The sequence below is a fragment of the Mycobacterium sp. WUMAC-067 genome (assembly GCF_020217485.1).
In the GTDB taxonomy this organism is placed as follows: Bacteria; Actinomycetota; Actinomycetes; order Mycobacteriales; family Mycobacteriaceae; genus Mycobacterium.
Map to the genome: position 1 here is coordinate 115,344 of NZ_JAEKMI010000006.1, position 54,896 is coordinate 170,239.

The 54,896-nt window shown below is 67.0% G+C and carries 63 protein-coding genes and 2 pseudogenes (2 of these 65 cut by a window edge); 23 read left to right on the forward strand and 42 right to left on the reverse strand.

The window, feature by feature from the left end:
- Positions 1-222 carry the end of an MFS transporter gene (locus JF781_RS06105; protein WP_225327800.1) on the forward strand. 996 nt of this gene lie to the left of the window's left edge, so the window shows 222 of its 1,218 coding nt (coding positions 997-1,218); its start codon lies off the left edge, out of view; its stop codon occupies positions 220-222.
- Between the two features lie 23 nt (positions 223-245).
- Here JF781_RS06105 and JF781_RS06110 read toward each other — a convergent pair whose 3' ends face one another.
- Positions 246-1,283, reverse strand: a complete 1,038-nt coding sequence (locus JF781_RS06110; RefSeq protein ID WP_225327799.1) for an LLM class F420-dependent oxidoreductase — start codon at positions 1,281-1,283, stop codon at positions 246-248.
- A gap of 11 nt (positions 1,284-1,294) precedes the next feature.
- A complete protein-coding gene (locus tag JF781_RS06115; protein WP_225327798.1) occupies positions 1,295-1,717 on the reverse strand; it encodes a nuclear transport factor 2 family protein in 423 nt (140 codons plus the stop codon).
- Positions 1,718-1,837: 120 nt separating this feature from the next.
- Here JF781_RS06115 and JF781_RS06120 point away from each other — a divergent pair, with 120 nt between their 5' ends.
- Positions 1,838-2,446: a PadR family transcriptional regulator gene (locus JF781_RS06120; RefSeq protein WP_225327797.1), complete on the forward strand. Its 609-nt coding sequence runs from the start codon at positions 1,838-1,840 to the stop codon at positions 2,444-2,446.
- 21 nt (positions 2,447-2,467) lie between these two features.
- On the opposite strand, the gene JF781_RS06125 is transcribed toward JF781_RS06120, so the two are convergent.
- Entirely contained in the window at positions 2,468-3,358 is an 891-nt protein-coding gene (locus JF781_RS06125; RefSeq protein WP_225327796.1) for an SAM-dependent methyltransferase, read from the reverse strand.
- 120 nt (positions 3,359-3,478) lie between these two features.
- Between JF781_RS06125 and JF781_RS06130 the strand changes: the two genes are divergently transcribed.
- A complete protein-coding gene (locus JF781_RS06130; RefSeq protein WP_225327795.1) occupies positions 3,479-4,234 on the forward strand; it encodes a haloacid dehalogenase type II in 756 nt (251 codons plus the stop codon).
- Between the two features lie 35 nt (positions 4,235-4,269).
- Here the strand turns inward: JF781_RS06130 and JF781_RS06135 are convergent, their stop codons facing one another.
- Positions 4,270-4,989 (reverse strand): CoA pyrophosphatase, encoded by a 720-nt coding sequence (locus tag JF781_RS06135; protein ID WP_225327794.1) that lies wholly within the window; start codon positions 4,987-4,989, stop codon positions 4,270-4,272.
- A 72-nt stretch (positions 4,990-5,061) separates the two neighbouring features.
- On the opposite strand from JF781_RS06135, the gene JF781_RS06140 reads away from it, so the two are divergent.
- A complete protein-coding gene (locus JF781_RS06140) occupies positions 5,062-5,955 on the forward strand; it encodes a hypothetical protein (RefSeq protein ID WP_225327793.1) in 894 nt (297 codons plus the stop codon).
- On the forward strand, positions 5,952-6,218 hold the full coding sequence (locus tag JF781_RS06145; RefSeq protein WP_225327792.1) for a YdeI/OmpD-associated family protein: 267 nt from the start codon (positions 5,952-5,954) through the stop codon (positions 6,216-6,218). Before JF781_RS06140 ends, JF781_RS06145 begins: the two co-directional genes overlap by 4 nt.
- A 7-nt stretch (positions 6,219-6,225) precedes the next feature.
- Here JF781_RS06145 and JF781_RS06150 read toward each other — a convergent pair whose 3' ends face one another.
- The 3 genes from JF781_RS06150 to JF781_RS06160 form a co-directional block, all read right to left on the reverse strand.
- On the reverse strand, positions 6,226-6,579 hold the full coding sequence (locus JF781_RS06150) for a VOC family protein (protein ID WP_225327791.1): 354 nt from the start codon (positions 6,577-6,579) through the stop codon (positions 6,226-6,228).
- A 70-nt stretch (positions 6,580-6,649) separates the two neighbouring features.
- The gene (locus tag JF781_RS06155) at positions 6,650-7,165 is read right to left on the reverse strand and encodes a hypothetical protein (protein WP_225327790.1); all 516 of its coding nucleotides are present in this window, start codon (positions 7,163-7,165) and stop codon (positions 6,650-6,652) included.
- A 131-nt stretch (positions 7,166-7,296) separates the two neighbouring features.
- Positions 7,297-8,181, reverse strand: a complete 885-nt coding sequence (locus tag JF781_RS06160; RefSeq protein WP_225327789.1) for a cyclopropane mycolic acid synthase family methyltransferase — start codon at positions 8,179-8,181, stop codon at positions 7,297-7,299.
- 341 nt (positions 8,182-8,522) lie between these two features.
- Here JF781_RS06160 and JF781_RS06165 point away from each other — a divergent pair, with 341 nt between their 5' ends.
- The 3 genes from JF781_RS06165 (at position 8,523) to JF781_RS06175 (ending at position 12,189) form a co-directional block, all read left to right on the forward strand.
- Complete coding sequence (locus JF781_RS06165; protein WP_225327788.1) at positions 8,523-9,095, forward strand: hemerythrin domain-containing protein; 573 nt, start codon at positions 8,523-8,525, stop codon at positions 9,093-9,095.
- 299 nt (positions 9,096-9,394) lie between these two features.
- On the forward strand, positions 9,395-10,723 hold the full coding sequence (locus JF781_RS06170) for an MFS transporter (RefSeq protein WP_225327787.1): 1,329 nt from the start codon (positions 9,395-9,397) through the stop codon (positions 10,721-10,723).
- Between the two features lie 110 nt (positions 10,724-10,833).
- The gene (locus JF781_RS06175; protein WP_225327786.1) at positions 10,834-12,189 is read left to right on the forward strand and encodes a wax ester/triacylglycerol synthase family O-acyltransferase; all 1,356 of its coding nucleotides are present in this window, start codon (positions 10,834-10,836) and stop codon (positions 12,187-12,189) included.
- Positions 12,190-12,223: 34 nt separating this feature from the next.
- Here the strand turns inward: JF781_RS06175 and JF781_RS06180 are convergent, their stop codons facing one another.
- Positions 12,224-12,826 carry a TetR/AcrR family transcriptional regulator gene (locus tag JF781_RS06180; protein WP_225327785.1) on the reverse strand — a complete coding sequence of 201 codons (603 nt, stop codon included), beginning with the start codon at positions 12,824-12,826 and terminating at the stop codon, positions 12,224-12,226.
- Positions 12,827-12,930: 104 nt separating this feature from the next.
- On the opposite strand from JF781_RS06180, the gene JF781_RS06185 reads away from it, so the two are divergent.
- The 4 genes from JF781_RS06185 to JF781_RS06200 all read left to right on the forward strand — a co-directional run bounded on the left by JF781_RS06185 (position 12,931) and on the right by JF781_RS06200 (position 17,897).
- Positions 12,931-14,103 carry a spirocyclase AveC family protein gene (locus JF781_RS06185; protein ID WP_225327784.1) on the forward strand — a complete coding sequence of 391 codons (1,173 nt, stop codon included), beginning with the start codon at positions 12,931-12,933 and terminating at the stop codon, positions 14,101-14,103.
- On the forward strand, positions 14,104-14,922 hold the full coding sequence (locus tag JF781_RS06190) for a CbbQ/NirQ/NorQ/GpvN family protein (RefSeq protein ID WP_225327783.1): 819 nt from the start codon (positions 14,104-14,106) through the stop codon (positions 14,920-14,922).
- Entirely contained in the window at positions 14,922-16,601 is a 1,680-nt protein-coding gene (locus JF781_RS06195; protein WP_225327782.1) for a nitric oxide reductase activation protein NorD, read from the forward strand. Before JF781_RS06190 ends, JF781_RS06195 begins: the two co-directional genes overlap by 1 nt.
- A 78-nt stretch (positions 16,602-16,679) precedes the next feature.
- On the forward strand, positions 16,680-17,897 hold the full coding sequence (locus tag JF781_RS06200) for a cytochrome P450 (RefSeq protein WP_225327781.1): 1,218 nt from the start codon (positions 16,680-16,682) through the stop codon (positions 17,895-17,897).
- A gap of 21 nt (positions 17,898-17,918) precedes the next feature.
- On the opposite strand, the gene JF781_RS06205 is transcribed toward JF781_RS06200, so the two are convergent.
- From JF781_RS06205 to JF781_RS28695, 3 genes and pseudogenes are all read right to left on the reverse strand, one after another.
- Entirely contained in the window at positions 17,919-18,371 is a 453-nt protein-coding gene (locus JF781_RS06205) for an ATP-binding protein (protein ID WP_225327780.1), read from the reverse strand.
- A gap of 108 nt (positions 18,372-18,479) precedes the next feature.
- A complete protein-coding gene (locus JF781_RS28690) occupies positions 18,480-19,067 on the reverse strand; it encodes an NAD(P)-dependent oxidoreductase (protein ID WP_225327779.1) in 588 nt (195 codons plus the stop codon).
- Positions 18,986-19,306 (reverse strand): annotated as a pseudogene (locus tag JF781_RS28695) (hypothetical protein); the annotation flags it as partial. The gene JF781_RS28690 and the pseudogene JF781_RS28695, both read right to left, overlap by 82 nt.
- A 9-nt stretch (positions 19,307-19,315) precedes the next feature.
- Here JF781_RS28695 and JF781_RS06220 point away from each other — a divergent pair.
- Positions 19,316-19,528 (forward strand): hypothetical protein, encoded by a 213-nt coding sequence (locus tag JF781_RS06220; RefSeq protein ID WP_225327778.1) that lies wholly within the window; start codon positions 19,316-19,318, stop codon positions 19,526-19,528.
- Positions 19,529-19,535: 7 nt separating this feature from the next.
- Positions 19,536-20,393, forward strand: coding sequence for an LLM class F420-dependent oxidoreductase (locus JF781_RS06225; RefSeq protein ID WP_225327777.1), 858 nt, complete (start codon positions 19,536-19,538; stop codon positions 20,391-20,393).
- Positions 20,394-20,401: 8 nt separating this feature from the next.
- Here the strand turns inward: JF781_RS06225 and JF781_RS06230 are convergent, their stop codons facing one another.
- Together JF781_RS06230 and JF781_RS06235 are read right to left on the reverse strand one after the other, a co-directional pair.
- Positions 20,402-21,949: a SulP family inorganic anion transporter gene (locus JF781_RS06230; protein WP_225327776.1), complete on the reverse strand. Its 1,548-nt coding sequence runs from the start codon at positions 21,947-21,949 to the stop codon at positions 20,402-20,404.
- Between the two features lie 279 nt (positions 21,950-22,228).
- Complete coding sequence (locus tag JF781_RS06235; protein ID WP_225327775.1) at positions 22,229-22,651, reverse strand: nitroreductase family deazaflavin-dependent oxidoreductase; 423 nt, start codon at positions 22,649-22,651, stop codon at positions 22,229-22,231.
- Between the two features lie 105 nt (positions 22,652-22,756).
- Here JF781_RS06235 and JF781_RS06240 point away from each other — a divergent pair, with 105 nt between their 5' ends.
- Positions 22,757-23,656 carry a class I SAM-dependent methyltransferase gene (locus tag JF781_RS06240; protein WP_225327774.1) on the forward strand — a complete coding sequence of 300 codons (900 nt, stop codon included), beginning with the start codon at positions 22,757-22,759 and terminating at the stop codon, positions 23,654-23,656.
- Positions 23,657-23,751: 95 nt separating this feature from the next.
- Complete coding sequence (locus tag JF781_RS06245) at positions 23,752-24,441, forward strand: class I SAM-dependent methyltransferase (RefSeq protein ID WP_225327773.1); 690 nt, start codon at positions 23,752-23,754, stop codon at positions 24,439-24,441.
- Between the two features lie 21 nt (positions 24,442-24,462).
- Here JF781_RS06245 and JF781_RS06250 read toward each other — a convergent pair whose 3' ends face one another.
- The 3 genes and pseudogenes from JF781_RS06250 to JF781_RS06260 all read right to left on the reverse strand — a co-directional run bounded on the left by JF781_RS06250 (position 24,463) and on the right by JF781_RS06260 (position 26,961).
- Positions 24,463-26,070, reverse strand: a complete 1,608-nt coding sequence (locus JF781_RS06250; protein WP_374109671.1) for a PPE domain-containing protein — start codon at positions 26,068-26,070, stop codon at positions 24,463-24,465.
- Positions 26,071-26,072: 2 nt separating this feature from the next.
- Positions 26,073-26,381: a PE family protein gene (locus JF781_RS06255; RefSeq protein WP_225327772.1), complete on the reverse strand. Its 309-nt coding sequence runs from the start codon at positions 26,379-26,381 to the stop codon at positions 26,073-26,075.
- A pseudogene (locus tag JF781_RS06260) lies at positions 26,378-26,961 on the reverse strand (hypothetical protein). The gene JF781_RS06255 and the pseudogene JF781_RS06260 overlap by 4 nt, the downstream one beginning before the upstream one ends.
- Positions 26,962-27,032: 71 nt before the next feature.
- On the opposite strand from JF781_RS06260, the gene JF781_RS06265 reads away from it, so the two are divergent.
- The 3 genes from JF781_RS06265 to JF781_RS06275 all read left to right on the forward strand — a co-directional run bounded on the left by JF781_RS06265 (position 27,033) and on the right by JF781_RS06275 (position 28,476).
- A complete protein-coding gene (locus JF781_RS06265) occupies positions 27,033-27,458 on the forward strand; it encodes a hypothetical protein (protein ID WP_225327770.1) in 426 nt (141 codons plus the stop codon).
- Positions 27,455-28,240, forward strand: coding sequence for a hypothetical protein (locus tag JF781_RS06270; RefSeq protein ID WP_225327769.1), 786 nt, complete (start codon positions 27,455-27,457; stop codon positions 28,238-28,240). The genes JF781_RS06265 and JF781_RS06270 overlap by 4 nt, the downstream gene beginning before the upstream one ends.
- Positions 28,241-28,308: 68 nt before the next feature.
- Complete coding sequence (locus JF781_RS06275) at positions 28,309-28,476, forward strand: hypothetical protein (RefSeq protein ID WP_225327768.1); 168 nt, start codon at positions 28,309-28,311, stop codon at positions 28,474-28,476.
- A 52-nt stretch (positions 28,477-28,528) separates the two neighbouring features.
- On the opposite strand, the gene JF781_RS06280 is transcribed toward JF781_RS06275, so the two are convergent.
- From JF781_RS06280 to JF781_RS06340, 13 genes are all read right to left on the reverse strand, one after another.
- The gene (locus JF781_RS06280) at positions 28,529-28,900 is read right to left on the reverse strand and encodes a hypothetical protein (protein ID WP_225327767.1); all 372 of its coding nucleotides are present in this window, start codon (positions 28,898-28,900) and stop codon (positions 28,529-28,531) included.
- A gap of 13 nt (positions 28,901-28,913) precedes the next feature.
- Complete coding sequence (locus JF781_RS06285; protein WP_225327766.1) at positions 28,914-29,138, reverse strand: hypothetical protein; 225 nt, start codon at positions 29,136-29,138, stop codon at positions 28,914-28,916.
- A 267-nt stretch (positions 29,139-29,405) separates the two neighbouring features.
- Complete coding sequence (locus tag JF781_RS06290; RefSeq protein WP_225327765.1) at positions 29,406-30,665, reverse strand: TetR/AcrR family transcriptional regulator; 1,260 nt, start codon at positions 30,663-30,665, stop codon at positions 29,406-29,408.
- Positions 30,666-30,794: 129 nt separating this feature from the next.
- Complete coding sequence (locus JF781_RS06295; RefSeq protein WP_225327764.1) at positions 30,795-31,574, reverse strand: mannan-binding family protein; 780 nt, start codon at positions 31,572-31,574, stop codon at positions 30,795-30,797.
- A 12-nt stretch (positions 31,575-31,586) separates the two neighbouring features.
- A complete protein-coding gene (locus JF781_RS06300; protein WP_225327763.1) occupies positions 31,587-32,183 on the reverse strand; it encodes an Mce protein in 597 nt (198 codons plus the stop codon).
- Between the two features lie 37 nt (positions 32,184-32,220).
- Positions 32,221-33,471 carry an MlaD family protein gene (locus JF781_RS06305; RefSeq protein WP_225327762.1) on the reverse strand — a complete coding sequence of 417 codons (1,251 nt, stop codon included), beginning with the start codon at positions 33,469-33,471 and terminating at the stop codon, positions 32,221-32,223.
- The gene (locus tag JF781_RS06310) at positions 33,468-34,700 is read right to left on the reverse strand and encodes an MlaD family protein (RefSeq protein WP_225327761.1); all 1,233 of its coding nucleotides are present in this window, start codon (positions 34,698-34,700) and stop codon (positions 33,468-33,470) included. Before JF781_RS06310 ends, JF781_RS06305 begins: the two co-directional genes overlap by 4 nt.
- Positions 34,701-34,702: 2 nt before the next feature.
- Positions 34,703-35,818, reverse strand: coding sequence for an MCE family protein (locus tag JF781_RS06315; RefSeq protein ID WP_225327760.1), 1,116 nt, complete (start codon positions 35,816-35,818; stop codon positions 34,703-34,705).
- Positions 35,815-36,861 (reverse strand): MCE family protein, encoded by a 1,047-nt coding sequence (locus JF781_RS06320; protein ID WP_225327759.1) that lies wholly within the window; start codon positions 36,859-36,861, stop codon positions 35,815-35,817. The genes JF781_RS06315 and JF781_RS06320 overlap by 4 nt, the downstream gene beginning before the upstream one ends.
- On the reverse strand, positions 36,854-37,933 hold the full coding sequence (locus JF781_RS06325) for an MCE family protein (protein ID WP_225327758.1): 1,080 nt from the start codon (positions 37,931-37,933) through the stop codon (positions 36,854-36,856). The genes JF781_RS06320 and JF781_RS06325 overlap by 8 nt, the downstream gene beginning before the upstream one ends.
- A complete protein-coding gene (locus tag JF781_RS06330) occupies positions 37,930-39,498 on the reverse strand; it encodes an MlaD family protein (protein WP_225327757.1) in 1,569 nt (522 codons plus the stop codon). Before JF781_RS06330 ends, JF781_RS06325 begins: the two co-directional genes overlap by 4 nt.
- Positions 39,499-40,356, reverse strand: coding sequence for an ABC transporter permease (locus tag JF781_RS06335; RefSeq protein ID WP_225327756.1), 858 nt, complete (start codon positions 40,354-40,356; stop codon positions 39,499-39,501).
- Between the two features lies 1 nt (position 40,357).
- Positions 40,358-41,227 (reverse strand): ABC transporter permease, encoded by an 870-nt coding sequence (locus JF781_RS06340; protein WP_225327755.1) that lies wholly within the window; start codon positions 41,225-41,227, stop codon positions 40,358-40,360.
- 334 nt (positions 41,228-41,561) lie between these two features.
- Between JF781_RS06340 and JF781_RS06345 the strand changes: the two genes are divergently transcribed.
- Together JF781_RS06345 and JF781_RS06350 are read left to right on the forward strand one after the other, a co-directional pair.
- Entirely contained in the window at positions 41,562-42,173 is a 612-nt protein-coding gene (locus JF781_RS06345) for a hypothetical protein (RefSeq protein WP_225327754.1), read from the forward strand.
- Positions 42,173-42,853: an Mce protein gene (locus JF781_RS06350; protein ID WP_255641186.1), complete on the forward strand. Its 681-nt coding sequence runs from the start codon at positions 42,173-42,175 to the stop codon at positions 42,851-42,853. Before JF781_RS06345 ends, JF781_RS06350 begins: the two co-directional genes overlap by 1 nt.
- A 21-nt stretch (positions 42,854-42,874) precedes the next feature.
- On the opposite strand, the gene JF781_RS06355 is transcribed toward JF781_RS06350, so the two are convergent.
- The 4 genes from JF781_RS06355 to JF781_RS06370 are packed head-to-tail and all read right to left on the reverse strand — an operon-like array spanning position 42,875 to position 46,291.
- Positions 42,875-43,831, reverse strand: coding sequence for a dipeptidase (locus JF781_RS06355; RefSeq protein WP_225327753.1), 957 nt, complete (start codon positions 43,829-43,831; stop codon positions 42,875-42,877).
- A gap of 31 nt (positions 43,832-43,862) precedes the next feature.
- A complete protein-coding gene (locus tag JF781_RS06360; protein WP_225327752.1) occupies positions 43,863-44,417 on the reverse strand; it encodes an arsinothricin resistance N-acetyltransferase ArsN1 family B in 555 nt (184 codons plus the stop codon).
- 54 nt (positions 44,418-44,471) lie between these two features.
- On the reverse strand, positions 44,472-44,903 hold the full coding sequence (locus JF781_RS06365; protein ID WP_225327751.1) for an SgcJ/EcaC family oxidoreductase: 432 nt from the start codon (positions 44,901-44,903) through the stop codon (positions 44,472-44,474).
- A complete protein-coding gene (locus tag JF781_RS06370) occupies positions 44,900-46,291 on the reverse strand; it encodes an NAD(P)/FAD-dependent oxidoreductase (protein WP_225327750.1) in 1,392 nt (463 codons plus the stop codon). The genes JF781_RS06365 and JF781_RS06370 overlap by 4 nt, the downstream gene beginning before the upstream one ends.
- 513 nt (positions 46,292-46,804) lie before the next feature.
- Between JF781_RS06370 and JF781_RS06375 the strand changes: the two genes are divergently transcribed.
- Entirely contained in the window at positions 46,805-47,560 is a 756-nt protein-coding gene (locus JF781_RS06375) for an alpha/beta fold hydrolase (RefSeq protein ID WP_225327814.1), read from the forward strand.
- Here the strand turns inward: JF781_RS06375 and JF781_RS06380 are convergent.
- From JF781_RS06380 to JF781_RS06410, 7 genes are all read right to left on the reverse strand, one after another.
- Complete coding sequence (locus JF781_RS06380) at positions 47,557-48,234, reverse strand: Crp/Fnr family transcriptional regulator (RefSeq protein WP_225327749.1); 678 nt, start codon at positions 48,232-48,234, stop codon at positions 47,557-47,559. The genes JF781_RS06375 and JF781_RS06380 overlap by 4 nt on opposite strands.
- A gap of 135 nt (positions 48,235-48,369) precedes the next feature.
- The gene (locus tag JF781_RS06385; RefSeq protein WP_225327817.1) at positions 48,370-48,537 is read right to left on the reverse strand and encodes a hypothetical protein; all 168 of its coding nucleotides are present in this window, start codon (positions 48,535-48,537) and stop codon (positions 48,370-48,372) included.
- 86 nt (positions 48,538-48,623) lie between these two features.
- Positions 48,624-50,057 carry an FAD-binding oxidoreductase gene (locus JF781_RS06390; RefSeq protein ID WP_225327748.1) on the reverse strand — a complete coding sequence of 478 codons (1,434 nt, stop codon included), beginning with the start codon at positions 50,055-50,057 and terminating at the stop codon, positions 48,624-48,626.
- A gap of 99 nt (positions 50,058-50,156) precedes the next feature.
- Positions 50,157-50,897 (reverse strand): SDR family NAD(P)-dependent oxidoreductase, encoded by a 741-nt coding sequence (locus JF781_RS06395; protein ID WP_225327747.1) that lies wholly within the window; start codon positions 50,895-50,897, stop codon positions 50,157-50,159.
- Between the two features lie 55 nt (positions 50,898-50,952).
- Complete coding sequence (locus tag JF781_RS06400; protein ID WP_225327746.1) at positions 50,953-51,228, reverse strand: hypothetical protein; 276 nt, start codon at positions 51,226-51,228, stop codon at positions 50,953-50,955.
- Positions 51,229-51,359: 131 nt separating this feature from the next.
- The gene (locus JF781_RS06405) at positions 51,360-51,557 is read right to left on the reverse strand and encodes a hypothetical protein (protein WP_225327745.1); all 198 of its coding nucleotides are present in this window, start codon (positions 51,555-51,557) and stop codon (positions 51,360-51,362) included.
- A gap of 573 nt (positions 51,558-52,130) precedes the next feature.
- On the reverse strand, positions 52,131-52,553 hold the full coding sequence (locus JF781_RS06410) for an Hsp20/alpha crystallin family protein (RefSeq protein ID WP_225327744.1): 423 nt from the start codon (positions 52,551-52,553) through the stop codon (positions 52,131-52,133).
- A gap of 306 nt (positions 52,554-52,859) precedes the next feature.
- Between JF781_RS06410 and JF781_RS06415 the strand changes: the two genes are divergently transcribed.
- Entirely contained in the window at positions 52,860-53,489 is a 630-nt protein-coding gene (locus JF781_RS06415; protein WP_225327743.1) for a TetR/AcrR family transcriptional regulator, read from the forward strand.
- Positions 53,490-53,568: 79 nt separating this feature from the next.
- Here JF781_RS06415 and JF781_RS06420 read toward each other — a convergent pair whose 3' ends face one another.
- Together JF781_RS06420 and JF781_RS06425 are read right to left on the reverse strand one after the other, a co-directional pair.
- Positions 53,569-54,432: an SDR family NAD(P)-dependent oxidoreductase gene (locus JF781_RS06420; protein ID WP_225327742.1), complete on the reverse strand. Its 864-nt coding sequence runs from the start codon at positions 54,430-54,432 to the stop codon at positions 53,569-53,571.
- A gap of 22 nt (positions 54,433-54,454) precedes the next feature.
- On the reverse strand, positions 54,455-54,896 hold the final stretch of the coding sequence (locus tag JF781_RS06425; RefSeq protein ID WP_225327741.1) for a cytochrome P450. Its footprint extends 746 nt past the window's final position; the window shows 442 of its 1,188 coding nt (coding positions 747-1,188); its start codon lies beyond the right edge, outside the window; its stop codon occupies positions 54,455-54,457.

A 54,896-nucleotide genomic window follows, 5' to 3' on the forward strand; every position in this document is an offset into this window, starting at 1 on the left:
GGCCTGATCGATCTCGAGGCCGCGGCGCCGCAGCACCTGCGGGGCGCTCTGACCGGGGTGTTCTACGTCGTCACCTACGTCGGCTTCGCCCTGCCGCTGTTGTTGGCGACCGTCGACCCTGGCGCCGCGCTGGCGATCCTGTCCACCATGGCGGTATTGGCCTTGGCGACGGCGGTCGGCAGGGCGGCGCGGCTACGACGAGATAGTCACCGCCAGAACTGATTCGGACCCGTCAGCGTCGGCGCTCACAGCAGTTGGCGCAGCGTCTCGATCAGCTTGATCCGCTCGGCCGTCGTCGACGCGATGGGCGCCACGTTCAGCGTGGTCACCCCCGCCTCACGGAAGGCGGCCAGGCGTTCCTTGACGAACTCCCGGGTGCCGATCAGGTTGACGTCGCGCACCAGATCATCGGGCACCACCTTGGCGGCGCCGTCCTTGTCACCGGCCAGATAGAGCTCCTGGATCCGGTCGGCCTGCGGGCCGTACCCGTACTTGGTCGCAAGGGCGTGATAGAAGTTCTTGCCCTTGGCGCCCATCCCGCCGATGTACAGCGCCAGGTGTGGCTTGACGAATTCCCTTAGCGGCTCGACGTTTTCGCCGATGGCCAGTACGGGTCCGGCATAGATGCCGAGCTCGCCCAAGGCGGGGTCCCGCTTGGCCCGGCCGGCGGCCAGGGACGCCCCCCACACGTCCTGCGCCTTCTCGGGCAGGTAGAAGATCGGTTGCCAACCCTCGGCGATCTCCGCCGCCAATTCGACGTTCTTCGGCCCCAACGCGGCTACCAAGATCGGAATGCGCTCGCGGACAGGCCGATTGATCAGCTTGAGGGGCTTGCCGAGCCCGGTCCCCCGGTCGGGAGGCAGCGGGATCGTATAGTGCTTCCCCTCGTGCTGCACGGTCTCGCGTCGCCACACCTGGCGACAGATGTCGATGACTTCGCGCGTCCGGCCGATCGGGGCGTCGTACGGCACTCCGTGGAAGCCCTCGATGACCTGCGGGCCGGACGCGCCCAGGCCGAGGGTGAACCGGCCGTCGGAGACGTAATCGAGACCGGCCGCGGTCATCGCGGTCAGGGTGGGCGTCCGGGTGTAGAGCTGCAGGATGCCCGACGCCAGCTCGACCCGTTGTGTGCTGGCCGCCAGATAGCCGAGCGCGCTCACCGCATCGAACGAATACGCTTCGGGGACAAAAACAATGTCCAGTCCGGCGCGTTCCAGGTCGGCCACTTCGGCGGCCACGTCCTTGAAACCGCCCGCATAATTGATGCTCAATCCAATCCGCATGGTCATTACTTCTACGCGTTCCCGGATTGATCGGCCAATTCGAGCGCCTCCCGCTGAATGCGGTCGAACTGGGCCCCCATCGCCTCCGACAATGCCGTCGCGCCCGACAGCGGCCGCACCATCACCATGAACTCGTCGATCAGTCCGTCGTCGTTGAAATGCAGGAAGTCGCAACCGGTGATCTTCACTCCGGGCGCCCCCACAATCCCGGTCTCGAACACGAGGGCGTGGTCGCGGCCACCCGCGTCATGAATCTCCCGGATGTAGCGGAAGTTCTCGAAGACGCGCAGCACGCCGCGCAAAATCGCCGCGGTGATCGGCTTGCCGACATACGGCTTGAACGCCACCGGGCTGGTGAACACCACCGCGTCGGCCAGCATCGCCTGGAGGGCCTCTTCATCGCGCTCTTCGACGGCCTTGCGGAACGGGTGCATCGGCGACCTCGCATAGTCAACTTGTTGAGTATTCAGGTTGACGCTAGGGTCCGCCTCGCCGGATGTCCAGGGTGCGATTAATCACTTTGTTGACTAGTCGCATCGTTGTACGATCGGCCGATGTCACTGCGTGACGCGGTGTTGGCCGCCCTGCTCGAGGGCGAATCGTCGGGGTACGACCTGGCCAAGGGTTTCGACGCGTCGGTCGCGAACTTCTGGCCGGCCACCCCGCAGCAGCTGTATCGCGAACTGGATCGACTCGCCGACCAGGGCCTCATCCGAGCGCGGGTCGTGCGCCAAGAACGCCGGCCCAACAAGCGGATGTTCTCCCTGACCGGGGCCGGGCGCGACGCGATCCGGCACTTCACCGCGAAGGCGCCGAAACCCTCGGTGATCCGCGACGAGCTGCTGGTCAAGGTTCAGGCCGCCGACGCCGGCGACATGGCAGCTGTGCGCGAGTCCATCCTCGAACGACTGCAATGGGCGAGCGCCAAAGTGCAACGCTACGAACGGTTGCGGGCGCGAATGATGGACGGCCGCGACGAAGACGAGTACCTGGCCCAGGCCGACCGAATCGGCCCCTACCTGACGCTGATCCGCGGAATCTCGTTCGAGCAGGAGAACATTCGCTGGGCCGAGCACGCCCTGGCCATCATCGAACGCCGCGCGTCGGCCGACACGGCAAAGGCCGCGCATTCGCGGCGGGCCCGGGCCGCCACGCGCCGGTGAGTCCTGGCCTCGGGAAGAGGTTCAGCGTTCGCGGACCGCGGTGAAGAACTTGGTGCGCATCAGCCGATCGAAGACCACCGGCAGCTCGTGGAACGGCCGTCCATACTCGGTGGCCGCCTTTTCGACCAGGTCCACGCTGGCGGCACGCCAATGCCGCTGGGCCAGAAACTCCTTGGAGTCCGTGCGGGCATCGTCATACCACAGGTCGGCGACCGGTGGCTGACCGGTGCCTTGGCTGATGGTGGGGACGTTGTTGGCGAATTCCTGGACTTCGCCCGGCGCCGGACCGAGCTCGGCGGCTATGTGGCTCCCGGGCGCCGACAACTCGTGCAGCTTTTCGAACAGCGCATCCTGGGCCGCCCCAGGCAAATACGGCAGCAGGCCCTCGAGCGCCCACGCCGTCGGTCGGCCGGGGTCGAAGCCGGCCGCGATCAGCTCGCCCGCCCAGTCGTCCCGCAAGTCGGTGGCCACCGTGACGCGCCCCGTCGACGGCACGGCGCCCTGCCGGTCGAGGACCCGTTGCTTGAAGTCGAGCACCCGAGGCTGATCGACTTCGAACACCGTATGACCCGCGGGCCATTCCAGACGGTACGCCCGGGAGTCCAATCCGGCCGCCAGGATCACCGCCTGGCTCGTCCCCGACCGCCCGGCGTGAACGAAAAACTCGTCGAAGAACCGCGTCCGCACCCCCACCCACTGCGCGTTGAAGGCCGCGGCGCTACTCATGTCGGCGTTGTCAACGGCCGCAATCAGATTCGGCTCACCGGAGGCGGCGACGAAGCCGGCGGCGAAGTCGTCGTTCGCCAACGGCGGCTGCAGCCCGGCGTCGAGGGCCCGCGCCGCACACACCGCCAAGGCGGTGAAACCGACACTTGTCACGATATCCCAGGTATCGCCGGCGCTACGGGCCACAACGGGCTCCCCTCAATCATCGATCAGGACATAAAAGATTCGTTCGCACAACTAACGATACTGTACGCCGCGGCTCGGCCGGGCGCATCGCCGCTGACGATCCCGGCGTTAGCCTGAGGAATGACCGATTACCGCTCGCCCTCGACCGGCCGGGCAGTGCGTGCCGTTCTGTTCGATACGTTCGGAACGGTCGTCGACTGGCGCTCCGGGATCGCCGCCTCGGTGCGGCGTTTCGCGCACCGCCGGCACATCAGCCTCGACCCGGACGCGTTCGCGTTGGAATGGCGGAGCCGATACCTGCCCTCGATGTCCGAAATCCGTTCGGGCCGGCGGGAGTTCGTGTCGCTGGACGTTCTGCATCGAGAGAACCTCGTCGCATCGCTCGAGAGGTTCGGCATCAGCGCCGACGCGCTGCCCGGCGACGAAGTGGAGGCGCTGGCACGCTCGTGGCGCTGGCTGCCACCGTGGCCGGACAGCGTCGAGGGCATCGAGGCCATGAGGCGGCACGTGATTGTCGGGCCGCTGTCCAACGGCAACACCGGACTGCTGGTCGAGATGGCGAAGTACGCGGGCCTGCCGTGGGACGTGGTACTCGGTTCCGATGTCAGCAGGGCCTACAAGCCCGACGCCCGCGCGTACCACACGCCCGCGCGTCTGCTGGGTCTGGAACCCGGCGAGGTGATGCTGGTGGCGGCGCACACCGCAGACCTCGAGGCGGCCCGCAGCAGCGGCCTGGCGACCGGTTTCGTCGCGCGCCCGCAGGAGTACGGACCGGGCCAGGCGGCTGACCCGGCGCCCTCGGACGCCTGGGACGTCGCGGGCGCGTCGCTGGTCGAACTGGCGCGGTCGCTGTTCGGCGCCGCCGGCCCACCGTGAGGCAGGGCCGCGCCGTCGAAGGGGTTGCGCGATGGCTACTTCCAGGCAAAGACCGGTTGTTCCAGGCCGTCGACCGGGTCGTGGCGGCCTTCCAGCCCCAGCCACCGCAGCTGCAGGAGCACCGCCCCGGTGGGTGCGTGGATCAGGTCGCCCCCCAGCGGGATCTGCACGACCGGTCGCGGGCTTTCCGGGATGGCGATGAATCGCGGCGAATCGTCACGTTGCAGTTGGTGCAGGCCCACCCGGTACACCGCCACCACCTCGTCGGGCGACGGGCGCGGATCCAGGCGGCACCCTCCCCAAATCACCACCGGCGTAATGACATATCCCGACCGGGTCGGGTAATCGTCGAGCAGACCAAGCACGGTCGCCTCGGCCAATTCGATGCCGACCTCCTCACGCAGTTCCCGCAGCGCGGCCTCGACCGCGGTCTCGCCCGGGTCGAGGCGGCCACCGGGAAGCGCCCACTGCGCGGCGTGCGAGGTGAGTCGAGAAGCCCTGCGGCACAGCAGGAACGCCGCACCGCCCGACACGTCGACCATGCGCCCGTCGAGGCCGGTCGCCGGCAGCCCCCGATCGGCGTTCCAGTCGTCGACCGGTACCGGATCCACCCTGTCCTCCCCGACGTCGGAGTCGACGAGCACCACCGCCACGGCGGCGTGCCGCTTGGCCGGATCGGCCACGATTCGGCGCTCATGACCGGCCAGATTGTTCCGGATCCGCTCGCGTAGTACCTGGTCATAGGGGATGGTCACCTCTCGAGACTAGGCCGCCGCGCTTGGGCGGCGTGCTTGGTCCCCGCCCGCCACCAGTGGTTAACTGCGAGCATGCGACGACAACCCCTGCTGGCCCGGCGCTTCTTCGATCGCTACGAGCCGGTGCATGCGGTGACGTATTTCGCGCCGGAGGCCCGGGCGGCGTTGGACGCGTTGGGTTACCGGGGTTTCTGGATGGGCTATTTCGCGGCCCGCTCGGCGCCGCTGGGCACGGTGCCGCGGGAGGTGGTGACCTCGGTCTTCTACAACTTCGCACCCGAACGGGTCGCCAAGGCGCTGCCGGCGGCGTGGGAGATCGCGGGTCCGCAAGCCGCGTTGCAGGCACGCCAGGAGTCCGCGGTCGCGGCGCTGCGCCGCTACGGCCTGAGCCCGGACGAAAACGTCCGCGTGGCAGCCGAACTCGCCGGGAAGGCGGCGCGCCACGCGCCGCTCGATGCGCGCCCGTTGTTCGCCGCGAATCTGGCGCTGCCCTGGCCCGACGATCCCCTGGCCGCGCTGTGGCACGCTACGACGCTGTTACGCGAACAGCGCGGAGACGGGCACGTCGCGGTGCTGGCCGCGGCCGGCATCTCCGGGCGCGAATCCAACGTCTTACATGCCGCGGCGGGCAACGTCTCACGCGACTACATCGCCCGCACCCGCGATTACGACGACGAGGCATGGCGTCATCACGAACAACGCCTCGCCGAGCGCGGGTTGCTCGACGATGCCGGAACACTGACCGCCGCGGGGCGCGAACTGAAGGACCACATCGAATCGAGGACCGACGCGCTTTCCTTGTCGGCGCTCGACGCGCTCAGCGATGACGAGGTCGAGAGGCTGTTCCGGGCGCTATCCCCCATCACCCGCGCCGTGGTCGCCGCCGGCGATATCCCCGCCGCGACCCCGATGACGTTGCGTCGCGACGAATTGCACGACGACGGCGCGCATTTGGTGGGCCGATGAGCGCCCAGCGAGTGCCCGGCGGGGTCGTGCACAAGTTGCCCGCCGACCTGCGCGAGACGTTGATCGCCAACGCCGCCGCGCTGTCCGCCTGGAACGACATCACGCCGTTGGCCCGCAACGAGTTCATCTGCTGGGTCGAGGATGCCAAGCAGGACGCCACCCGGGCGCGCCGCATCCGCCGCACCAAGGAGGAACTGGAAGAAGGCAAACGCCGGCCGTGCTGCTGGCCGGGCTGCAAACACCGCGAACGCACCGGGAAATAGGCGCCCGCTAGCGTCCTAGCGGTTTGTAGAAGACCAAGCCGTTGCCCTTGTTGTCATAGACCACGGCGCGTCGCTCGTGGGCATCGTCGTAGGGGCCCTTGACGATGCCACCGCGGCTGGCCTCGACAGCCTTCGCCGCGGCGTCGACGTCCGCGGTCTTGATGCCGACGACGACCTGCCCGGGGATGGGGTGGTCCACCGAGGTCGCCAGCGCCAGCGTGACCGGTCCCGCATCGAGGGCCGCGAAGTGCGCCCCGTCGCGAAACTTCAGCGGCATGCCCAGGGTCTCGCTGTAGAACCGGATCGACTCGTCCAAGTCGTCGGTCGACAGGATGATCATCTTTGCCTCGTGCTCGCTCATGGTGCCTCCCTATGGCCGGATCGCTACCAGCCTAGGCGGGTAGGCATCCCGGGGAGGGTCAAGGACCAGCTCACGCGGCGTCGGACGAAACCGGTTGGCCCTCAACGTAATCCATGGGCGGCGCCTCGCCATGCCCCGCGCCGCGGTAGGCCACCGCGGTCGCCAGCGCCGAACCACCTTCGATGGTGCCCACCACAACCACCCGGTCGTTGACGGTGAATTGCGGTGCCGCGACGGCCGGTTGGCTGCCGCGATGGGAGATGACGGTGGTGTCCGGGGTGAGGCGATACGTCCGGGTGTACCCGTCGGCGCTGCGCATGGTCACCGAGTCCACCGTCACGGCGATCACGGTGCCCTCCTGCTTTACCGGCTGCGAGACGGTCGGCGGCCCCACATCGGCGATCACGGTGCGCTTGTCGACATGAACCCCGTTGAGCACCAACGCCGTCAGGCAGGCCCCGCACAACAGTGCAGCGCACACGATCTCACATGCCTTCGCCACACCGGACAGCCCGCGCCGCTGACCACCATCGGTACGCGTCGGGGTTGGCTCCGAAGACTCCGGCATGCGGTGTTTGGCTGCCACGATCCGTCCTTCCTGCGGCTTGCGCCGAAGGAACATCGACACCGACCGAATCAGGTTGTTGCCGTGGAATTACCCGCCGTGCTATGCCGGTAAACCGGGCCGTGCCCGACGGGTGAGGAGAGAGGCGGGAGTCAGCCCTTGGTCAGGGTGAACTGCGCGACGTCGGTGTAGCCCTCGCGGAACAGGTCCGCGCAGCCCGTGAGGTACTTCATGTACCGGTCGTAGACCTCTTCGGATTGAATCGCGATGGCCTCGTCGCGGCGCGCCTCGAGTGCGGTCGCCCAGGTGTCGAGGGTGCGGGCGTAGTGCAGGCGCAGCGGCTGGACCAGCTTCACCCCGAAGCCGGCACGCTGGGCGTGCTCCACGACGCCCTTGGCCTGCGGAAGGTCCCCGCCCGGGAAGATCTCGTCCATGATGAATTTCATGAAGCGCAGCTTGGTCATGGTGATGGGCAGCCCGCGCTCGGCGAACTCCTCGTCGCTGGGTTTGATGATGGTGTGCAGCATCATCACGCCGTCCGCCGGGAGCGCCTCGTAGGCCGTCTTGAAGAAATCGTTGTAGCGGTCACGCCCGAAGTGCTCGAAGGCGCCGATCGAGACGATGCGGTCGACTTTTTCATCGAACTGCTCCCAGCCCTGCAGCAGCACCCGCTTGGACCGCGCGGACGGATGGGCGTCAAGGCGGCGCTGCACGTGCGCCTGCTGATTGCGGCTCAACGTGAGCCCGACGACGTTGACGTCATACCGCTCGAGGGCGCGGACGATGGTGGTGCCCCAGCCACACCCGACGTCGAGCAACGTCATGCCCGGCTGCAATCCCAGCTTGCCCAGCGAGAGGTCGACCTTGGCGATCTGCGCCTCTTCCAGCGTCATGTCCTCGCGCTCGAAGTACGCGCAGCTGTAGGTCCGCGTCGGATCCAGGAAAAGCGCGAAGAACTCGTCGGACAGGTCGTAGTGCGCTTGTACGTCCTCGAAATGCGGTTCCAAGCTGACGGCATCGCCGGGATTTTCGGACAAGGCACAACCTCTGACTTATTCATATCGGGTTCAATGGCGCGATCGAATCGATCGCCGCGCGGACGCCCCAGTGTATCGGGCCGGCCCACCGCGCCCTCGCGGCGAGTTCCCGGGCAGCGTAGTACCGCCGAAATGGCTCTCAGCCTGCCAGATCGCTGACGTCGGCGCAAATTTGGTAATCCCCTGCGGCTCAGAGCAACTCGGGCGCGCACACCCTGGCAGCGGGCGATGGGGTCGTTACATCGACCCCGTAAACGGGTACGCCGGGGCCGGCGTTCTTTAATGGTGTCGAACGCGCAACCCAGCCGGCTGGCCGGCGTCACGGAGGCGGAGGCTCGCCAATGGCCGACATCACCATGTTGATCCTCGAAGACCACGAGTGGTTCCGCGAACAGTTCGCCCGGCTGGATTACCTGCAGGCACAGCGGAGCACCGACCGCGCCGGGCTCGAACGGGTGTGGCGACCGCTCGCCGAGAAGCTCGACGTGCACGCCTACATCGAGGAAAAGATCTTCTACCCGCAACTGCTCAAACGGGGCGGTGACGACGCCGAAGGCGAGACGCTCGACGCCATCGGCGACCACAACGACATTCGCGACGGCGTGCGCGATGCCGATTCGGCCGAACTCGGCAGCGAGCAATGGTGGGCGGCCGTCGGGCGCACCCGGGAGGCCAACGACGATCACATGGGCGAAGAGGAGCGCGAAGGGCTGTCGGACTTCCGCCGCAACGCCCCGATCGGCCTTCGCGAAGCGCTGGGGCGCCAGTACAGCGAGTTCATGGCCGAGCATCCCACCACCGCGGGGTTGCCGATCACGGACCGTGACCCGCGCCGCTATGTCGAGCAGGTGGAGGCCCCGCCGTCCAAGCCCTCGGACTTCTCGTTGCGCATCGGCAGCCTGAAGGGCCAGTGACCTGCGCGCGTGACCGGGCGAGCGTGACGGGGATAACCTCCGTCGGATCCCGCGGCGCCGCGACGCCGCCGGCATCAATGCCGGCGACCCGGTTCTAGCTGGCGTTTGTCGCACGCGAGCAAACCCGCGCACGGGCACGTGGGTTCGCCGCGGTCGCCGTCGGTCGTCCCACGTCAGGCCCGTGAAGCCCACCCCGCCGGTTGTCCCTGAGAAAGTTGTGGGTAAGTCTTGATTCGATGGTTATTCGACGCCGCCGGAGGAAATGGGCACGTAAAGAAATCAGGGTTGCCGACCCCGCGATGCGCCGAACCATCATGGGCACCGCGATCGGGAACTTCATGGAGTGGTACGACTTCGGGGTCTACGGGTACATCGCGACCACGATCGCCCAGGTGTTCTATCCCGGCAAGAACGTCAGCGGAGTCCACCTCATCGCGACCTTCGGAACGCTTGCGGCGGCGTTCGTCGTGCGTCCGCTCGGCGGGTTCATCTTCGGCCCGCTGGGCGACCGGATCGGGCGCCACCGGGTCCTGGTGGTCACCATCCTGATGATGACGGTGAGCACGACCGTGACCGGCCTGCTGCCCACCTACAGCACCATCGGCATCTGGGCGCCGATCCTGCTCGTCCTCGCGCGAATATTCCAGGGCCTGTCGACCGGCGGCGAATACGTCGGCGCCATGACCTATCTCGTCGAGCAGGCGCCCGACCACAAACGCGGCATGATGGTCGGGTTCTTGCCGATGGGCAATCTGGTGGGGTTCGTCCTGGCCGGCCTGCTTGTGACCGGGCTGCAGACCTGGCTGCCCGAGGACGCCATGCTGACCTACGGCTGGCGGATTCCGCTGCTGTTGGGCTTGCCTTTCGGCCTGGTCGCGCTGTTCCTGCGGCTGCGGCTCGAGGAGTCGTCGGCCTACCAGAGCGCCCACGACGACGCGCACTCGGGCGGCCAAGGCGGGCAACAGATTCGCCGCACCATCGTCGAGCAGTGGCGGCCGATGCTGATCTGCGCGGCGCTGGTGCTGACCTCCCAGGTCGCCGACTTCATGCTCACCGGATATCTGCCGACGTACCTGCGGCTCTTCGTTCGCGTCGGCCACACCGCCGGCCTGGTCATGATCGTGACCACGTTGGCGATCCTGATGGCCACCGTGGTGCTCGTCGCCGCCTTGTCCGATCGCATCGGCGTCAAACCCATCATGTGGACGGGTTGCGGCCTGTTGATCGTCGCCTCCATCCCGGCGTTCCTGCTCATCCGCTTCGGCGGCATTTATCCGGTGATCTTCATCGGCGTGCTGCTGATCGGCTTGATGGAACTGTGCTTCGACAGCACCGGACCGGCCATGCTGCCGGCGCTGTTTCCCACCAACGTGCGCTACGGGGCGCTGGCCATCTCCTACAACATCTCGATTTCCCTGGTCGGCGGCATCACGCCGCTGATCGCCCAGGCTCTGGTATCGGGCACCGGCAACGTGATGGTGCCGGCCTACATGCTGATCTTCGGAGGCGTGGTGGGCGCGGTCACCCTGCTGTTCACCCCCGAGGTCGCCGGCAAGCCGTTGCCGGGCTCGGGGCCCGCGGTCGAAACCGAGCGGGAGGCTCGCGCGCTCGCCGACGACGTCCGCTAGCGACCGTCCCGGCGCGGTCGGCCCGTTTGGGGCGGTGCCCGCCGTGGTTACTAGGAGGTAGGCCGTCCATCCGGTGGGCGGCGCGACCGCAACAGTTGGGGGCGACACCCATGGAACCGATATCACCGACGGATGCGCTGTTCCTCATCGGCGAGTCACGCGAGCATCCGATGCACGTGGGTGCGTTACAGCTGTTCGAGCCCCCCGAGGATGCCGGGCCCCATTTCGTGCGCGAGTGCTATCAGGCGATGCTCGAGTGCACGGACGTGCAACCGGCCTTCAGCAAGCATCCGGCGTTCTTCGGCGGCGTCACCAACGTCGCCTGGTCCATCGACAAGGACGTCGAACTCGACTACCACCTGCGCCGTTCCGCGCTGCCCGAACCGGGACGGGTCCGCGACCTCTTGGAGCTGGTTTCCCGGCTGCACGGCAGCCTGCTCGACCGGCACCGCCCGATGTGGGAGGCACACCTGGTCGAGGGCCTGCAGGACGGGCGCTACGCCGTGTACACGAAGTACCACCACTCCCTCATGGACGGCGTGTCGGCGCTCCGCTTGATACAGCGGGCCTTCACCTCCGATCCGGACGACGACGAGGTGCGTGTCCCGTGGAGCATGGCCCCGCGCAAGCGCGGCGGACGCAAGCGCTCCTCCCTGTTCGAGCGGGTGGGCCGCACCGCGGGGTCGGCGCTGGCGTTGGCGCCGTCCACGCTGAAGCTCGCGCGGGCCGCGCTGCTCGAACAGCAACTCACCCTTCCGTTCCAGGCGCCGCGGTCGATGTTCAATGTCCGGATCGGCGGCGCGCGGCGGGTGGCCGCCCAGTCCTGGCCGTTGGAGCGCATCAACGCGGTCAAGGCGGCCGCGGGTGTCACGGTCAACGACGTGATACTGGCCATGTCCGCCGGGGCCCTGCGCGCCTATCTGTTGGATCAGAACGCGCTGCCGGACGCCCCGCTGACCGCGATGGTGCCGGTCAATCTGCGCCAGGACGACGACGACCGCGGCGGCAACATGGTCGGCACCTTCCTGTGCAACCTCGGCACGGACCTCGACGACGCGGCGAAACGGCTCGAGATCATCAGCGCATCCATCCGCGACACCAAGGAGGTGTTCTGGCAGCTGCCGCCGGTTCAGCAGTTGGCCCTGTCGGCCTTCAACATCGGGGGGTTGTTCTTCGGGCTGATCCCCGGCTACCTGTCCGCGGGCTCACCGCCGTTCAACATCGTGATCTCGAACGTGTCGACCGGTCGCTCGGAGCAGCTGTACTGGCGCGGGGCCCGTTTGGACGGAAACTATCCGCTGTCCATCCCCCTCGACGGCCAGGCGGTCAACATCACCGTGACCAACAACGCCGACAACCTCGACTTCGGCCTGGTCGGCTGCCGGCGCAGCATCCCGCACCTGCAGCGGATGCTGGGTCATCTCGAGGAGTCGTTGAAGGACTTGGAGATCGCCACTGGCGCCTGAAAGCTGTGCGCCACAGCGCTTTTCGAGCCGGCGGTCAGGGCAGCTTGATCACCGACACGTACATCTCGACGATCGGCCGGAAGAGGTCGACGTCATCGAGTTGGCTGCCCAACACGATCGAGTCGCTGGTGGCGACGAGGACCTGGGCGAAGGTCGACGCGGGGATCAGCAACGTCCCACCGAGCCGGTCGATGCCCGCCACGATGAACTTTGCCAGCGCGTCGACGGCCTCTGATCTCTTGGCGGCCACGCGTTCCCGCGCCTCGGGGTTGCGCAGCAGGTACAGCATGAACTCGTGACCCAGCGCGGCGTGCTCCGCCCCGCGGTCGCGGCTGAGCTGGCTCCAGCGCTTGGCGATCTCGTCGAGCTCCCGCGCACCGACCTGCGTCGCCGGAGCCATCACTTCGGTGAAGTTGACGAAGTACCGGCGCCAGTAGCGATCGCTGACCGCCAGAAACAGATCTTCCTTCGTCGAAAAGTGTTTGTAGATAGCGCCTTTCGTGTAGCCGGCGGCGTGGGCGATGTCGTCGAGCGTCGCCGCGACGAACCCCTTTTCGCCGAAGACCTCCTCGGCGGCATCGACCAGGAGCGAGCGCGTGTGCTCGAGGCGGCGCTCCCGCGTCCAACGCTCAACCATGCGCCAGATTCTGCCAGAGCTTGCGAGAACCTATTCCGTTTCTCAGATACTCATGAGTATATTGCTCGGAGCACGGAGTGCCAACCCGGGAGGAGACCAGCGTCATGAGCGATCTCGCTAGCAGCAACAAGGCCGCGTCTGTCACCGAGTCACCGCCCGGCGCGGCCGAACTGGGCGCGCAAGGACAGTCCCCGGTGAGACCGATCAAGATTTGGGCCACCGCCGGCGGCGCGCTGCTGGTGCTCCAGCTCTACGTGTGGATCCGATGGATCACCGGCCCCTATTTCGAGCGGGTGCCCTCGGGTCCGAGCGAGCCACCGATGTACATGAAGGTGCCGCTCATGGCGAACGCGGTGGCGCTGTGGATCGCGCTGCCGGTCGTCGTGTGGTGGTTCTTCATCAGGCCGTGGCGGCGCGAGCGGCGCATCACGCTGGACGGCATGCTCGTGCTGTCGATGGGCCTGATGTTCTTCCAGGATCCGTTGCTGAACTACCTCAACACGTGGTGCACCTACAACACCTGGCTGTTCAACCGCGGCTCCTGGTCGTCGAACATTCCGGGCTGGGTCTCCCCGGAGGAGCCGGGCCGTCAGGTGTCCGAACCGCTGTTGACCAACGCACCGGGTTACGCGTACGGCGTCCTGCTGATCACGATCGTCGGGTGCTGGATCATGCGCAAAATCAAGACGCGCTGGCCGAACATCAGCAATCTTCGGCTGGTCCTGGTCACCTACGCGCTCGCCTTCGTCTTCGATTTCGTCATGGAGGGTTTGGTCCTGCTACCGATCGGCTTCTACACGTACCCCGGTGCCATCAGGTCCGTGTCGATCAATGCCGACACCTACTACCAGTGGCCGGTCTACGAAGGCCTGATGTGGGGTGGTGTGCAGGCCGCGCTGTGCTGTCTGCGCTTCTTCACCGACGATCGTGGCCGCACCGTCGTCGAGCGCGGATTGGACCACGTTCGAGGCGGATTCGCCGGGCAGCAGTTCACGCGCTTCCTGGCGATCTTCGCCGGCGTCAGCTCGTGCTTCTTTTTCTTCTACAACGTGCCCGCGCAGTGGATCGGCATGCACTCCGACCCGTGGCCCCAAGACCACCAGAAGCGTTCGTATTTCAACGGCGGCATCTGCGGTGACGGGACGGACACGCCATGCCCGAATCCCGCTCTGCCCGTACCCACCAAACGCTCCGGATACGTCGACGTGCACGGCCATCTCGTCCTCCCGCCGGGCGGCCAGCTGCCGGAAGTCGTCCCCTTCGAACGGGGACACTAGGTGCTGACGAACTCCCAGCCCACCGTTCGCCCGACGTCGCAGCCACCGTTCTATCGGCCGGCCGGCGATGAGGTGGAGGTGTTCCGCGCGGCGGCCCGCCGCGGCCTGCCGGTGCTGCTGAAGGGTCCGACGGGATGCGGCAAGACGCGGTTCGTGGAGGCGATGGCCCACGCGCTCGGACGCGATTTGATCACCGTCGCCGCGCACGAAGACATGACGTCGGCCGACTTGGTCGGGCGTTTCCTTCTCAAAGGGGGAGAAACGGTTTGGGTGGATGGGCCGTTGACCCGGGCCGTTCGCGAGGGCGCGATCTGCTATCTCGACGAGATCGTCGAGGCCCGCCAGGACACCACGGTGGTCATCCATCCGCTCGCCGATCACCGCCGCGAGCTTCTGGTCGACCGCCTGGGTACGACGGTTCCCGCAGCGCCGGGATTTCAACTGGTCATTTCCTACAACCCCGGCTACCAGAGCGTGCTGAAGAACATCAAAGAGTCGACCCGGCAGCGCTTCGTGGCCATCGAACTCGGCTTCCCGCCCGTCGAGACCGAGACGGAAGTCGTTGCCCACGAAGCGGGAATCGACGTCGCGACGGCGCGCGCTCTGGTCACAGTCGGTAACGCGATCCGAAACCTCGATGGCTCACCGCTTCGCGAGGTGTCGTCCACCCGCATGCTGATCCTCGCCGGCAGCCTGGTCGCCGAAGGGCTCGGCCTGCGCAGCGCCGTCCAGGCGGCGATCGTCCGGATCCTGTCCGATGACCGCGACGTCGTCGCTGCGCTCGGTGAGCTCGTCGACTCCCTCCTGCCCCCAAGGTGATGGTTGCGGATACCATTGGCCCGCAACGGTATAGGCTCCTCGCCACCCACATAGCCGGCCGGTCCGTCGAGGTCGCCGAGGCAGAGGCCGGCCAGGACGCCTACACGAATGGCGACGTCATCTTCGTCCCGGCAGCCGGGTCCGCCGACGAGCAGCGCCGTCAGGTGCTGGTCCAGAGCGCGCTGCTCGGCGCCGGCAGCCTGGATCGGCGGCTGGTGAAGCGCCTGCGCGCGCGCCCGGCCCTCGCGCGCCGCTACCTCACCCTGGAGGCCCACCGGGCGCTCGCGGAACTCGCCCCCACCGTTGCGCTGGCGGCGGCCCTTTGCCCCGACGGTGAGCCCCGCACCGCAACCGCGGATCATTCCCTCGAAATGGCCAGGGGCACAAGTCCAATCGCGGCCCCCCCGGCGTGGTTCGGCGTCATCCGGCCGACGCAACTCCTGGCGTCTTCCGACAGGCGGGCCGCCCCGGCCACGGACGCGGATCTGCGGACGGCGATCGAGCTCGTCGCCGCGCCGGAGCCCGATGACGAGGACGAGGCCGCCTCCGAGGAAAGCAAGATTCTCAAGCTGTTCGAGAACCCACTGTTCAGTTCACGGGCGCTGATGGATTTTTTCCGAAAACTGTTGGGCGAGACGCCGTCACGCGGTGACGACTCTTCGGGCGGGGAGTTTCAGGCCCGCTCGATCCGGCCGGCACGAACGGTTGGCGCATCGGCCCGTCCACTTGCGACTCGCATCAATTTCGTCGACGGCAGGCCAGGCGCGGCATTGGGAATCGGCGGTGCGCTGCACCCGGAGTGGGACGTCTTCACCAATCGCTATCGGGCGGACTGGTGCCGCGTGATCGATTTTCCGCTCACCGGGCCCGCCCGTATCTCGGCCGCGCAGGTGTCGCGCGACGACGAGCTGCGGCGGCGATTGGCGCGCGTCGGCCTCGGTCCCAGACTCTTGCGGGCGCGCCCCGACGGTGACGAAATCGACATCGAGGCACTCGTCGATCTCCTCATCGACCTGCGCTCCGGCTATTCACCCACCGAGGCCGTCTACACCCAGCGGCGCAATGTCGTTCGGAATCTCGGTGTCCTCATTCTGCTCGACGCTTCCGGATCGGCGACCGACGCCGACCACCAGGGCAACAGCGTCCATGACCACCAGCGGCGCGCGGCGGCGACAGTGGCGATGACCCTGGAGGAACTCGGTGACCGCGTGGCCATCTATGCGTTTCGGTCCCACGGACGGCATGCCGTGCACCTGCCGGCGATCAAAACGTTCGACCAGCGCTTCGGCGCCCCGCAGCGGGCGCGCCTCAATCAGCTTGAGCCGTCGGGCTATACGCGCCTGGGCGCGGCGATCCGCGGCGCGGGCGACATCCTCAACACGGAGGCCGGCACGCCGAACCGGCTGCTTCTCGTCCTGTCCGACGGGTGCCCCTATGACGACGGCTACGACGGCCGTTACGCGGAAGCCGACGCCAACAAGGCGCTCGAGGAACTCCGTGGCGATGGCGTGGCATGTCTATGCCTTTCGCTCGGAAGTACCACCGCCGCCGACGAGCTCGAGCGCGTCTTCGGCTCCGCCCGCTACGCCAGCGCCGCGACCCTGGCCGAGGTCAGCCCGCGGATGGACGAGCTGTTCCTGACTGCGCTACGCGAGCGCGCCGCGCCGGGACCGGCGTGAGGGCGGGATGTCTACCACCGCGCCTACTGTAAGGTCCACGGTAAGATCGCGCATGCCCGCTTCGGGGAAGGGTGAGCCATGCCAAGCACTGTTGATACGCGCAACCAGCTACGGCCCGACGTCGATCTGACCGACGGCGCCTTCTACGCCGGCGACTCGCGGCCGGTCTATCGGTGGATGCGCGAGAACGAGCCGGTCTTTCGGGACCGCAACGGGCTGGCCGCCGCCGCGACGTATCAGGCGGTGATCGACGCCGAGCGGGCGCCGGAGCTGTTTTCCAACGCGGGCGGCATCCGGCCGGACCAGGACGCGCCGCCGATGATGATCGCGATGGATGATCCCGCTCACCTGTTGCGGCGCAAGCTCGTCAACGCGGGATTCACCCGGAAACGCGTCAAGGACCGGGAGGCCTCGATTGGCGCGCTGTGCGATGCCCTGATCGACAACGTCTGCGAACGCGGTGAATGCGACTTCGTCTGGGATCTTGCGGCCCCACTGCCCATGGCCGTCATCGGCGACATGCTCGGGGTGCTCCCCGAAGAGCGGCAGATGTTTTTGCGCTGGTCCGACGACATGGTCACCCTGCTCAGCAGCACGACCGCCCAAGAGGACTTCCAGGTCTCCATCGACGCCTTCGCCGCCTACACCGAATACATGACGAGCATGATCGCGGCGCGCAAGGCCGAACCGACCGACGACCTGGTCAGCGTGCTGGTGCACGCGGAGGTCGATGGCGAGAAGCTCGCCGACCACGAGATCGTGACCGAGGTGTTGTTGCTGCTCATCGGCGGCGACGAGACCACCCGGCACACGCTGTCGGGCGGCACCGCGCAGATCCTGCGCCACCCGCAGCAGCACCGGCAGCTGGTCGACGACGTGGCTCTGCTGCCCAACGCGATCGAAGAAATGCTGAGGTGGACCGCGCCGGTCAAGAACATGGCCCGCACGTTGACCGCCGACCTCGAGTTTCACGGCACGCAGCTCGCGCGGGGCGAGAAGATCATCCTGCTCTTCGAATCCGCGAACTTCGACGAAGCGGTGTTCGGGGATCCCGAGCGCTTCCGGATTGACCGCTACCCCAACAACCATCTGGCATTCGGCTTCGGGACCCATTTCTGCCTGGGAAATCAGCTGGCACGGCTGGAGCTGTCGATGATGCTCGAGCGACTACTCAAGCGCCTGCCCGACATGGAGCTGGCGTCGGAGGACCCGCTGCCACTGCGGCCGGCCAACTTCGTCAGCGGCCTGGAGAGCATGCCGGTCAGGTTCACGCCCTCGGCGCCGTCGGGCGGGTGAGATCGACATGCTGCGTGAAAGCTATTGGTGGCCAGTGCCGTCCGCGTCGGTCACGTAGTCCAGGTAGACGCTGGTGCCGTTGGGGCGGGCGTGGATGGTGCAGTGATCGGCGAGGTTGTGCATCAGCGTGATGCCGCGCGAGGCCCGCGGATCGTTGGTGTGCCTCGACGAGGGCTTGCGCCAACGCCCGCGATCACTGACGCACACCCGGATTGACTCGGTGCCCGGGTCGTAGCTGGCCTGCAGTTTCATTCCGCCGGCCTCGCGGCAGGAGCGGTAGGCGTGTTCGACGCAGTTGGCCAGGGCTTCGTTCACGCCCAGAACCACGTCCTCGCGAATGTCCTCCGGCGCGCGCACCTCGTGCCGCAACCACCGTTGCAGGGCACGGCGCCACTCCGCCGCCGTATCGGGGCGGGCTTCGCCGGCGAGTGTCAGGCGCGCCGGCGCGGCTGTCTCCGGCAGTAGTGGGCTCATGAATGCCACATACCCAGTTGCGGTCGCGGCGATAACCTCCGCCCGGTATCGCTTCGGCCACAGGCAGGTTTCCGTTCACGATCACCAGGTCACGGTGTCGCGAATCGATCAGCCGTCCCGGCGGGGCGTCAGCACGGGCGTCACGAGTTCGCCGGTGTGGAGGTAGCTGTCGAGGTTGCGGAGCGCCAGTAGCGCCATCGCCCGGCGGGTCCGGTCGGTCGCGCTGCCGATGTGCGGGAGAAGCACCACGTTGTCCAGGTCACACAATTCGGCGGGCACATGCGGTTCGTCCGCGAAGACGTCCAGGCCGGCACCCGCCAGCCCCCCGCCGACGAGCAACTCCACCAGCGCGTCCTGATCGACGACGCTGCCCCGGGCGATGTTGATCAGATACCCCTCGGGACCCAAGGCCTGCAGCACGGCGCGGTCGACCAACTTGTGGGTCCCTTGATCGCCCGTGGTGGCGACGACGAGCACATCGACCGACTCGGCGAGTTGCACGGGCGACGGGGCGTAGCGGTACGGCGAGCCTTCGATGCGGCGACGGTTGTGATACGCGATGGCGCAATCGAATCCGCGCAGCCGGGTGGCGATCGCCGAACCGATGCGGCCCAGGCCCAGGATGCCCACCCGCAGGCCGCTGACGTCCCGGGCGTACGGAAACCGGCCCTCGCGCGCCCACCGGCCCGCCCGCACGTAGCGATCGGCGGCGCCGAACGGCGCAGCGTCATCAAGATCAGGCCCAGCGCGGTGTCGGCGACCGTGTCCGACAGCACATCCGGGGTGTTGCTCACGCCGATACCGCGGCGCTTCGCCGCCTCCAGGTCGATCAGATCCACCCCGGCCCCGTTGTTGACGATGACCTCCAGGTTGGGCAGCGCCGCGATGGTATCGGCATCGACACCCGGCGGCCCCCACGTCAGCAGCACGCGCACGTCGGCGGCATGCTGGTTCAGGAATCGGGCCCGAGCCGGGCCGTCGGGAAGCTTCGCGATGTCGTAGCGCTCGCCCAGCTTTTCGGCGAGCGCCGGCTCCAGCTCGCCGACCCGCAGCACCCCACTCAGCTTCTCGGCCGTCACGCCCCCATCATGCTGGAAGCCCGAATTGTGATCGGTCGACGGGCCGCGCGGGAAGCAAACGCGGCGGAAGACGGTTGAACCGCGAATGCGCGTCGGCGTCGTCTACCCCCAAACCGAGCTTGGACCGGAACCCGCGGTCCTGCGCACGTACGCCCAGCGCGTCGAGGAGCTCGGGTTCGCCCACATCCTCGCCTATGACCACGTCGTCGGTGCAGATCCGAAGGTGCATCAAGACTTTCAGGGCCCCTACGACATCGACACGACGTTTCACGAGCCGTTCGTCATGTTGGGCTACCTCGCGGCGGTCACCACCCTGGAACTCGTCACCGGCGTCATCATTTTGCCGCAGCGGCAGACCGTCCTGGTGGCCAAGCAGGCCGCGGAGGTCGACCTGCTCAGCGGCGGGCGCTTCCGGTTTGGCGTCGGACTGGGCTGGAACGCCGTGGAGTACGAAGCGCTCGGGGAGAGGTTCACCAACCGGGGAAAGCGGTCCGAGGAACAGGTCGAGCTCATGCGCAAGCTGTGGACGCAGCGATCGGTCAGCTTCGACGGCAAGTACCACACCGTGACCGGCGCGGGCCTGGCCCCGTTGCCCACCCAGCGTCCCATCCCTTTGTGGTTCGGGGCGGCCTCCGATCGGGCCTACGAACGCGCCGGTCGCCTCGGCGACGGCTGGTTTCCGATGACGGCGCCCGGCCCCGGCCTGGACCACGCGCTCGCGCAGGTGATCCGCGCGGCCGAAGCGGCGGGCCGGGACCCGCGGACCATCGGCATGGAAGGCCGTGTCAGCTGGATCGACGACCAGGACCAGCTCGCCGCCGACATCGCCGCATGGAAAGCCGCCGGGGCCAGCCACCTGTCGGTGAACACCATGAACGCCGGCTTCGCGCATGTCGACGACCACCTTGCCGCCTTGGAACGGGTGGCCACCGACCTGGCGTAGCGGCCGTGTCAGGCGCGTCCGTCCGCGGAGAGCTGAGCGACCAGGCTCAGGTGCACATTGCGGCGGTGCGGTTTTGACGGCTTGCTGTCGTACCCAACGGATTCCGGCTCGATCGTTTCACGGAGATGGACCTCTCCGCCGGTGGCGGTATGCCGTCGTTGCCAGTCGGTGATCGCCTGATGCGCCGCGTGGTCGAGATAGCTGGTGCGCAGGTGCAGCGTCACCGACGTGCGTTCCGGGATGGACGCCAATACACCGGTCAGCCTCGGCAGCGACAGGAAAGTGCACGCCCCCTCGACGACGACGTGCCAGCCATCGTCCACGGGCTTGGCCTCGATCCTCGCGCGGACCACCCGCCATCCGGTCACGACGACGGCCAACGCGAGTCCGATCATGACGCCGTGCAGCAGATTGAGGAACACGACGCTGGTGATGGTCACCAGGTAGACGGCGAGATCGCCATTGCGCAAGGCGGTTTCGATGTGCGCCGGTTTCAACAGCTCGATCCCGATGACGATGAGGAGGCCGGCGAGCGCAGCGGTCGGGATCTTTTCGACCAGCCCGGCGAAGGGCACGGCGAAAAGCAGGATCCAAAACCCGTGCATGATCGTCGACGCGCGCGTTCTCGCGCCCGCGTTCACGTTGGCCGCGCTGCGCACGATGACACCGGCGATGGGCAGCCCACCGATCGCGCCCGAGGCGATGTTCGCGGCGCCTTGCCCGATCAGTTCGCGGTTGAAGTCGGTTCGCGGTCCGTTGTGCATGCGATCGATCGATACCGCGGTCAGCAGGCTCTGGACGCTGGTGATCATGGTGACGGTGATGATGGCGATCACGACGGCTCCCCAATTCCCGTGCGGCAGCGACGGTAATTGCAACGCGTCGAGCACCGAGCCGTTCAGGACGATCCGGGATACGTGGAACGGGAACACCACCGAGATCGCGGTGACGACCACGATGGCGACCAGTGGCCCGGGAATGCTGGCCAGCCGCGCCGGGGCCCAGCGCCAGGCAACGAGGATGGCGATCACCAATAGCCCCAGCACCAGTCCCGGCCGGTGGGCGCCGAGAATCTGCGCAGGCAGCCCCGTGACATTGCTCCATGCCGAGCTTTCCGAGGCGCCGCCCAGCAATACGTGCACTTGCTGCAGGGCAATCGTGATCCCGATGCCGGCCAGCATGGCGTGCACCACGACGGGCGAGATCGCCAGCGCGGCGCGCGCAATACGGCTGAGCCCCAACACAACTTGCAAGGTCCCCGCGATGACCGTGATGAAACATGTTATGGCCCAGCCAAACTGGTGGATAACATCGGCGACGATGACGGTCAGCCCGGCGGCCGGCCCACTGACCTGTAGGGGCGACCCACCGATCCACCCGGCGACGATTCCTCCGACGATCGCCGCGATCAAACCGGCGAGAACCGGCGCATCTGAAGCAATCGCGATTCCGAGCGACAACGGGAGCGCCACCAGGAAGACCACCAATGACGCGGGCAGGTCGTATTGGGCCGTCTCGCGGAGCCGGTCAATGCGGGACGTTGCGCCCTGCTCCACGCCTTGTCGACCTGGCGATTCAGCGTGTTGCAAGGGCTTTCTCCTGAATTCGTCAATGGCGGTGGACTTTTGGATATCCAACCGACAACGGCAAGCCGACAAATGCGTAAAGCCGCGCGGCCCAGGCGATTACAAATGCGATGAACATCGTTGTTCAGCTGGGCATGCCTGGCCTCTTGGTACGAAAGTAGGCGGGCAGGCAACGGCGGTCAACCGGACGGGCGGGGCGCATATCGAATGCAAATGTTTGCGCGTGCCCGTCAACGCGCCGGAGAACTCTTATTCCAGGACGAAGACAGGGATTTGTCGCGCCGTCTTGGTTTGGTATTCCGCGTAGGGAGGAAAGGCTTCGACGGCCCGCTGCCACCACTCGTCGCGCTCGGGTCCCTCGAGTTCGCGAGCCCTCAGGGTGGCGATCTTGTCGCCGTCTTGCAGCGTCACGGTCGGGTTCGCCCTGATGTTCGCGTACCACGCGGGATGCTCGGGGGCGCCGCCGTGGGACGCGACGATGGCATAGCGGCCGCCGTTCTCGACCCGCATCAGCGGCACGTAGCGCGGCTTGCCGGACTTCGCCCCCGTGATGGTCAGCAGAACGATGGGCCGGTCTAAGACCTCGACCCCGTCGGTGGTGCCGCGACTCAAGATTTGTTCGGTCTGCTCGCGGACCCAGCCCCTGGGACTCAGCTCGATGTGGTCGCCCATGACAACAGTGAACACCACCGCGGGCTTCGGCGGAGACGGGTACAGTTGACTCGTCAGTTAAATAAGCTAACTAATCACGCGCACAGTCGCCGAGAGGAGTTTGGCGTGGCCCGCACCGAGAACGACACATGGGATCTGGCGTCCAGCGTCGGAGCCACCGCGACAGCCGTCGCCGCGCAGCGCGCGATCGCCTCCCAGGGTCCCGACGCCCTGCTGAATGACCCGTGGGCCGACCCGCTCGTCCGCGCCGTGGGCACCGACACCTTCATCAAGCTCCTCGACAGCCAGGTCGACCGCAGCGACGACCCGCTGATGAACCGCCAGGCCGTCAAGGAACAGATCACGGTGCGCACCCGGTTCTTCGACGATTTCTTTATGCATGCGACGGCCTCGGGCATCCGGCAGGCGGTCATCCTGGCGTCCGGACTGGACACCAGGGCCTACCGGCTGCCCTGGCCGGCGGGCACGATCGTCTACGAAATCGACCAACCCGAGGTCATCGAGTTCAAGACGCGGACGCTGGCCGGCCTGGGCGCAACGCCCGGCGCGGGGCGGCGCACGGTTCCGATCGACCTGCGCGACGATTGGCCGTCGGCACTCGCGAACGCCGGATTCGACGCTACGCAGCCGACCGCGTGGAGCGCCGAGGGGCTGCTCGTTTACCTGCCGCCCGAGGCGCAAGACCGTTTGTTCGACAACATCGCCGCCGTGTCGGCGACCGGCAGCCGGATCGGCACGGAGCACCTGGACCTGAGCAAGATCCCGTCGGACTGGGCCCAGAAGCTGACCGAGCGGTCCCGGCGCATCGGGTCCAGCATCAATCTGGCCGAGCTGTTCTACACCGGCGAGCGCAACACCGCGGCCGAGTACCTCGCGGCGCGCGGGTGGCAGATCGACATACGGACCACCGAGCAGGCTTTCGCCGCTCAGGGATTCGGGGTGCCCAACGACGAGCTGGCCTCGTTCGGCGACGCATCGGGCTACCTGACCGCGACCTTGCGCTAGCGGCCACCGAAGGCGTTCCCGGCGGCCGCGGGCCCACCACTTCATGCATATCAACCTTCTTGACACATATCAGGGCCGTTGATATCAATGGTGGTATGACTCAGCCAACGCACGAGATGTTCGAAGCCGCTTACCGGGGCGAGGCCCCCGAGATGGGCGAGGGCAACCGGCCGCCGTGGAGCATCGGTGAGCCGCAGCCGGAGATCGCGGCCCTCATCGAGGCCGGCAAGTTCCACGGTGACGTGCTCGATGCCGGTTGCGGTGAGGCGGCGGTATCGCTGTACCTGGCCGAACGCGGTTTCACCACGGTGGGCCTGGACCAGTCGCCCACCGCCATCGACTTGGCGCGCGAGAAGGCCGCCCGGCGCGGCCTGACCGGCGCCACCTTCGACGTCGCGGATATCAGTGCCTTCACCGGCTACGACGGCCGCTTCGGGACCATCGTCGACAGCACCCTGTTCCATTCGATGCCCGTGGAGCTGCGCGACGGCTATCAGCAATCGATCGTGCGGGCCGCCGCGCCCGGCGCGTCATACTTCGTGCTGGTCTTTGACCGCGCCGCGATGGCGACCGATGGCCCGGTCAACGCGGTCACCGAAGACGAACTGCGCGACGTCGTCTCCAAGTACTGGGTGATCGACGAGATCCGCCCGGCGCGTATCCACGCCAACGTGCCCGAGAGCTTTCTGGAAGGCTTCCAGGCCTTCGCCGGTGCCGACATCCGCGACGAGGGCAACGGCCGCAAGTCCATAGGGGCCTGGCTACTGTCCGCGCATCTCGGTTAGCGGCGCGCCGGCGAGCGCGACCTACTGGCCGTCCCAGCTCTCCGGCAGGATCGGCAGACGGGGGCCGTCGCCGGACTCGTTGCCGGCCAACGTGAGCAGACCCGCCGCCCGCACGTCGGGCTTGGGCAGCGTCCCGGTGAAACCCTCGATCGCGCCACGGGAGTCCGACGCCAGGGCCCGGTCGGGCAGGCACGGGCTGACCGCGCCGGAGTCGTCGTCGGCCTCGAGGAATTCGTACCGGTATCCGTGGTCGATGACCGAACGCGGGCGGCGCCGCGCCCGCGTCTGCTCGCGTTCCGGTGCGGTCGCGCGCGCCGCCGCCGCGGCGGCCTGCGCGGCCGGCAGTTCGGTTCTGGTGCGGGTCTGCGCCGTCGAACCCATGCCGAGACCGAGGCCGCCCACCATGTAGCCGAAGCCCTCGGCGCCGGTCACCGGAGCGGGCGGCGTGGGGGGCGCGGCCGGAGGCGCAGCGGTGGAGACCGCGGTCGTCGGGGTCGAGGCCGCCGATGTGGCCGGCGCCACCGGGCCGGCCGGGGCCTGCGGGGCCATCGTCGGCGCAACCGACACCAGCGGTGGCTGCACCCCCACCACGGCGGGCTGCGGGGCGGCGACGACGGGGGCCGGGGTCGGCGCGGCTATCCCGGCCAGGCCCGCCAGACCCGCCAGTCCGGCGAGGCCTCCCAGACTGGTGATGGACAGGCTCAAGGCGACCTGCAACAGCAAGGGCAGCTCCTGGAGAATGAACCGCAGCGTCCTGATCGTCCAGTTGATGATCCGGAAGGTCTGCCACGCAATGAAATAATTCATCAGCGCCGGGAACGTGGACGGGTTGAGCAGACCCGACGCGTTCTGCTGAAGCCACGCCAGCGCCTGGGCGTTGCCGTTGAAGAAGTTGCCCAGGTTCTGCAGATACTCCGACGGGCTCCAGTTCGGCTGGCCCTGACCGGGGATCTTTTCGCCGTCGGGCCCGAAGAGCATTTCCCAGATCTCTTCGGGGGTGGGTAACTGGAAAGACCCCGTGCCGCTACCGCCCCCTCCGCCGGTGCCGCCACCGGCCCCGGTTCCGGTCCCGGTCCCACTACCGGTTCCGGTCCCGGTGCCGGATCCATGCCCGCCCGACCCGGCGCCGCTGGTCAATTGCACGGCTTCGGTCGTGACCTGGTAGGTGCTCATCGTGGTGGCCGCCTGGGTCCACATCCGCGCGTAGTCGGCCTCGTTCAGCGCAATCGGAATCGTATTGACGCCAAAGAAATTCGTTGCCAGCAAGGCCGCGTGCATGGCATGGTTCGCGGCCAACTCCGGCAGCGTCGGCATCGCGGCCAGGGCGGCCGTGTACGCGGTGGCCACCCCCTGATGTTGGGCGGCCGCCTCGGCGCTCAGCGTCCCGGCCAGCTCCAGCCAGGCCAGATACGGCATGTGCGCGGCGACGTACGTTTCCGCGGTCGGGCCGTCCCACACCCCGGCCGATCCGGTCAGCACTGTCGTCAATTCCGTTGCTGCAGAATGGTATTGGGTGCTCAGTGCTGACCACGTTCCCGCCGCGGCGAGTAGCGGGCCCGGTCCGGGGCCACTGCTCAGCAGCGTCGAATGCACCTCTGGCGGCAGCGCCATCCACACCGGAGCGGTCACCGTCAGCCGCCCGCCACCAGATACGTCGTCGCGTCCGCCGCGTCCTCGGCGGCGTAACCGACGCCGGCCAGGCTCACCCCCAGCCCGGCCCGGCCCAACACCTCGATACCCTTGGCCGCCGCGGCCGTATGCTGGCCGCCCCTACCACTGAAAACGGCGGCGGCTCCGAGCGATACCGGATCGGCCGCCGGTGGGACCACCGCCGAGACCACCGGGGCGGCGGCGGCATGTGCGGCGGCGAGCTGCGCGGTGATCGCCTCCACCGCCGCGCTGGTCGCGGCCAGGCCCTCGGGAAGAACTCGTAGCGTCATCGCGGCCACTCCTCGATTCGTCTTTTGCCCCACAATGTTCCGGTCACGTTCGGCGGGGGCAGGGACCCCACACAACGCGCGACCGCCCAGCCGAGCAGCCCGGCCAAGAAGCCGAAAACCACATGCCAGCCAGACTTTTCGAGCAGCCCGGTCGACGCCCAGGTCGACAAATGACCACCGGCGTGCAGTCCGAACACCGAACTGGCCAGTGCGACAAGATGAACCGGTGCGGCAGCGACCGACAACAGCCATCGCCGCGCCCGCACCGCCGGCAGCGAGGCGACGGCGTACAGCAACGCCGCCGCGGCCACATAGCGACTACTCCACAGCGGATCGGCCCACCCGTGCATCGGTAACGTCGCCACCGTGGAGGCCGCCCCGACCGCGAGCACCGTCTCGCGCCGGGCGGTTACCAGCGCCACCGCCACCAACAGCGTCAGCCAAACCAATCCGCGGTGCCCGGGCAGGCCCAGCGGGATCCGGAGATCGGTCGAGGCGACGATCGTGGCCACCGCAAACAGGGGGAACGCCGCCTCGCGGACGGGCACGAAACCGGCCGCCGGACGTGCATCACGGTCATCCGGGAAGCATAAATTGCCGGCAGCCACCCACGCCCTCATTTGCGGATGATTCACAGGATAAGATCCGCAAATGCGCAGCCGTACGCGTTTGCTTCGGGCAGTCGCGGTCCTGGCCCTCGGCGCTGGGGTCGCTGCGTGCGGGCCCTCCGGGGCCGACAATCAGCTCGTCGTCCAGGACAATCACCGCGTGCTCGAGCGGTTCACCATCGCGCAGCTGCGCCGGCTCCCCCAGGTGGAGATCGCCACGCCGCAATCGCACGGCGCGCAGGCGCAAAAGGGCCCCAGCGTGCGCTCGGTCCTCAACGCTGCGGGCGCGGCAGGAGCCACGAGGGTGCGGGTGGAAGGGCGCGACCCGGCCCAGACGCTGATCGCCGCCGCGCTCGACGATCAGACCATCCTCAGCTTCACCAAACGCGACACGCTCAAGCTGGCGGGCGCAAAACTCGGCCGCGACCAATGGGTCCGCGATGTCACCGCCCTGGTGGTCAACCCGTGACCACACGCTCGGCACTCGCCGGTGTCGACCTGCTCATCGGCATCGACGACACCGACAACCCCTATACGCCCGGCACCGGCCGGCGCGCCCGCGCGCTGCTTCACGAGCTGGCCGCGGCGGGCCTCGGCTCGCCCGCCGGCGCCACCCCTCACCAGCTGCTCGTCGACGACCGGATCCCCTATACGTCCCACAATTCGAGCGCATGCCTGGCCTGGCGCGCCGCCGGCGGCGACCCACACGCGGCGCGCGCCGGCATCATCGAACTCGCCGGGCAGTTCTTGGAACGGGTCTGCCCACCCGATGCCGACCCCGGCCTCGCCGTCGCCGTCCCAGCGGACCTCGACGACGCCGCGCTGCTCATCGAGTTCGGTCGCCGCGCCAAACGAGAGGTCTTGCATCCCAGCGAAGCCCGCGAACTCGCCACGACGCTCGGCGTGCACTTATCGGGGCACGGCGGCACCAAGGAGGGCATGACCGGCGCGCTGGCGGCGGTCGGCCTGCACCTGTCCGGCAACGACGGGCTGTTCATCACCCTGCCCGGCATCCGCAAGCTGCCCCACCATGCCACCCTCGACACGGTTCGCACCCTGACACCGATCGACCTCGCCCACGATGACCTGCATCGCCGACCCACTCCCGGTGAGGTGATCGAACTGGGCGACTGGGTGCGCCCGGTGCTGCTCGACGGGCTGGCCGTCCTGCTTCTCGAGCCACCGCGCCGCCAAGGCGGCGGCGGCAGAACGTGGCGAACGGCCCCGCGCGCCGTGGTCAAACGGTATTGAGTGTTTCGGCGCCTGCGATTCGGGAGACCCTCACAAAAGCCATCTGCAGACGTTCAGAGGAGATCCCGGTGGATCAGGAAGTCAACAGCGACTCGCCCGCTGCGCCCGAGGACGCCCGAAAGACAACCGAGGAACAGCGCAAGCTGCAGGATCAGCTCGAGCACCAGAAGGAAGACTTGGACGCGCCGGGTTTGCACCAGTCACGGCACGACACCGCCGACGAGAGCACGCGCTAGCCCCAGCTACTTCCGTTGATTCCTAAGGCTTTTCGAGACTCGCTGCCGCCGGTCAGGCTTGGCTGTGCTCGGTGCGGACTCGGCGGTCGTGGGCGAGCGCCGCGGCCGCCGACCAGGTCAGGGTCAGGCCACCGAGGGCCGCCGCGGGGATGGCCCACACGCGACGGGCCATCAGCGCGTCATTGCATCGACCCACGTAGTTGTCGCCGGCCGCGTGCGGCGCGCCGGCGCTGGCCTTTCGGCCGGTCGGCTTCCTCTCGGCGTTGGATGCCTGGGTCAGATCCGTGGTGAAGCCGCTGCCGCATTTGACTTGCCAGCCGAACTGGTCGTAGGCATCGATGAAGACCGGGAACCGCAACGCGAAGAGCCCCCCGGCCAAAAACAGCACCGCCGCGAAGACGATGAGCGGTCCGCGGGTGAGCATGCGCCTGAGCCCCCTAGGTCATGCAAACGTTGGAGAAAAGCAGCACCGGCCAGGACACGATCGAGCCGAGGAACGACACCACCAAATCGACGCCGTGCATGTCGTGCAGATGCGTTGTGTGGGTGCTCGACCAGATCACGCCGACGATCAGGTACGGCGTCCCCAGCAGGATGCCCAGTCCCAGCAGTTCGGCGATGCTCAACTGATACTCGAGGAGCTTGCGGAGCCTGCTGAGCATGAGCATCCCTTTCGCGCGGGCGCTGCCGGAGTTGCCGCCGACCCACACCAAAGCGATGAGGACCACCACATTCCGGCGCGCGGACTAGACGCCGAATATGTTAATCCCGATTCGTATTATTGGGTAGTGCATGGGCCGATCGGCGTTGATGGGCGCCGAGGCCTTTTACGTGGAGATGCGCTGCCGGAACGGCACGTTCATCCCCACCGATTCGCCGATCGCGGCGGACGCATCGCAGCAAGTGCAGCGCTGTTCTCCGCACGCATGTCAGCGACGTTGCCGGCTATCGTCAACCGCGGCGGGGGATGCGGCCGGCCGTCCGAGCACCGTCACCTCCATCAGGCGACGAACCGTGAGGGCGGCGGACTGACTGGTGTCGGGGTACACGAGTCGCCCGACGCCCGCCGCGAGCGCGAACGCGGCGTGCACGGCGTACCGCGCGCGGCCAAGCGTGAGTTGCGGTCGTGCCGCTACGGCCAACCGGGCCCAGGATTCGACGGTGGAACGCTGGATGTTGTAGAGCAGCACCGCATCTGTGTCGGGCAGGTTGTGACGCTCGGTGTAATACACGCCCGCGAGCTCGGGGTTGGCGAACGACCGCGTCACATAGGCGTCGATGAGCCGCGCGAGCGCCTGCTCCGGATCGTCGCTGGCGGCCAGGATGCTGGACAGGTCGCCGGAGAGTTGGTCGGCGGCTCGCCTGTAGTACACCGCCAGGATGGCGGCCTTTCCCGGGAAGTATTGGTAGATGCTGGCAACCGGTATGCCCACCGCCGCGGCGATGTCTTCCATCCCGGTCTCGCGGTAGCCACGTTCGTTGAAGAGGCGCATCGACTCGTGCAGGAGCAGCTCGTAGCTGCCCGCGGCACTCGTCAGGGTCGACGTCCGCAACGGTTCGGAGCCGCGTGGGCGCTGCGCCGGCAATTCGGCTTGCAGCACCGCGGCCGCGATGTCGGTGAGCGCGGCGCGGATCTCGGCATTGCCGAGGCGGGATCGGTGATCGGTGATGCTGCCGATGACGCTCAGCGTGGCCGCCGACAGGATCCAGCGTTGCCGCGAGGTGAGTTTCGGCCGCAGCCTGATCAGCGGCCGCTGCAGGCGCCGGTTGATCAGTTTGATCTGCTCGGCCGACGCGCGCTGATCGTCCCCGCGCAGATAGCGGCCTTCCCACCGATACAGTCCGCCGGTGGTGCGGTTGACGATCGTGGTGTCGATCAGCGCACGGGTGAGCGCGCTGAGGACGTCGCCGGGGTCGGCATCGGCGGGCAAGTCATCGGCGAACGCCGTGGCGTCGACCAGTTGCTGGCCCAGCGCCAAGACGACGTCGCGGAACAGGTCGTATTTTCCCTGCGAATGCCGGTAGAGCGCAGCGGCGGAGATTCCGACCCGGGCGGCGATGTTTTCCATGCTGACCGCGTGGTAGCCCAGCTCGCTGAAGGCATCGGTGGCGGCGCGGGCGATCTGGATCTTGCGGTCCTTCGGGCGCCGCTTGACGTGATCCGCAGACGAGCGGCTAGCCGATGGCATACAGATCACCGTAGCCGCAGCGGCGGCTGATCGGGCGATCGGAGGACGACCGGTTTTACGGTACCGGCACGCTGAGGGCGCGCGGCCGGGCGCAGCGTTGTGCCCGAGGTCATTGGACGTCCAACCCCGTTACGCCCCGCCGAATTCCGGCCGCAGCACCGAGCTGAGCGCGCCGAGCGGAATGTGTGGCTCGACGGTGCCTCCGTCCATGAACCATTGCTCGGACTGCCCGTACTGGATCGGGGAGTCGTGCCCGACCGGGTAATCCGGCAGGTACAGGATCAGCTCGTCGGGCGTGAGCGCCCACGCCTTGTAGCCCCCGGAGAACACCTTGTCCGGTGTCCAGCGGTCGACGGTGAACGGGTAGCTCCCCGGGGTGTGCTGCCAGGCGGCGCGGTCGAGCGCCTCCTGGATGAAGGGTTCGGCCAACGGTGGGATGGCGGTCAGCGGGTCGACGCCGGGTTTGGTGATGTCGGCGAGCTGCAACCGTCGGCCGCCCGCCATGTCGAAGGTGAAGGTGCGGTAGGCGTTGTTGAATGACGGTCCATCGGCGTGATAGTCCTCGTGGAAGACCACGCTGAGCGCCCGACCATGGGGGAACACCTGGAAGTTCTCCTCACCCCAGCTGTCTTGGACCATCGAGGCGCCCTTCGTGCGCCAGTTGTTCATCAGGTTGTGCAGGTATTCGCGGATCGCGGGGCCGCTGGCGGGGTTGTCGACCAGATCGCCGGGCAGGGCCATCTTGATGTCGCGCACCGCTTTTCGCTCGGATGTCACCGAGGTGTGGCAGTACTGTCCATCCCAGTCGCCACCCAGGCCGCCACAAAACGACTGGGCCGACGCCGACGCCGTCGGCGCGGTCAACACCGCCGCGGCCGCAATACCGGCCGAAAGTCGAATGATTCGCATGGCCGAATCGTCCTAGGGCAGTTCGACTTTGCTGGCCAGCCAACGGCCGCCGACATTGTCCATCGTGATCTTCATGCGGCTGCGGTCGACGCGACCGTCGGGACGCACCGCGTTGCTGACCGTCTGATCGACCATCAACAACACCACCACCCGGGTTTTGCTTTGCGATTCGATCGCCGAGTCGATTACCGTGCCGTGCGCGGTGGCCTTGTTGTCGACCAGCAATTGCCGGAGCTGCACGCTGGCCTTGGTGTAGGTGTCCTTGAACTCCCCTGTGGCGCCGTCGAGTACGGCGGAGAAGTTCTGGTCGACCTGGTTGGCGTCGATACTGGTCAGCACCTGGGCATAAGTGATAGCGGTCCGCTGGGCCGCCTGCCCGGCCTGGCTCACCGTGTGCTCATCCCAGAGCTTCCAGCCCAGCCCGCCCACCAGGCCGAAGGCGCCCAGGTAGACGGCGACCACCATTGCGATGCGGGCGTACCGTTTCCAGTGCCGCGCCGGGGCCTTCGGCTCCAGCTCGTCGGCATCCGCCGCGTCTTCACGGTCGCCGTCGGGCGGCTTCTCGATGTCCTCGGTGGCGTCGCATTCTTGGTCGGCGGTCACGGTCACGGCGCTGTCTCCTTGCGGTCCTGGGATGTCGGTGGGCTCAGTGAGGCGGTTCGATCGGTAGTACCGGGCCGCCGTAGGGAGTCGGAATGGTGAACCGCCCCTTCGGTGTTGGATCGGCGGTTTGACCGAGGTCGGCGCCGGGAGGCGGGCCCGCCGTGTCGTCGCCGCCCGGACGGGGCGCATTCTTCGCGCCGCGAACCAACACCTGGGGATCGTCGTCTCGGCAGTAGGTGTACAGGAACGGTTCGGGATAGTCCGCCGACGACGACGGCCGCCGCGGGGTGCCGTAGTCACACGTGTAGCGCGGATAGATGTCGGCGGTCGCCCACAGCCCGTGCTCGTGCATGGTGGTCATCAGGGCCTCGAGCGTGGACCCGCGATAGTTCGGGAAGACCGCGTTCAAGGCAGGAACCCGGACATAGATGATCCGGGCGGTGGTCACGAGGTTGGCCAGCAGCCCGACCATGGTGTCGGAGTTGTCGTCGAACAGGTTGTCCACCGACGACATCGCGTGCGGTGTCTGATCGACGAATGTGCGATAGCCGCGGTCCATCTTGTTCACCCCGGTCATGAGGTCGCCGACATTGCGCGCCGCCACCGCGAGCCCGGCATTCTTGTCCGAGAGGGTGGTCAGGACCACCCGGCTGGTCTTGAGCATGCTGACGGTTTGCGGCAGCACCGGGTCCATTGTCGAGAGCAAAAACGTGGAGCCGTCGATGATGTCGGTGAGCTTTTGCGGGCCCTCCTTGCTCAAACTCAGTTCCCGCTTGACGATTTCGAGCTTCTTCGGGTCGGTCTGGGCCAGCATCCCGTCGGCGTCGGCGAGGACCTGGGACAGCGGAATGGGCGTCGTGGTGCGCTGTGGGCCGATCACGCTGCCGTTCGCGAGGAACGGACCGCTGTTGGAGGCGGGTTCGAAATCGATGTACTGCTCGCCCGCGGGTGAGAGTCCGGACACGCGCACCGGGCTGGCGGCGGGAATCTTGGTATTCGCGTTGATGTTCGCGACCACCTCGACGCCGGTAGGTGTGGGCCGCAGCGACTGGATTCGCCCGACCCGAATCCCCCGGACGGAGACGTCCTGGTTGGCCAGCAGGCCGCCGGAGTCGGACAGCCGGATCGTGACCTGGTAGGTGGAGTCCAGCGGGTTGATGCGCAGGGCGCCGATCGCCAGGTAGGCCAGGCCGACCACGAGTGTGAGCGCCAGGGCGATGCCGGACAGCCAGGCGCGTTGACGGTGACCGGTTTTGACCGCGGCGACGATGAATCGGGCGAGGGCGTCGATCACCGCGGTGGCTCCGGGCTCATGGGGTCCGGGGGCGGTTCTCCCCCGGGTGCCGGTGGGAGGGGAGGACCGCTTGGCGTCCACGGGGTTTGGCCCATCGGCGTTTGCGGCCCGCGGCCCACGACCCTTTCCTGCAGCCGCCACAACACGTACTTGATCGAGCCGATCATGTAGTTCCAGTCGCGGCGCATGGGTCCGTGGAATGCCGGATCCCCCTTGAACCCCCCGGTCTCCGCGCCGGTTCCGGGCCGCGATCCCATGACCAGGCGGTCGAAGCTTCCACGTACCGAAATAGCGTCGCTGGGCGTGGTTTTCACGAACGGCGGGATCAGCCGGTTCAGACCGGCCAGGCTGGTGTCGGGGCTCAACACGACGTCGTTCCACGCGGCGGCGATGGTGTTCGCGTCCTTGATGACGCTGCGGCCCGTCTTGTCGGTGCCGGCGATGGACGGGAACTTGGAAAGCTGGCGGGTCGTGGCGCCGAGTTCGTCGACGACGTCGGCGATTTCATCGGCGTTGTCGGACAGCACGTTCGTTGCCGGCCCGACCGCTCGCAGGACATCGGTGATCGCCTGGTTCTTCTCATCCAGCCGATCGGCCAGGTTCGCCGTCTCGGTCACCGCCGCGTCGATCTGCTCCGAGCGGGCATTGAGCTTGCCCAGCAACAGATTGGTCCGGTTGATCAGGTCGCCGAACGCGCGCCCCTGGTCGCCGGTTGCCTTGCCGGCGCCGTTGACGATATTGGTGAAGTTGCGGACCGCGCCACCGTTGACGAGCAGCGCGGCCGAGCTGAGCACGCTCTCGACGGTGGCGGCGGCGCGGGTCGCCGGCAGTCCGATGGTTTCTCCGCCCTTGAGCAGCGGTGCATTCGGGTTCATCGGGGTGGGTGGCTTGATGGCGACGAACACGTCGCCAAGCGGTGTCGCGGAACGTAACTCCGCGGTGCTGCCCACGGGGATGCGCACGCCGTCCATGATGCGCAGGGTGGTCACCGCGGTGTAGTTGCGCGCGACCATCGATTCGAGTTGCCCGACGTCGGCGCCGGCGAGTTTGACCTTCGCGTGGGCGGGGAGATTCAGGGCGTTGGAGAACACGGCGTTGAGCAGATATCCGCCGCCGCCGATTCCCGGGGCCGGTAGCGGCAAGCTGGCCAGCCCGTTGGTGGCGCAGCCCGAACTGACCATGGCCGCGCTCAGCGCGACCGCCAATGTCTTGTGCTTGCCCCAGTTCATCGCTACTGCCCCATCGCCGAGAGGCCGTCGAGAATGTACGTCAGGCCGAAGTCGGGTCCGTAATCCTGCAGTGTCCCTGTGCTGCAACCCAATTGACGGAGGTGCATCAGGTTGCACAGCTCCTTGGCCGACTGGCTGTCCGTGAGTGCCTTGTCGAGCAGGCCGTGCACACGGATCGCGCCGTTGTTTCGATCGACGGTGTTGTACAGGTTTTCCAGCGTCAGCGGGAGGACGTCGAGCATCTCCGCCACGACGCGCTGATCCTCGACGACCGTCTTGGCGACGGTGTCGCCGTTGCGGACCGCCTGCTTGAGATTGTCGCGATTGTTCTCGATCAGCGTGGTGACTACTTCGAGGATACGGTTGATGGTGCGCCCGGTGGCTCCGGTGCCGAACTTCTCGTCGGCTAGGATCTGGCTGAGCTGGCGTGTGGTGGAACCGAACTGGCGCACCTTGGCGTCGTTGCGCGCGGCGGCCTCGGTGATCGAGCTGAGGTCGGTGACGATCGTGGTCAATTGCTCGCGGGTGGTGCCGCCTCGCTCGGAGCTGAGCCGCAACGCCTTGGAAAGCTCGTCGAGTGCGGCCAGGATCTTCTTGCCGTTCCCATCGGTCATGGCGACCGCCGCGTCGCTCAGATCGGCGACCGGGCCGCCGCCCTTCCCGTCGCCCTTGAGCGATTTGGAGACTTTGTCGAGCATGTCGAGCACGCGGTCGAACGCCACGGGGGTCTTCGTCCTGGTCAGCCCGATGGTGTCGTGGTTCTTGAGCACCGGGCCGCTCCGGTACGGCGGGGTCAGTTCGACCTGCCGGTCGGTGAGTATCGAGGTGGTGATGGTGACCGCGCGGGCCGCGGCGGGGATTTTGACCTTCTTGTCCACGGTCAGCTCGGCCTCGACGTAGCTGCCTTTGGACGTGACCCTGCTGACCTTTCCCACCGGCATGCCGAGCACCGCGACCACGTTGCCTTCGTAAAGGCCGGCGGCGCTGTCGAATTGAGCTATCACCGTCATCGTGTCGAGGCGTGACTTGACATAGTGCCCGACCACGCCGATGGCGAGGGCGGCCCCCACCGCTACCACGGCAGCGACGGCGATGAGCTTGCGCCTACCGGAAATCATTTGCAGTCCTTGAAGTACTGGATCATCTTGAATTCCTTCGCGCGGCCGCTGATGGCGCACATCCACGAATCGATGGCGAGCCCGTTGGGCAGGTTGAACTCGACGACCGGCCCGTACCCGGTGGCGTTCGTCAAGCCCCGCAACGCCACCGGGGCAACCTGCAGCAGATTGCGCACCAGGTCGTCGTGCTGGCCGATCATGTTCGTCAGGTCGTGCAGGTTGGCGAACAATTCGTCCAGCATGGGCCGGTTGGTGACGACGATCTTGTCGAGTTGATCGACGAGCTCGGTCAGCGCCGTGAACATGGCGTGGAAGGTAGCCTGGCGGGCCACCAGGTGGCCGAGCAGGTCCTGACCTTGATCCATCAGATGTCCGATGTTGGTCTGCTGACGCCGCAGCGTATTGACCACTCGCTGAGTGCTTTTCATCAGCGTGCCGAGCTGTCCCCGGCGATCGGCGGTGATCGTCGACAAGGTCTGCAGATTCGCGACGGCCTGCGGAACCAGCGGCGGCACCCCGCCGAGCTGCTTGCCCAGCACCGCCAGCGACTGCGCAAACTGGTCGGAATCGACCTGCTCGAAGGTGGTGGTGGCGTCTTCGAGCAGCGACTGCAGGTCGTAGGGCACCGCGGTGTGGGACAGCGTGATGGTCTTGGCCGGGAGCGAACCCGGGCCGTCGGGCACCAGCTCCAGATAGCGCGACCCGAGGATGGTCATCACCTTGATGACCGCCCGGGTGTCCCTGCCGAGCGGGACGTTGTCACGCACGCTCAAGCCGGCTTCGACGTGGTCGCCGTCGAGTTTCATGCTGGTGACGTGCCCGACCTCGATGCCGGCGATCGTGATCGGGTTTCCGGGCCGCAGCGTGGCGGCTTGCAGGAATTCGGCGGTGTAGTGGGTGTAGCCGACGCCGAGCAGCTTGATTCCGAGCGACACCGCGACAAGAACCGCGACCACCGCGAGCCCGGCCAGGCCGAGCCAGGTCCTGTTGTACGACTCGAGCGGGCGCCGCCGCAGCCATCGGGTTCTCAGTGCGTCAGCCATTGGCCATGTTCCTGCATCGCGGGGTGTGCCACCCCATGTTCTTCGTGGTGATCGGGTACGCGTTCCCGGGGGTGGCCGCGTTGACGATGAACGTGGTGATGTCGTTGAGTCCGGGGAAGAAGCCCGTCGCATTCAGGTCACACGCGTAGGCGTTGCCGTAGGAACCCTCGCTGAGGGCCCGCGCGAAACCCTTGAGCAACAGGGGCAGGTTGTCACCGGTGAACGCCAGCTGCGGCTCGATCCCCACCAGGTGCTTGCTGAACCCCGGCTCCCGGGTGATCAGTTGGTTCAACGACGGGTCGACGTCGTCGGCGATCGCCGCGAGGCGGCGGGTCACCCGGGCGATCGAACCCACCGAGTCCTGCAACGCCGGGCGGCGGTCATCGAAATTGGCCACCGCGGAGCGGGTTTGATCGAGCGCGCGGTCGAGGTCGTCGTTCTGGCGCGCGACGGTGTCGGTGACTTTGGTGAGGTTGCTGATGAGGTCGCCCAACGACTGATCACGCGCAGACAGGGTCCGGGTGATCGTCGACGTCTGCTGCACCAGGAGCGGAATGGACGCCTGATCGCCCTGCAACGACTGCAGGACCCCCTTGGTCAGGTCATCGGCGTCTTTGGGGTTGAGCAGGGTGAACAGGGGCTCGAAACCGTTGAGCAGCTTGCCGACGTCGAAGGAGGGGTCGGTCTGCTGCACCGGTATCACGCTGCCCGCCGAAAGCGTTCCCCTGCTGCCGGTTTCACCCAGCGACAGCCCCAGATAGCGCTGTCCGATGATGTTCTGGTAGGTCACCGACGCGACGGTGTTGCCGTACAGGTGCTGCTCGTTCTCGACGATGAACGAGACCTTCGCCAGTTTCCCGGCCAATTCGATGTTTTCGACGCGGCCCACCCGCACGCCGGCCATGCGGACGTCGTCGCCGATGCGCAATCCGTACACGTCGGTGAACATCGCGGCGTACGGCGTGGTCGGCCCGGCCACGTCGCGGCGCAGGGTGGCGTACACCATCCACGTCACCGCGATGGCGATCGCCATGAACAGCGACAACCCGATCAGCGGTTTGCGTACCTTCATTTCGGCGCACCCGCCGCGGGCCGCGGTTGCTGCGGCTTGAGGGAGACCGAGGCGCCGCGCGCCACCGGGCCCAGCAGCAGCTGGGTCGCCACCGACGCCGGACGGCCTTGGCCGGTGATCATGCCGAGCTGGTCGCGTTCGTGTTGGCTACCCACGGGGCCGACGTTGCCGCCGTAGGCCGATGGCGCGGCCGCACCGGGCGGGGCCGGACTCGGGGGCGGCGGTCCCGGCGCCGGCGGTGGCGGCGCATCGTCGGGGTCGGCGGTCCCCGGGACTCGGGGTGTCGGGCCGACCTGCCACGGCCACCACGGCAACGGCGGGTTGGGGTCTTCCAGGCTGGGATTGGGGTTGAACAGCGGCGGACCGACCGCGGTGAGGTTGCCGTCGGGTCCGATCTGCGTGCCCGGGGGCGGCGCCAGATCCGCGGGCGCATGGTAGTTCTGCGGCAGCAACACCTCGGGCAGGTCCGGGCGCACCGCGATCGTCGGGGCCGTGAAGCAACTCGGTCCCAGCAGCTGGCCGTAGCGCGGGCAATCGGCGCGGGTATAGGTGTAAGTCGGCGTCAGCGCCAGATTGACCCGCATGTTGCCGGTATCGAGTTCGGGATCCCAGACCTCTTCAAAGAACTTGTCGGACAGCCGATTCAGTCTGGTGAAGATCGGCACGAATTTGTCGCTGTTCAACGCGAAGACCCCGAGCGCGGGCGTGAGGTTCTGACTCATTTCGATCAGCTGGTCGGTGTGGTTGTCGAACGCTTGGCGGTTCACGCCGAAGGTGTGGTGCGAGCCGGTCACCAGCGACCGGAACTGCTCGCGTTTTTCGACCAGGGTCTGCATCGGTTTGACCGCGTCGTGCAGGACGTCGACGAGGTCGGGCGCCGTGGCCTGCAGGCCGCGGGTGGCGTCCAGCAGCGCGGAGACCGTGGAGGGGCCGGGGTCGGTGGTCACGATCGCGTTGAGTTCGTCGAGCACCCGGGTCATCTGCGCGCCGGCGGTGAGCAATGTGCCGCGCCGGTTATTGGTGGCGGCCGCGACCGCGGCCAGGATTCCGACGCTGTGGTCTTCGCGGCCCCGGCCGGTCGCGGCCAGGATGTCGCGCAGCTTGCTGATCGTGGTCTGGAAGATCACCGTCGACAGCTGGAGGTCTTCGGGGATGCGCGCCCCGTTGCGGATGCTCGGGCTGGGGCCGCCGTCGACGAGTTGCACCGACGAGACCGCGAACACGTTGCTGGGTACCACGCGCGCGGTCACCGCGCTCGGGATGTCCTTGGCGTATTCGGGTTTGAGGTTGATGTGCACGTAATTCGGCTTGCCGTAGGCCGCCGGGACGACATTGTCGACGGCGCCGACGAGCAGCCCGTGATATTTGACATCGGACCGGGCCGGCAGCCCGTCACCCACGTTCGTCAGCTCGGCGACCACGCGAATGTAGTCGTTGAGCCGTCCGGTGGACTTCAACAGCAGGCTTCCCGTGATCAGTCCCGCGATCAGCAGCACCGCCGCCCCGAGGGCCACCAGCTGCTGGTCGGTGGGACCCCGCCCGTCGAAATCTAGCGAATTCGCCATTCAGCCACCGAATCTCGCGCCGGCGTCGATGCTCCACAGCGCCATCGTGAGCAACATGTTGACCATGATCACGACGGTGATGCTCGCCCGCATGGCATGCCCGGCCGCTACACCCACGCCCTCGGGGCCGCCCGCGGCGTAAAACCCGTAGTAGCACTGCACGGTGGATGAAAGCCACACGAAGACAACGCACTTGAGCACCGAGTACGCGATGTCTTTGGCGCTGAGCATCATGGTGAAGTAGTGCAGGTACGGTCCGATGGATCCGCCACTGATGATGTTGGCGACCACCTGGCACGTGAGGTAGGTGACCGCGAGGCAGGCGATGTAGAGCGGGATGACGGCGATGACGGAGGCCATGAGCCTCGTCGTGACCAAAAACGGAATCGGGCGTATCGCCAGGGATTCCAGCGCGTCGATCTCCTCGGCGATGCGCATGGCGCCGAGCTGCGCGGTGAATCGGCAGCCCGCCTGCATCGCGAAGGCCAGGGAGGCCATGATGGGCGCCAGTTCGCGGGTGTTGACCAGTGACGAGATGATCCCGGTGGCGGGGCCGAGTCCCAGTAGGTTGAGAAAGTTGTATCCCTCCACGGCCACCAGTGCGCCCGCGGTAAAACCGAGCACCACCGCGACGCCGGCGGTGCCGCCGCCCACCACGATCGAGCCGTTGCCCCAAGCGATGTTCGACAGCAACCGCAGGAATTCCGTACGGTATTGCCGCAGCACGCTGGGCACCGCGAGCACGGCACGCACGAAGAAGACCAGCATGTGCCCCAGCCGCATGGTGGGCCCGGCCGCGACCCGGTACGCGCCGATGAACGGTCGTGCGAGTCCGGGAACGTATGCGGAGGCCGTCATTTCACAGCCCCGTCCTGGGAAACAGCATGTTGTACAACTGGCTGATTCCGACGTTGACGACCATCAGCACCAAAATCGATTCCACCACCGCCGCGTTCACCGAGTTGGCCACGCCCGCCGGGCCGCCCTTGGTGAAAAGACCTTTCTGGCAGGCGATTACCGCGACAATGGCTCCGTAGATCACGGCCTTGAGCAGCGCCACGATCATGTCCTCCGTGGTGGCGAACGACGAGAACGTCGCCACGAAACTTCCCGGCGCGCCCCGCTGGAAGTAGACATTGAACAGATAGCTGGCCAAAAACCCGACGAAGCACGTGATTCCGGTCAGGGCGACGCCGACCATGATGGCCGCGGCGAAGCGGGGTACGACCAGACGGCGGATCACCGAGACCCCCATGACCTCCATCGCGTCGGTCTCTTCGCGCATGGTCCGAGACCCGAGATCCGCGGTGATGGCGGACCCGACGGCCGAAGCCATCAGCACCGCGGCCACCAATGAGGCGGCCTGTCGGATCACGGCGAGCCCACTGGCGGCGCCGGCGAGGGAGGTCGCACCGACCTGGTTGGCCAACAGGGCGAACTGGATGGATAGCGTCACCCCGATCGGCAGCGCCACCAGGACGGTGGGCAGCACGGCGGTCGCCGCCATGAATGCGCCCTGGCGCACGAACTCCGCCCATTGGAAGCGCCCGGTGAACAGGTCGACCACGCAGTACTCGACCGTGCGTACCGCGAGGATGTACTGCTCGCCGAGGGTGGTGAGCGAAGCGAGGGGGTGCCGCACGACGTAGCCCGCGGACCACTCCTGGATGGTGGCCACACCCTCGGGTGCTCGGTCGTCGTTGAGCGAGCGGTCGTCCTGGATGGTCATCGCCGGATGCGCCTCAGCGCGACGACTCGCCGGTATGTGTGTTCATCGGTGAACCTTTGGTGTGCCCCCACGGGCCGCTATGTTAACTGCTGCTCAGGTTATGCGGAAGATCTCACTTTGCACTGTCTGCAAATTCAGCGCCTAATTTGAGCCACCGAGCCGGGTATGACCCATGGTCATTTCGCGTATTTCCCTGCTAGCCGCCTCTTGGCGCGCCGCTGACATCGCGGGAAGATCGCGTTCCGGACTGCTGATGTTAATATGCATTTGTCTACTAAATGGTTGGTTCAGTCTGGGGTGATCGCGAGTTATCGTTTTCCTGGGGAAGGCGCGGATGATCCTGACGAGGTTGCGACGGGCGGGCGGCGGCATTTCGGCCGCCGGGCCGGCGCTGCTCGCTACCGCCCTCGCGCTGTCCGGCACCGCCTACGCCGATCCGGGTCAGCCTCCCCCACCGTTGCCCGCGTTCACGCCGGCACCCAGCGATTGGTCACCGAACTTCGACATCTGGCCGTACAACACCTTCGCCTCTCGGGTGACACCCGAGATGATCGGCGGAATGTCCGACTCCTGCCAATGGTTCAAGTCCCAATTCGACCCATTGATGGGCCAGATCAACGACTTCAACCGATACCTCGGTGATCAGCACGACGACTACACGGCCGGTGGTGTGCAGCAGAACGCCAACGCCGTTGTCACCAACATCGACCGGTCGACGGCCTTTCTGGGCCCGCGGGTAAAGCCACTGATCATCACCAACGAACCCGACAACTTCGGCCCCTATTCGCCGATATACGGCGGGGAATCCATGACCCACTTGGCATTTCAGTTGTCACGGATCAGCGACAGCATCAAGAGAAAGGAACCGTCGGGCGTCACCCACGCGAACATCGTCTCGGCCACCGGCTGGGCGAACGCGCTACGTGACTCCGGCGCATGTAACTGATGAACTACCGCCCATCGCTACGAACAGTCGGCAACCCACGGACGTGGTTGGTGAGCCGCTTCCGTATCGCCGCAGAAGGCACAGAAGTCTCGGAAGTTGGGGAAGGCGACATGAGTCCGCCGGCCGACACCTCACCCGACACGGACCATGACGAGGGTCGTGTCGATGCGGAAGGCGACCAGCCGCCGCGCCGGCGAAAGGGCCTGCGGGTCAATGTCGCTCGCCGGGCCGCCGCCGTGATTCTGGCCGTAGCGCTCGCCGGGGCCGGATACGAGGGCTGGCTGCTGTTCCAGCATCACCAGAAGGATGTCGCTGCGACCCAAGCGCTGTCTGCGGCCAAGAAATATATCCTGGCGCTCACCAGCGTGGACACCAACGCGATCGATAAGAACTTCACCGAGGTTCTCGACGGCTCGACCGGCGAGTTCAAGGACATGTACACGAAATCCAGCGCCCAGCTGCGCCAAACGCTCATCGACAACAAGGCGGCGGCGCACGGCAGCGTCGTCGATGCGGCGGTCCAGTCGGCGACCGAGGACAAGGTGGACGTCGTGCTGTTCGTCGATCAGTCGGTGAGCAACGGGGCGGCGCCGGTTCCCCAGTTGGACCGCAGCAGGGTGAAGATGACCATGGAAAAGGTGGACGGCCGCTGGCTGGCCAGCAAGGTGGAGCTTCCCTGAACCGGTGCGCCGACGGGTTGTTCAGGCGCGCCAGGTTTCCTCGGCCACCCGATAGAAGTTTCCACCGAGCACCGCGTGGATGTCGCGGCCGTTCCATCCCCTGGCCCGCAGGTGCTCGCCGAGCGTCACGAACGTTTCCGGCGGCATCCATCGGATCGGGCCCCAGCGCGTGTAGCTGTCGTCGAACAGGTGGGGATTGCGCCGCAGCTCATCGACGAAATCGGCGGCGTCGAAACAGAAGTCGGTGCTGACGCCGACGTGCTCGACGCCGACGAGGTCGACGGCGTATTCGAGGTGCCGTGTCATCGCGTCCAGCGTGGGCGTGTTGGGTCCGAGGAAGATGCCGACGCCGGTGATGCCGATGACGCCGCCCGTCTGCGCGCAGGCCCGCGCCTGGTCGTCGGTGATGTTGCGGGGATGCTCCCACAGCGCGCGCATGCACGAGTGGCTGTAAATGACCGGCCCGGCGGATACCTCGCACATGTCGAGACCGGTGCGTGCGCTGCAGTGGGATCCGTCGGGAACGATGCCGGCTGCGTTCAGTTCGGCGATGACCGCACGGCCCCAATCGGTGAGGCCGCCATCGGTGCGGTCGAGGCAGCCGCTGCCGGCCCGGTTGGCGTTGTTGTAGGTCGGCAGCAGGGTGCGTACCCCCAGGTTCGCCAGGGTGCGCACATTTTCCAGATCGTCATCGAGTGGGCCTGAGTCTTCCAGGTCGAAAACCACCGCGATGCGCCCGGCCCGGGTCGCCGCGTCTACCTCGCCGACGGTGGCCACCAGTTCCAGGTCGGGGTGGGCGGCGATCCCGGCGCGATAGTGGTGCAGGAGCGCCACGGCGTCGCTGAAGCTGTGCGGGGAGTATCCCGCGTTGACCGAAAGCACGGTGCGACCGGCGTATTGGTAACGCGTCAACGGACCGATCTCGGTGTCGGTGTTGAGCGGCAGACACGTGTGCTGGTCCCAGAGCAGCGTGGTCATGGGTGGTGAACTCTCCTTAGACCCTTATGGTTTACCCCTCGAGCGCGGCCTCGACGGCTTGGTCGGCGAGCTCGGCCCAGGGCATCGGTTCCCGCGGGGACCCGGGCGGGTCGGCCAACCGACGATGCCACCAGCCGACATCCCACCACCTTTCCTGCTTGAAGCCCACGCCCCGAAAGGTACCGACGGGGGTGAAACCCAAAGCCTCGTGCAGCCCGACGCTGGCGGCATTGGGAAGCGTGATGCCCGCATAGGCATTGACATACCCTTGTGCGACGAGCAGATTCAGCAGTCCCGCGTAGATTCGGCGGCCATGACCGCGGCCGTGAATGGACGCGTCGAGGTACAGCGACACATCGACGCACCAACGGTAGGCGTCGCGCGCCCGGTGCGGGCTCGCATAGGCGTATCCCTTGACGCCTTGGCTATCGGCGACGACCAGCCAGGGCAATGTCGCAAGCGTGCGGGTCATCCTCGACCGCACCTCCTGGACGCCGGGGGGAGCCGTCTCGAAGGACACCGCCGTGTCCCGCACGTACGGTAGATAGATTTCAGCGACGGCACCCGCGTCCTCGGGCGTGGCCATGCGAACCTTCACGACCACAGAAGGCTAGCCGTACAGCGACGGTGGTGTCGGCCTTCAGGAAAATAATGTGGATATGAGGGTTTCGGCGAACCGGCGACGGGTGGTGTTTTGCGAGGCAACAAGTAACCAGCGCCCATCAGCCCGCACGGCGACGCTGGTGTTCACGCGACTTTTGCGCCGATTGCGTCGGCGCCGTACCACCGCGGCGTCCGCGTGAAGCAGCGCCACGTCCGGTGTGAGAAACCGGACCTGGGTGATGTCTATCCGTAGGCGGGTTCCCTTGAGGAGCTTGCGGAACAGCGGGAGGTACGCTGCCGCGATCGCTTCGCGCCCCGTGTGGTGGCTGCCCAGAAACGTGACGTAGTCCGCATCGTGGGTGAAGACACCGGCATAGGCGTCGGGATCGCCCGCCGCCCAACCGTTTACCTGCTGAGCGATCAACCCGCGGATGGCGTCCTCGTCGGCTCGCCGGTCGCCGCTCGTCACAACGCCTCCCGTAAACGTTGGTGCCGACGCGGCTGCTGCGCACGGTGGAACCGTCGCCGCAAGGTGGCTCGAAGGACGCGCAGCAGCAACGTGGGATCCTGGAGTCGCGCCGGCGGATCGACGAGATGGGTGACCCGCAGCAGGCTTTCGGTTACCGCGGTGTCATCACCGGCGGCGTTCAGCATGGCACCGACCAACTGGCCGCGCAGCCGCCGACTCAGGGAAGGCTTGAGGGTGGGAGATGGGACGCGATCGTTGGCCTGGTTCATCGCCCATGTCGGGCCGATGTCGCGTGCCGTCATGTGGAAGAAGCGCTGGGCCAAGTCGGCGTCGCCGCCGCGCAGACAGTCTCGCAGTGCCAGCGCTTGCTGCGCCGCCATCGTCATGCCTTGGCCGTACACGGGATTGGGGCTGCACAGCGCATCGCCGATGACGAGCAGGCCGCGGGGGAATCTCGGCATCTGGTCGTAGCGCCGCCATACCGCCGCGGGGTTACGGAAGGTGGCGATGTCCGCGAGCGGCTGCGCGCGGCGTAGCCCGTCGATGATTTCCGGGGGCAAGGCGCGATCGGCCAGCGCGAGCATGGTGGCGAAATCGGGTGGCGCCCCGCCGGTGTCGATCGTGCGGCCGACCGCGAACATCCAGGTGTCGTTCTCGCAGGCCAGCAGCAGACCACCGGGCTTACCGCCGCCGCCGAGGTTGAACACGACCATCTGCTTGTCGAGGCATCCCGTCGGCATGCTCAGCAGTTGGCTGGAGTAGCCCAGCATGGCGGTGGACCGCGTCTCGGGTGGGCGCCCGTAACCCAGGAGTTCCAGAAGGGCCGGCGTGCGGGCGGAGCGGCCCATGGCATCGACGACCAGATCCGCGGGCACATCGATGGCCGCGCCGTTGTCGCGGTGCAGGATTCGCGCACCGGTGACCGCCTCCCCGGCGGCAAGCGGCTCGATGACGTCGTGGCCGTCGAGAAGAGTCACGTTGGACAGTGCCGCGACGCGCCGATGCACATGAAACTCCACGAACGGCCGGCTGGCCAGGCACAACGTGACCGCCGTGGGATCGGTCAACGTGCCCGAGCGTTGGAGCTCGTAGCGGCCCGTGCGCACGTAGAACCGCGACAGGTCGCCGTCGTTGATGACAGTGGCGCCGGCCGCGCCCAACTCGTCGATCAGGCCGGGAAAGAGTTCGGCAAGCACTTGCGTGCCGCGGCTGAGAAACATATGCACGTGACGGCCCTGCGGCACGCCCTTCCGGTGAACGGGATGGCCGGGGGCCTTGTCGCGCTCGATGACGCTGACCGAGTCGTAGAAGTCCGAAAGCACGCGCGCGGCAAGCAGACCCGCGATCCCGGCGCCCAGCACAATGGCGTGTTGGCGCGAAGCATTCACGGCGAACGCCCTTGGTCAGTCGAGCCCACACGGTTTGTGTTGTGACCCATGACGCAGCAGCATACCGCAAATATAAGGTTATGGTAAGAATATTAAGGAATTGATAATGGTGGTTGTTCGGCGCGGCCGGCGGGGCGGGATCCCTGGAGATCGGAGCCCCGTCGGGGGCAGCGGCGAGCTCCTCAACTCGGTGGAAGTTGGATCTATGCAGAGGATTTGGGTCGCGGCGGGCATTGGCGGCGGCCATCTCGGTGACGCGACGCCGCCCAAGGGGCCGCGGAGGTCGATAGCGCATCCTTCCGGAATTGTTCCGCTGCAGTTAAAGTGGGGCGTCGGCGTGGCTGACCTGCATCGCGAATAGGGAGGGTCAAACTGTTTTCCCGTTCGCGCCAGATACCCGTCACGCCGGCGTGGTTCACTGCCGCACTCGATCAACGGCCCGAGCAGGGCGAGGTGGAGGTCGACGGCTGCCGCATCCACCTACGTCTTTGGGGTGCCGCGGACCAACCTCCGGTGGTGCTGATCCACGGCGGCGGTGCGCACTCCGGTTGGTGGGATCACATCGCGCCGTTCATTTCCCGTACCCACCGGGTGATCGCGCTGGATCTGTCCGGGCATGGCGACAGCGGGTCACGAGCCGGCTATGACCTGCGGATCTGGGCAAGCGAGGTGATGGCGGCCGCATCCTCCGCCGGCCCCGCCGGGCGGCCGACCATCGTCGGCCACAGCATGGGCGGTTGGGTAGCGTCCACGGCGGCAATGCACTACAGCCGGCAGATCAACAGCATGCTGGTGATCGACTCGCCGTTGTGGGAGCGTGCGCCGGAGGAAGGGCGGCTACGACGGCACAAACACACCGAATACCGGACCAGAGACGAGATCCTGGCCCGTTTTACGGCGGTGCCGTCGCAGGAGTTGATCCTCCCCTACGTCCGTCAGCACATCGCGGCCGAGTCGGTGCGCAAGACCAACGCGGGCTGGGTGTGGAAGTTCGATCCGGCGATTTACGGCGGTGAGTATCTCGAGCCGACGCCCGCCGACGAGGAATCGTTGGAGAGCATGCTCGCCGCAATGCGTTGCCGCGTAGGCTATTTGCGTTGCGAGGCCGGATTGGTTCCGCCCGCGATGGCCGAACGGATCCGCTCTCTCCTGCAGCTGAGGGGCCCCTTTGTCGAGTTGGCCGAAGCCGGTCATCATCCGATGCTCGACCAACCGCTTCCACTGGTCGCGACGCTGCGCACGCTCCTGGAATTCTGGTCGATCACCTAAGCCCGTGCGCGGCGGGCCAGCTTCGCGGGCTGGTCGATGATCAGGGCCCTACCCTGCTGCCGGATCCAGCCGCGCTGGGTGAAGTCCGAGAGCGCCTTGTTGACCGTTTCGCGTGAGGAACCGACGAGTTGAGCGAGCTCCTTCTGGGTGAGGTGATGCTCGACGCGCACCGGTCCCCCATTGTCGGTGCCGAATCGCATTGCCAGATCGAGGATTTGCTTGGCCACCCGGGCGGGCACGTCGGTGAAGATCAAGTCGCACAGGGTGTTGTTGGTGTGCCGGAGTCGGCGCGCCAGCACCCGTAGCAGCTGCTCCGCGATTTCGGGTCGTTCGGCCATCCATGTTCGCAGGGCCTGGCGGTCCATCCTGACGGTTTCCACCTCGGTCAGCGTGATCACCGTCGAGGTGCGCGGGCCCGGATCGAAGAGCGCGAGCTCACCGAACACGTCACCGGGGCCCAGCACCGCGAACACGGTTTCACGGCCGTCTGCCGTCTGGTGGCGGATCTTCACCGAGCCCGCCAGGATCACAAAGAGGTCGTCGCCCGCCTCGCCTTCGACGAAGACGGTGCGCCTGCGAGGGAAGGAGACGTGCTGCAGATGGCGAGCCAACGCGGCGACCGCATCGGGTGCAATTCCCTGGAAGATGCCGGCTCGCGCCAAAATGTCGTCCACGCCGCCCCTTTCAACGCGTTCCGCACGGCGTTTGCGCGCACTAGGCGCTGCTCCAGGTTGGGGGCGTCTTGGCTCGCGACCTCGACTTTACACCAGGGTTAAATTCCGTAACGCAGCAGGTCCGGGGGCCGGCGGCTAGGCGGCGGGCGTCGTGGTGGCCGATGCGGCTGTGACTTCGGAGTAGAAGTTGCCGCACGCATCGCAATGGACCTGATACTCGAGCTTGTCGTCGCGCTCGAGGAAGCTGTACTGCGCCCACGCCATGCATCGCGGGCACCGTGCGCGACCGTGTTCCACTGCCATTCACCAACCCCTAACTCGCACAGATGCACTGGAAGTACCCCGTGCAAAGCTGGTCTAATCACCGACTTGCGGACCCCGCCCGCCGCCTAGTAATTCAGCCCGGAGAACATCACCCGGCCGGGGTCATATTTCTGTCGCACCGCGCTCAGCCGGGACAGGTTCGGGCCGAAATAGCGCGCCGGCGACTGGTTGGCCTCGATGTAGTTCACGTAGCCACCGACCGAATACTGTTGCACCGCTTGGTGTGCCGTGCCGAGCCAGTTCGTCGCCGCCGAAGGATCGCCGGTTTCGACGTACCACTGCACCAGCGCCGACTGCCGGCGCCAGGGAAAGGCCGTCGCTCCCGGCGCCACCGTGGCGAGGGCGCCGTCGAGCGCGTGCATGATCGCCAACATGCGCCCGGCCCCGCGGGGAAAGGCGTTGACCGCCGCGGCGATCCCCTGTGCCACGCCCGCGTTGACGGTGGAAAAGACGTCCGATCCGCCGACATAGCCGAGCGGCGAAGGGTTGAGGTTCCCGACGGCCAGGTAGTTCACCAGGTCCATGTAGTTGAAGGTGTGGTTTTCGGTGCCGGAGGGCTGCATTCCGACCGCTTGGGTGATGGCTGCGGCAGTGCTATTGCCCGATCCGGCCGGGGAGGTGGCCATGATCCGGCAATGCATGCCCGTCGCGTCGACGGTGGCGTCGGCCAGCGCCCAGCTGTTTCGGTCGGCGGTGCGCAGCCAGTTCTGCCATCCGACGAGGACCTGCGCGAACGACTCCGGCGGGAAGTTGAGGTTGACGACGTCGACGTCCTTGGTGGGGAACGTGGCGAAGGTCAGGGAGGTCGTCACACCGAAGTTGCCGCCACCGCCGCCGCGCAGCGCCCAGAACAGGTCGGGGTTGCTGGCGGCGGAGGCGGTGACCGCCTGGCCGTTCGGCAGCACCACCGAAGCCGACGTCAGCTGGTCACAGAGCAGGCCCGCATGCCGGGATTGGGCGCCCAGGCCGCCGCCCAGCGCGTGCCCGGCGGCGCCGACCGACGGGCAGGTCCCGGTCGGGACGCCCCGGCCGGCCGCGGCAAGCGTCCGGTGCATCGTGTACAGGCTGGTGGCCGGCGTCACGGTGACCTGCCCCGTGGCGGCGTCGTAGTTGGCATCCCCGGGCAGCTGGCGCAGATCGAGCACCATGGTCCCGTTCGCGGTCGACGCTCCGATGTAGGAGTGCCCGCCACTGCGCGGAGCGACCTTGAGGTTGTGGGCGGCGGCGAACGCCATCGCCTTTTGCACGTCGGCCGCCGACGTCGGGGTGACGACCGCCGCCGGCGTGGGCCCGTTGTAGTTGGTGTTGAAAACCTGTTTGGCGCTGGCGAATTGGGGGTTGTCCGGAAGCAACACCTTGCCGCCGAGCGCGGTGGAGAGTCCTTCCCACCCCGACGGCCGGGGATCGGCGACAGCCCGGGGTGCGCCGAGCACCGCTCCGGCGGCTAACGCCCCGACGGCGCCCCGCAGAAACGTCTGCCGTGAGATTTCACGCGCCAACGCCGGGCTCCCGCGACTGCCTCATGCCCCGAATTGTCGACCACGAGAACCGCGGCGGCGCATGACATGTCGACGGTTGACCGAAACGTGCCCCAACCGTTATCCGGCGCCCTTGCCGTTGTCGACGCGATAGACGGCGCCGTGGATAGCCGCCGCGGCGTCGCTGGCGAGGAAGGCGATCACATTGGCGACGTCGAGGGGCTGCATCATGCCCCGTGGTGAGGCCGTGCGCATGATCAGGTCGTAGTTCGGATTTTCGGGCGCACTGAACTGTTCGATTTGCGGTGTGAGCATGCCGCCGGGGCACACCGCGTTGACGCGAAGGCGATCCGCCGTGTACTCCACGGCCAGCGCGCGGGTGAGTCCGATCAGCCCGTGCTTGGCGGCGCAGTATCCCGCCGAATACGCCTGGCCCTCAACACCGGCGATCGAGCTGACGTTGACGATGTTTCCGCCTCGCTCCAGCAGGTGGGGCAGCGCGGCCCGGCAGAGAAAGAAAGGACCGCTCAGGTTGACCGCGACGTCCTGCTCCCAATCGTCGTCGGTCATCGACTCCGTGCGGCGCATCTGATGCTTCCCGGCGACGTTGACGAGAACGTCCAAACCGCCGAAGTCGCGGACGCACCGCTCGACCGCGTCCCTGCAGGCCGGCGCCGAAGCGATGTCCACCGACGCGTATCCGCCGCGTTCCACGTCGGCGAACACGTCGGCCAGGCGTCCGGCATCGCGGCCGATGCCGAAAACCGTTGCGCCCTGCCGCGAGAACAGCTTGGCCGTTTCCGCGCCCAGGCCCGACGACGCCCCCGTCACCAATGCCACCTTGTCCTGCAGCGCGGCCATGCCAGCTCTCTTCCCTCGTCGCGGCGGTTCGATGCGGCCCGATGCTCCGGGCAGCCTAGTAGGACCGCATCCGCACGACGCTACCCCGCAGAAGCTCAAGTGGGGCAACCGGTCTGGATCTTCGCCTACCGGTGAACATCCTCTCGAGCTGCAGGCTCTGCTCGAGCCGGCGTGCCGTGATCATCGCGACCAGGTTGATCGCCAGCTTGCCCAGCGCGATCCGGCTGGTGCGCTTCCTCCAGCTTGGCCGCGTGGAGCCCGCACGACGGCCGAAGTAGTAGCCGATGCACGTCGCTGTCGTGAGCGCGCAGATTGCCGCGATTACCGTCACGTGATGAGCGTCCTTCGTCACGGTCGCGGGAAGGTCACACGCCGGCCACACTCCGGCCAACAAGTCTCAGGCGCGGCGGATTGGCATAGCACCTGCCGATTCAAACAAGCTGGGCCTCAACGCAATGCGTTTCAGTCGATATCGAGGCCGCCCGACGCCATGATCAGGACGCGGCGGTCACCACCGACATGGGGATATTCGTCGTCGGGCAGGGCGACTGAGAGTTGCTGTTCTGCCCAGTCGGCGGGGTCGGCCTCCACCGGCAGAACGTCGTCCAGCGCCCCGGAGTATTTGCGCGCACGGCTGTTGAGCATGGCTTGTTCGATCACGGCTACCCCTTCCTTCGCGACTGATGAATAACCCCGACTGTCAACACGTTTGAGTCCTGCGAGGGTGGGCCGCCCGCCCCCGGACGAGTCGCCTGGCTATGGCAGTGGCCGAACCTCATCCGTGCGGGACCGAGGTAGTGCCCACGGAATTGCCCGGGTCGGCGGACTGGCCCATTCATCCTCGTTGTGATGTCATCACCTGCCTTTCTCCATCGTGGTGTCATCGGGTTTGGCCGATGGCCGCCTCGGAGGGCTGCGCTGCACGGCGCGCACATTGGGTGCGGGTGCACGCCACGGCGGTGCGCATACCTCCCAGGACCGACCAGGTGACCGGGGCCCGAGCAGGGCGCACCCGGCCACTGGTGGCGCCGGTGGCCGACGGAGCAGGGTGACTGACGCCGCGCACAAGATGGCGTCGACCTCGGCCATCAGCACCGACACCTCGGCATCATCGGCCGGCAAGAGCCCTGTCTGCTGGCTTGGTGCTGCCTCGATGACCGTGCCGGGCGCTGCTGTCCCGGTGCCGCGGTGCGTCATCACCAACCCACGTTCTGTCAGCATCGCACCGGCCCATCACGCGCTGATTGCGGTCTGCTGCCTATCCCCGCGGTTGACCGCGATCTTGCGCGGCTTGGCCTTCTCGGCCACCGGGATACGCAAACGCAGGACCCCGGCGTCGTAACGCGCATCGATATGCTCGGTGTCGAGATTGTCGCCGAGCACCAGTTGCCGACTGAACACCCCACGCGCCCGTTCGGTTGCCAGCATCTCCCGGCTTGGATCGACATCGGGGCGCTCGGCGCGCACCGTCACCACATTGCGCTCGATGTCGAGGTCCAGCGACTGCACATCGATTCCCGGCAGATCGAATTCGACCACGAACTGCTCGCCGTCGCGCCAGGCATCCATCGGCATCGCGGCCGGGCGCGCCGCGGTGCCGGATACCTGCTGAGTGAAGCGGTCGAGGTCACGAAACGGATCGCTACGAACCAACATGGTCGTCACCTCCAACACTCCCATCCAGTATCTGTTCGCATCGGTTATCTATGCCTTACGGCATAGTTTTTATATATCTCGACTCGGCGATCTTGGCAAGGGCCCGTGAAGAATTTCCGGTTCACAGTTGCCGAGAGATGTTGCCGGCCACCGCATGCAGCCGGAGATCGGGTCGACACGTCCGGGCCCGCGGCGGCCTCTTCGGCGCTGGACTGGTACTGCGCGATCGCGGAGTCGCCGGTACTGTACGCCTGTACAGCGCGCTACCGGTGTCACAATACAACGAATCGGCTGAGCGAGGAGAGCATGGCAGCATCTGCGCGGCGTGTGGGCGCCGAGACGTCCAAGACCCGGGACACCCTGCTCGACCATGTCGAGAAGATGATGCTCGACGAGGGCTATGCGAGCGTGACCTACCGCGCCCTGGCCTCGGCCGCCGGGGTCACGCCCAGCCTGGTGCAGTACTACTTCCCGACGCTCGACGACATTTTCCTCTCGGCGATCCGCCGCTATTCCGAACGCAGCCGTCGACTGCTCGACAAGGTGCTCGAGTCGCGCCCCGATGATCCACTCCGCGCCTTGTGGGAGTTCAGCCGGACCGAGGCGTCGGGCGCATTGATGACGGAGTTCATGGCCCTGGGCAATCACCGCAAGTCCATCCAGGCCGAGATCGCCGCGGTGACCCAAGCCACCCGCAAACGTCAGGTCGATGCGCTGGTCGCCAAATTCGGCAAGAGCGCACGCCCGGGTGGACACTTCTCGCTGCCCGCCCTGCAACTGCTGATCTCCGGGCTGCCCAAGTTCCTCAACCTCGAAGAGGGCATCGGGGTCAAGACCGCCCACAAGGAAGTCACCAACGCCTTCGAGAAGTACCTGGACTCGATCGAGCCGGCCCCGGCTCCGAAACGTAAGACCGCCCAACGGCGTTCACGGTAGCGCTAAAGGCGGGCTTTCCACGGAAGCCGGATCGCTCAGGCCCTGCGGAACTGTGTAGCACTCCGCGGTGCCGCTTCGGCTAGCGCATCACGTGCGCACACCGGGTGTGCGGATGGACGTCGAACAGGTCGCGGTAGGAGGGTGGTTGCCGGCCGTCTTCGTCGTGGATGCCGTATTTGACGGCCAGTTCCGCGCCGATGAGGGTCTGGCCGCTGAGTTCGAGGCATTGGGGGTCGTTGTAAAGCGCCCAGATCACATGCCCGGTGAGTTCGGGCGTTTCGGCGCTGTCAAGGATGTGCCCGAACTTCTCGGGGTTGTTGGCGATGATGGCGCGGACGCGGTCGGTGAGCAGTGATCCCATCCAGATCGATACCGCCGTGATCCCAGTGTCTTTGAAGTCGAAGGCCATGTCGGCGGCCATCTTGTCGACCGCGGCCTTCGGCACTCCGTAGGCGGGTCCGAAGGCGTAGTGCACCGACCCCGACGAGGAGGTGAAGGCCACCAGGCCGCGTCGCTGCGGGAGCATCAGGGGTGCGGCATAGACGGTGGCGACGTAGCTGCTGCGCACGCCGACGTCCAGGGTGTCGATGACGTTGAGCGGCTCTTTCCAGAACTTGGTGCGCCCCATCATTTCGTCGCGGATGATGGCGGCGTTGTTCACCAGGATGTCGATGTGGCCCTGTTCCTGCTCGATCCGGGCGAACAGGGCCTTGACCTGATCGTCATCGCCGTGATCGACACGCACGGCGATGCCCTGTCCCCCTGCGGCGCTGACCATTTCGGCCGTCTGGTGGATCGTGCCGGGCAGGGCGGCGTCGCGGGCGTTCTCGCTGCGGCCGGTGACGTACACGGTGGCGCCGTGCTGTCCGAGGGCGTGGGCGATGCCGGCTCCGGCGCCGCGGCTGGCTCCGGTCACGACGGCCACGCACGGTGCGGACGACATGGGAGTTCTCCTGCCTGTCGGATCAGCCGACGATCGCGGGCATGGAGTCCCAGCCCCGGACGGTCGATGTGCGCGAACGGCGCGCGTTGTCCATGTCGATGGTCCACTCCGGGAATCGCTTGAGCACCTCTTCGAGCGCGACGCGGCCCTCGAGGCGGGCCAGTGGCGAGCCGACGCAGAAGTGGGCGCCGCGGCCGAAAGTGAGGTGACCGCCCGGCTTGCGGCGGATGTCGAACCGGCTGGGGTCCTCGAAGTGCCGTTCGTCGCGATTGGCCGAGGCGAGCATCAGCAGTATCGCGCTACCGGCCGGCACGATCTGCTCCTGGAACGCGACGTCCTCGGCTGCGACGTAGCGCGCGACGTGCGGCCCGGGCGGCTCGAAGCGCAGCAGTTCCTCGATCGCCGTTGGGATCAGCGAGTGGTCTTCGGCGAGTTCCTTGCGTTGGTCGGGGTGTTCGGCCAGG

Bases quoted from the DNA above. Each gene is read 5' to 3' on its own strand.
- JF781_RS06110 (WP_225327799.1), bottom strand. From the start codon at position 1,283: ATGCGGATTGGATTGAGCATCAATTATGCGGGCGGTTTCAAGGACGTG.
- JF781_RS06115 (WP_225327798.1), bottom strand. From the start codon at position 1,717: ATGCACCCGTTCCGCAAGGCCGTCGAAGAGCGCGATGAAGAGGCCCTC.
- JF781_RS06120 (WP_225327797.1), top strand. From the start codon at position 1,838: ATGTCACTGCGTGACGCGGTGTTGGCCGCCCTGCTCGAGGGCGAATCG.
- JF781_RS06130 (WP_225327795.1), top strand. From the start codon at position 3,479: ATGACCGATTACCGCTCGCCCTCGACCGGCCGGGCAGTGCGTGCCGTT.
- JF781_RS06140 (WP_225327793.1), top strand. From the start codon at position 5,062: ATGCGACGACAACCCCTGCTGGCCCGGCGCTTCTTCGATCGCTACGAG.
- JF781_RS06145 (WP_225327792.1), top strand. From the start codon at position 5,952: ATGAGCGCCCAGCGAGTGCCCGGCGGGGTCGTGCACAAGTTGCCCGCC.
- JF781_RS06150 (WP_225327791.1), bottom strand. From the start codon at position 6,579: ATGAGCGAGCACGAGGCAAAGATGATCATCCTGTCGACCGACGACTTG.
- JF781_RS06165 (WP_225327788.1), top strand. From the start codon at position 8,523: ATGGCCGACATCACCATGTTGATCCTCGAAGACCACGAGTGGTTCCGC.
- JF781_RS06170 (WP_225327787.1), top strand. From the start codon at position 9,395: ATGCGCCGAACCATCATGGGCACCGCGATCGGGAACTTCATGGAGTGG.
- JF781_RS06175 (WP_225327786.1), top strand. From the start codon at position 10,834: ATGGAACCGATATCACCGACGGATGCGCTGTTCCTCATCGGCGAGTCA.
- JF781_RS06180 (WP_225327785.1), bottom strand. From the start codon at position 12,826: ATGGTTGAGCGTTGGACGCGGGAGCGCCGCCTCGAGCACACGCGCTCG.
- JF781_RS06185 (WP_225327784.1), top strand. From the start codon at position 12,931: ATGAGCGATCTCGCTAGCAGCAACAAGGCCGCGTCTGTCACCGAGTCA.
- JF781_RS06195 (WP_225327782.1), top strand. From the start codon at position 14,922: ATGGTTGCGGATACCATTGGCCCGCAACGGTATAGGCTCCTCGCCACC.
- JF781_RS06200 (WP_225327781.1), top strand. From the start codon at position 16,680: ATGCCAAGCACTGTTGATACGCGCAACCAGCTACGGCCCGACGTCGAT.
- JF781_RS06205 (WP_225327780.1), bottom strand. From the start codon at position 18,371: ATGAGCCCACTACTGCCGGAGACAGCCGCGCCGGCGCGCCTGACACTC.
- JF781_RS06220 (WP_225327778.1), top strand. From the start codon at position 19,316: ATGCTGGTTCAGGAATCGGGCCCGAGCCGGGCCGTCGGGAAGCTTCGC.
- JF781_RS06225 (WP_225327777.1), top strand. From the start codon at position 19,536: ATGCGCGTCGGCGTCGTCTACCCCCAAACCGAGCTTGGACCGGAACCC.
- JF781_RS06235 (WP_225327775.1), bottom strand. From the start codon at position 22,651: ATGGGCGACCACATCGAGCTGAGTCCCAGGGGCTGGGTCCGCGAGCAG.
- JF781_RS06245 (WP_225327773.1), top strand. From the start codon at position 23,752: ATGACTCAGCCAACGCACGAGATGTTCGAAGCCGCTTACCGGGGCGAG.
- JF781_RS06255 (WP_225327772.1), bottom strand. From the start codon at position 26,381: ATGACGCTACGAGTTCTTCCCGAGGGCCTGGCCGCGACCAGCGCGGCG.
- JF781_RS06265 (WP_225327770.1), top strand. From the start codon at position 27,033: ATGCGCAGCCGTACGCGTTTGCTTCGGGCAGTCGCGGTCCTGGCCCTC.
- JF781_RS06280 (WP_225327767.1), bottom strand. From the start codon at position 28,900: ATGCTCACCCGCGGACCGCTCATCGTCTTCGCGGCGGTGCTGTTTTTG.
- JF781_RS06285 (WP_225327766.1), bottom strand. From the start codon at position 29,138: ATGCTCAGCAGGCTCCGCAAGCTCCTCGAGTATCAGTTGAGCATCGCC.
- JF781_RS06290 (WP_225327765.1), bottom strand. From the start codon at position 30,665: ATGCCATCGGCTAGCCGCTCGTCTGCGGATCACGTCAAGCGGCGCCCG.
- JF781_RS06295 (WP_225327764.1), bottom strand. From the start codon at position 31,574: ATGCGAATCATTCGACTTTCGGCCGGTATTGCGGCCGCGGCGGTGTTG.
- JF781_RS06310 (WP_225327761.1), bottom strand. From the start codon at position 34,700: ATGAACTGGGGCAAGCACAAGACATTGGCGGTCGCGCTGAGCGCGGCC.
- JF781_RS06315 (WP_225327760.1), bottom strand. From the start codon at position 35,818: ATGATTTCCGGTAGGCGCAAGCTCATCGCCGTCGCTGCCGTGGTAGCG.
- JF781_RS06320 (WP_225327759.1), bottom strand. From the start codon at position 36,861: ATGGCTGACGCACTGAGAACCCGATGGCTGCGGCGGCGCCCGCTCGAG.
- JF781_RS06325 (WP_225327758.1), bottom strand. From the start codon at position 37,933: ATGAAGGTACGCAAACCGCTGATCGGGTTGTCGCTGTTCATGGCGATC.
- JF781_RS06330 (WP_225327757.1), bottom strand. From the start codon at position 39,498: ATGGCGAATTCGCTAGATTTCGACGGGCGGGGTCCCACCGACCAGCAG.
- JF781_RS06335 (WP_225327756.1), bottom strand. From the start codon at position 40,356: ATGACGGCCTCCGCATACGTTCCCGGACTCGCACGACCGTTCATCGGC.
- JF781_RS06340 (WP_225327755.1), bottom strand. From the start codon at position 41,227: ATGACCATCCAGGACGACCGCTCGCTCAACGACGACCGAGCACCCGAG.
- JF781_RS06345 (WP_225327754.1), top strand. From the start codon at position 41,562: ATGATCCTGACGAGGTTGCGACGGGCGGGCGGCGGCATTTCGGCCGCC.
- JF781_RS06350 (WP_255641186.1), top strand. From the start codon at position 42,173: ATGAACTACCGCCCATCGCTACGAACAGTCGGCAACCCACGGACGTGG.
- JF781_RS06355 (WP_225327753.1), bottom strand. From the start codon at position 43,831: ATGACCACGCTGCTCTGGGACCAGCACACGTGTCTGCCGCTCAACACC.
- JF781_RS06360 (WP_225327752.1), bottom strand. From the start codon at position 44,417: ATGGCCACGCCCGAGGACGCGGGTGCCGTCGCTGAAATCTATCTACCG.
- JF781_RS06385 (WP_225327817.1), bottom strand. From the start codon at position 48,537: ATGGCAGTGGAACACGGTCGCGCACGGTGCCCGCGATGCATGGCGTGG.
- JF781_RS06395 (WP_225327747.1), bottom strand. From the start codon at position 50,897: ATGGCCGCGCTGCAGGACAAGGTGGCATTGGTGACGGGGGCGTCGTCG.
- JF781_RS06410 (WP_225327744.1), bottom strand. From the start codon at position 52,553: ATGTTGGTTCGTAGCGATCCGTTTCGTGACCTCGACCGCTTCACTCAG.
- JF781_RS06415 (WP_225327743.1), top strand. From the start codon at position 52,860: ATGGCAGCATCTGCGCGGCGTGTGGGCGCCGAGACGTCCAAGACCCGG.
- JF781_RS06420 (WP_225327742.1), bottom strand. From the start codon at position 54,432: ATGTCGTCCGCACCGTGCGTGGCCGTCGTGACCGGAGCCAGCCGCGGC.